This is a genomic window from Desulfosporosinus sp. OT (genome assembly GCF_000224515.1).
Taxonomy (GTDB): Bacteria; Bacillota; Desulfitobacteriia; order Desulfitobacteriales; family Desulfitobacteriaceae; genus Desulfosporosinus.
This window is the reverse complement of the sequence record NZ_AGAF01000243.1, coordinates 1-47,845: the sequence shown is the minus strand read 5'-3', so window position 1 is coordinate 47,845 and position 47,845 is coordinate 1. Positions and strand designations below refer to the sequence as shown.

General features: G+C 45.1%; 53 protein-coding genes and 1 riboswitch. Of the genes, 51 read left to right on the top strand and 2 right to left on the bottom strand.

Annotated features, from left to right (window positions below):
* Positions 1-672: N-acetylneuraminate synthase family protein (locus DOT_RS23335; RefSeq protein WP_040413351.1), on the bottom strand; the 672-nt coding region annotated here is incomplete at its 3' end.
* A gap of 505 nt (positions 673-1,177) precedes the next feature.
* On the opposite strand from DOT_RS23335, the gene DOT_RS31155 reads away from it, so the two are divergent.
* From DOT_RS31155 to DOT_RS23080, 51 genes are all read left to right on the top strand, one after another.
* The gene (locus tag DOT_RS31155; protein WP_139024287.1) at positions 1,178-1,363 is read left to right on the top strand and encodes a hypothetical protein; all 186 of its coding nucleotides are present in this window, start codon (positions 1,178-1,180) and stop codon (positions 1,361-1,363) included.
* A gap of 411 nt (positions 1,364-1,774) precedes the next feature.
* Positions 1,775-2,170, top strand: coding sequence for a flagellar protein FlaG (locus DOT_RS23330; protein WP_242833906.1), 396 nt, complete (start codon positions 1,775-1,777; stop codon positions 2,168-2,170).
* 34 nt (positions 2,171-2,204) lie between these two features.
* Positions 2,205-3,944 (top strand): flagellar filament capping protein FliD, encoded by a 1,740-nt coding sequence (gene fliD / locus DOT_RS23325; protein WP_009624001.1) that lies wholly within the window; start codon positions 2,205-2,207, stop codon positions 3,942-3,944.
* 39 nt (positions 3,945-3,983) lie between these two features.
* Entirely contained in the window at positions 3,984-4,376 is a 393-nt protein-coding gene (gene fliS, locus DOT_RS23320) for a flagellar export chaperone FliS (RefSeq protein ID WP_009624000.1), read from the top strand.
* A gap of 58 nt (positions 4,377-4,434) precedes the next feature.
* Positions 4,435-4,710, top strand: coding sequence for a hypothetical protein (locus tag DOT_RS23315; protein ID WP_242833905.1), 276 nt, complete (start codon positions 4,435-4,437; stop codon positions 4,708-4,710).
* A gap of 99 nt (positions 4,711-4,809) precedes the next feature.
* Positions 4,810-5,007 (top strand): YjfB family protein, encoded by a 198-nt coding sequence (locus tag DOT_RS23310; RefSeq protein ID WP_009623998.1) that lies wholly within the window; start codon positions 4,810-4,812, stop codon positions 5,005-5,007.
* Positions 5,008-5,107: 100 nt separating this feature from the next.
* On the top strand, positions 5,108-6,142 hold the full coding sequence (locus DOT_RS23305; protein WP_009623997.1) for a glycosyltransferase: 1,035 nt from the start codon (positions 5,108-5,110) through the stop codon (positions 6,140-6,142).
* Positions 6,143-6,269: 127 nt separating this feature from the next.
* A complete protein-coding gene (locus DOT_RS23300) occupies positions 6,270-6,638 on the top strand; it encodes a flagellar protein FlaG (protein ID WP_009623996.1) in 369 nt (122 codons plus the stop codon).
* Positions 6,639-6,981: 343 nt separating this feature from the next.
* Positions 6,982-9,198: a chemotaxis protein CheA gene (locus tag DOT_RS23295; RefSeq protein WP_009623995.1), complete on the top strand. Its 2,217-nt coding sequence runs from the start codon at positions 6,982-6,984 to the stop codon at positions 9,196-9,198.
* A 201-nt stretch (positions 9,199-9,399) separates the two neighbouring features.
* Positions 9,400-9,846 carry a chemotaxis protein CheW gene (locus DOT_RS23290; RefSeq protein WP_009623994.1) on the top strand — a complete coding sequence of 149 codons (447 nt, stop codon included), beginning with the start codon at positions 9,400-9,402 and terminating at the stop codon, positions 9,844-9,846.
* Entirely contained in the window at positions 9,830-11,008 is a 1,179-nt protein-coding gene (locus tag DOT_RS23285) for a chemotaxis response regulator protein-glutamate methylesterase (protein ID WP_009623993.1), read from the top strand. Before DOT_RS23290 ends, DOT_RS23285 begins: the two co-directional genes overlap by 17 nt.
* Positions 11,009-11,011: 3 nt before the next feature.
* On the top strand, positions 11,012-11,506 hold the full coding sequence (flgC, locus tag DOT_RS23280; protein ID WP_009623992.1) for a flagellar basal body rod protein FlgC: 495 nt from the start codon (positions 11,012-11,014) through the stop codon (positions 11,504-11,506).
* Between the two features lie 7 nt (positions 11,507-11,513).
* The gene (gene fliE, locus DOT_RS23275) at positions 11,514-11,849 is read left to right on the top strand and encodes a flagellar hook-basal body complex protein FliE (RefSeq protein ID WP_009623991.1); all 336 of its coding nucleotides are present in this window, start codon (positions 11,514-11,516) and stop codon (positions 11,847-11,849) included.
* Positions 11,850-11,946: 97 nt separating this feature from the next.
* Positions 11,947-13,545 carry a flagellar basal-body MS-ring/collar protein FliF gene (gene fliF / locus DOT_RS23270; RefSeq protein ID WP_009623990.1) on the top strand — a complete coding sequence of 533 codons (1,599 nt, stop codon included), beginning with the start codon at positions 11,947-11,949 and terminating at the stop codon, positions 13,543-13,545.
* Positions 13,546-14,550: a flagellar motor switch protein FliG gene (gene fliG, locus DOT_RS23265; RefSeq protein WP_009623989.1), complete on the top strand. Its 1,005-nt coding sequence runs from the start codon at positions 13,546-13,548 to the stop codon at positions 14,548-14,550. It abuts the gene before it with no gap.
* Positions 14,534-15,361: a FliH/SctL family protein gene (locus tag DOT_RS23260; RefSeq protein WP_009623988.1), complete on the top strand. Its 828-nt coding sequence runs from the start codon at positions 14,534-14,536 to the stop codon at positions 15,359-15,361. The genes fliG and DOT_RS23260 overlap by 17 nt, the downstream gene beginning before the upstream one ends.
* Positions 15,318-16,625, top strand: a complete 1,308-nt coding sequence (fliI, locus tag DOT_RS23255) for a flagellar protein export ATPase FliI (protein WP_040413350.1) — start codon at positions 15,318-15,320, stop codon at positions 16,623-16,625. Before DOT_RS23260 ends, fliI begins: the two co-directional genes overlap by 44 nt.
* A 181-nt stretch (positions 16,626-16,806) precedes the next feature.
* Positions 16,807-17,256, top strand: coding sequence for a flagellar FliJ family protein (locus tag DOT_RS23250; RefSeq protein ID WP_040413356.1), 450 nt, complete (start codon positions 16,807-16,809; stop codon positions 17,254-17,256).
* Positions 17,257-17,276: 20 nt separating this feature from the next.
* Positions 17,277-17,489 carry a flagellar FlbD family protein gene (locus DOT_RS23245; protein ID WP_009623985.1) on the top strand — a complete coding sequence of 71 codons (213 nt, stop codon included), beginning with the start codon at positions 17,277-17,279 and terminating at the stop codon, positions 17,487-17,489.
* Positions 17,486-17,923: a flagellar basal body-associated FliL family protein gene (locus DOT_RS23240; RefSeq protein WP_009623984.1), complete on the top strand. Its 438-nt coding sequence runs from the start codon at positions 17,486-17,488 to the stop codon at positions 17,921-17,923. The genes DOT_RS23245 and DOT_RS23240 overlap by 4 nt, the downstream gene beginning before the upstream one ends.
* A gap of 86 nt (positions 17,924-18,009) precedes the next feature.
* Positions 18,010-19,005, top strand: coding sequence for a flagellar motor switch protein FliM (fliM, locus tag DOT_RS23235; RefSeq protein WP_009623983.1), 996 nt, complete (start codon positions 18,010-18,012; stop codon positions 19,003-19,005).
* Complete coding sequence (gene fliY / locus DOT_RS23230; protein WP_009623982.1) at positions 18,998-20,281, top strand: flagellar motor switch phosphatase FliY; 1,284 nt, start codon at positions 18,998-19,000, stop codon at positions 20,279-20,281. The genes fliM and fliY overlap by 8 nt, the downstream gene beginning before the upstream one ends.
* A 15-nt stretch (positions 20,282-20,296) precedes the next feature.
* Positions 20,297-20,659: a response regulator gene (locus tag DOT_RS23225; RefSeq protein ID WP_009623981.1), complete on the top strand. Its 363-nt coding sequence runs from the start codon at positions 20,297-20,299 to the stop codon at positions 20,657-20,659.
* A 1-nt stretch (position 20,660) separates the two neighbouring features.
* The gene (fliO, locus tag DOT_RS23220) at positions 20,661-21,131 is read left to right on the top strand and encodes a flagellar biosynthetic protein FliO (protein WP_009623980.1); all 471 of its coding nucleotides are present in this window, start codon (positions 20,661-20,663) and stop codon (positions 21,129-21,131) included.
* Positions 21,131-21,898, top strand: a complete 768-nt coding sequence (gene fliP, locus DOT_RS23215) for a flagellar type III secretion system pore protein FliP (protein WP_040413349.1) — start codon at positions 21,131-21,133, stop codon at positions 21,896-21,898. The genes fliO and fliP overlap by 1 nt, the downstream gene beginning before the upstream one ends.
* Before the next feature lie 36 nt (positions 21,899-21,934).
* A complete protein-coding gene (gene fliQ / locus DOT_RS23210) occupies positions 21,935-22,207 on the top strand; it encodes a flagellar biosynthesis protein FliQ (RefSeq protein ID WP_009623978.1) in 273 nt (90 codons plus the stop codon).
* A gap of 157 nt (positions 22,208-22,364) precedes the next feature.
* Positions 22,365-23,144 (top strand): flagellar biosynthetic protein FliR, encoded by a 780-nt coding sequence (gene fliR / locus DOT_RS23205; RefSeq protein ID WP_009623977.1) that lies wholly within the window; start codon positions 22,365-22,367, stop codon positions 23,142-23,144.
* Complete coding sequence (gene flhB, locus DOT_RS23200) at positions 23,141-24,193, top strand: flagellar biosynthesis protein FlhB (RefSeq protein WP_009623976.1); 1,053 nt, start codon at positions 23,141-23,143, stop codon at positions 24,191-24,193. The genes fliR and flhB overlap by 4 nt, the downstream gene beginning before the upstream one ends.
* Before the next feature lie 711 nt (positions 24,194-24,904).
* Positions 24,905-26,974, top strand: coding sequence for a flagellar biosynthesis protein FlhA (gene flhA / locus DOT_RS23195; protein ID WP_009623975.1), 2,070 nt, complete (start codon positions 24,905-24,907; stop codon positions 26,972-26,974).
* On the top strand, positions 26,964-28,124 hold the full coding sequence (gene flhF / locus DOT_RS23190; RefSeq protein ID WP_040413348.1) for a flagellar biosynthesis protein FlhF: 1,161 nt from the start codon (positions 26,964-26,966) through the stop codon (positions 28,122-28,124). Before flhA ends, flhF begins: the two co-directional genes overlap by 11 nt.
* Positions 28,117-28,971, top strand: coding sequence for a MinD/ParA family protein (locus tag DOT_RS23185; protein ID WP_009623973.1), 855 nt, complete (start codon positions 28,117-28,119; stop codon positions 28,969-28,971). Before flhF ends, DOT_RS23185 begins: the two co-directional genes overlap by 8 nt.
* Positions 28,972-29,092: 121 nt before the next feature.
* Entirely contained in the window at positions 29,093-29,743 is a 651-nt protein-coding gene (locus DOT_RS23180; RefSeq protein ID WP_009623972.1) for a flagellar brake protein, read from the top strand.
* Between the two features lie 3 nt (positions 29,744-29,746).
* Positions 29,747-30,343, top strand: a complete 597-nt coding sequence (locus tag DOT_RS23175; protein ID WP_009623971.1) for a chemotaxis protein CheC — start codon at positions 29,747-29,749, stop codon at positions 30,341-30,343.
* Complete coding sequence (locus DOT_RS23170; protein ID WP_040413347.1) at positions 30,340-30,822, top strand: chemotaxis protein CheD; 483 nt, start codon at positions 30,340-30,342, stop codon at positions 30,820-30,822. The genes DOT_RS23175 and DOT_RS23170 overlap by 4 nt, the downstream gene beginning before the upstream one ends.
* Entirely contained in the window at positions 30,822-31,208 is a 387-nt protein-coding gene (locus DOT_RS23165) for a hypothetical protein (protein WP_009623969.1), read from the top strand. The genes DOT_RS23170 and DOT_RS23165 overlap by 1 nt, the downstream gene beginning before the upstream one ends.
* Positions 31,209-31,422: 214 nt before the next feature.
* Positions 31,423-32,175 carry a FliA/WhiG family RNA polymerase sigma factor gene (locus DOT_RS23160; RefSeq protein WP_009623968.1) on the top strand — a complete coding sequence of 251 codons (753 nt, stop codon included), beginning with the start codon at positions 31,423-31,425 and terminating at the stop codon, positions 32,173-32,175.
* A gap of 72 nt (positions 32,176-32,247) precedes the next feature.
* Positions 32,248-33,975: a flagellar hook-length control protein FliK gene (locus DOT_RS23155; RefSeq protein ID WP_009623967.1), complete on the top strand. Its 1,728-nt coding sequence runs from the start codon at positions 32,248-32,250 to the stop codon at positions 33,973-33,975.
* Positions 33,976-33,986: 11 nt separating this feature from the next.
* Positions 33,987-34,538 carry a flagellar hook capping FlgD N-terminal domain-containing protein gene (locus DOT_RS23150; protein WP_009623966.1) on the top strand — a complete coding sequence of 184 codons (552 nt, stop codon included), beginning with the start codon at positions 33,987-33,989 and terminating at the stop codon, positions 34,536-34,538.
* A gap of 134 nt (positions 34,539-34,672) precedes the next feature.
* Positions 34,673-35,485, top strand: a complete 813-nt coding sequence (locus DOT_RS23145) for a flagellar hook-basal body complex protein (RefSeq protein ID WP_009623965.1) — start codon at positions 34,673-34,675, stop codon at positions 35,483-35,485.
* A 41-nt stretch (positions 35,486-35,526) separates the two neighbouring features.
* Positions 35,527-36,318 (top strand): flagellar hook-basal body protein, encoded by a 792-nt coding sequence (locus DOT_RS23140; RefSeq protein WP_009623964.1) that lies wholly within the window; start codon positions 35,527-35,529, stop codon positions 36,316-36,318.
* Positions 36,319-36,323: 5 nt separating this feature from the next.
* Entirely contained in the window at positions 36,324-36,722 is a 399-nt protein-coding gene (flgB, locus tag DOT_RS23135; protein ID WP_009623963.1) for a flagellar basal body rod protein FlgB, read from the top strand.
* 63 nt (positions 36,723-36,785) lie between these two features.
* Positions 36,786-37,529: a flagellar hook-basal body protein gene (locus DOT_RS23130; RefSeq protein ID WP_009623962.1), complete on the top strand. Its 744-nt coding sequence runs from the start codon at positions 36,786-36,788 to the stop codon at positions 37,527-37,529.
* 19 nt (positions 37,530-37,548) lie between these two features.
* On the top strand, positions 37,549-38,016 hold the full coding sequence (locus DOT_RS23125; protein WP_009623961.1) for a chemotaxis protein CheW: 468 nt from the start codon (positions 37,549-37,551) through the stop codon (positions 38,014-38,016).
* Between the two features lie 56 nt (positions 38,017-38,072).
* Positions 38,073-38,702, top strand: a complete 630-nt coding sequence (locus DOT_RS23120; RefSeq protein ID WP_009623960.1) for a lytic transglycosylase domain-containing protein — start codon at positions 38,073-38,075, stop codon at positions 38,700-38,702.
* Between the two features lie 207 nt (positions 38,703-38,909).
* Positions 38,910-39,020, top strand: a complete 111-nt coding sequence (locus DOT_RS23115; protein ID WP_040413345.1) for a hypothetical protein — start codon at positions 38,910-38,912, stop codon at positions 39,018-39,020.
* Positions 39,021-39,037: 17 nt separating this feature from the next.
* The gene (locus DOT_RS23110) at positions 39,038-39,484 is read left to right on the top strand and encodes a hypothetical protein (RefSeq protein WP_009623959.1); all 447 of its coding nucleotides are present in this window, start codon (positions 39,038-39,040) and stop codon (positions 39,482-39,484) included.
* A 244-nt stretch (positions 39,485-39,728) separates the two neighbouring features.
* A complete protein-coding gene (locus DOT_RS23105; RefSeq protein ID WP_009623958.1) occupies positions 39,729-40,322 on the top strand; it encodes an adaptor protein MecA in 594 nt (197 codons plus the stop codon).
* A gap of 550 nt (positions 40,323-40,872) precedes the next feature.
* Complete coding sequence (gene selA / locus DOT_RS23095; RefSeq protein ID WP_009623956.1) at positions 40,873-42,294, top strand: L-seryl-tRNA(Sec) selenium transferase; 1,422 nt, start codon at positions 40,873-40,875, stop codon at positions 42,292-42,294.
* Positions 42,295-42,481: 187 nt separating this feature from the next.
* Positions 42,482-44,059 (top strand): bacillithiol biosynthesis cysteine-adding enzyme BshC, encoded by a 1,578-nt coding sequence (gene bshC, locus DOT_RS23090; RefSeq protein ID WP_009623954.1) that lies wholly within the window; start codon positions 42,482-42,484, stop codon positions 44,057-44,059.
* A gap of 155 nt (positions 44,060-44,214) precedes the next feature.
* A complete protein-coding gene (locus DOT_RS23085; RefSeq protein ID WP_009623953.1) occupies positions 44,215-45,285 on the top strand; it encodes an LCP family protein in 1,071 nt (356 codons plus the stop codon).
* Positions 45,286-45,364: 79 nt separating this feature from the next.
* A riboswitch (cyclic di-GMP riboswitch) is annotated at positions 45,365-45,449 on the top strand.
* Positions 45,450-45,673: 224 nt separating this feature from the next.
* The gene (locus tag DOT_RS23080) at positions 45,674-47,608 is read left to right on the top strand and encodes a FapA family protein (protein WP_009623952.1); all 1,935 of its coding nucleotides are present in this window, start codon (positions 45,674-45,676) and stop codon (positions 47,606-47,608) included.
* A gap of 15 nt (positions 47,609-47,623) precedes the next feature.
* On the opposite strand, the gene DOT_RS31495 is transcribed toward DOT_RS23080, so the two are convergent.
* The coding region (locus DOT_RS31495; RefSeq protein WP_040413344.1) for a hypothetical protein at positions 47,624-47,845 on the bottom strand (222 nt) is incomplete at its 5' end.

The window sequence follows — 47,845 nt, the reverse complement described above, 5'->3', positions numbered from 1 at the left end:
GGTATAAGCTGCCATATCAATCGCTATGCCTAAGTGGTGACCTGAAAAACCAATCTCTTTAACTCTAGTCTCAAATGTTTCTTTTAATCGAACAATCTCTAAAAGACATATATCTTCAAATGGTACGGGGTAACCTGAAGTACAACTATAAATCACCAAGTCATTATTACGATTTTTATCTTCAAACAATTGAACGATTTGTTCTTCTTCGTCATGTGTTGTCATCCCAAAAGAAAGATGAATTTCGCCTTTATAGTTATCACAGAGCCATTTGAGCATTTCATAATGATTGTTGCAAGCCGAAGGAATCTTAATAAATTCTGGTCCCAAGGAAGCAATCTCTTTTGCTGAAGTCAAATCCCATACGGATGTGCTATAAGTAATTCCTAACTCTTCACACCATTTTTTAAGCTGTGCATGCTGTTCTATCGTAAATTCCAGAAATTCACGATGCGCACCATAGGTATCACCGTAAGAATTTACTGGATTTGGATGGGGGGCGAAGTACTGCTCCGCCGTTAGTAACTCTTTGTTGCATCTTTTCTGAAACTTGATCGCATCTGCCTTGCAGAAAACAGCTGCAACTTTAATTAACTTATGTGCAATCTCCATTTGCCCCATGTGATTGCATCCTGCCTCTGCGATTACGTAAGGCTTTTTGTAGTTAGTCATGATTTATACCTCTTTACTTTAAATTAATTTACAAATTCAACATTCGCTGAGCAAAATTGACATAACCTCTATATGACTAATAGGGCGGTATCATTGGAAGGTAGATTAGAACAAAAGGAATTTTATGTGTAAGAAAATATCATGAATTGAAAGTTCAAACCAGTCTTCGGTAACTATTTAACAATTCAAAAAAGTCATGATAAGTTGGTGTCAGGAATCAGCACTTAATCGTATCACCTGAGACACATAATTTCAATTATTGAATTACACTCTGAAGCTGAAAAAGACATTTGTTACCGAGCAAAATAGCTAAATAGCTTTTCGACAAATTCCGGGAAGTACCAGTCCCCCGGACGCATTAAAACCTTGAGGCCACTGGACGGTAAATCGCTCATTGTTCACAACATTTTAACGGCACTAACGTGTCCGCAAATTTCCCGCTGCATCGTCAGTACTGATGATGCGGTGATTAAGCAGGTGAGTGTGGCTTGGGGAGCAAGAGGTATTGGATCGTCCGACCGAATTAGTTACAGATACCGCTCTGAGTAGAGACGTAGTTATGGCGGTGTTGTTATCGTTGCGGGAACAAGAGTGTTTGCCGGATTATTTTGTGTTGTTGCAGCCTACATCGCCCTTGCGAAATGCTGTACATATCTCTGAGTGTATTCAGTCTTTTTTTTGTTGCCCATAAAACATCTGTACTTAGCGTTACTGAGACAGAGCACACCATCCCTATGAAAGTGTTTATATATGCGAAAGATTATTAGCAATGTTTATTCTGAAACTGGAAAGTGATACCCAAAAACGATAAAATACTCTTTTATTCTTAAAGTCATTGCCATAGTAAAAAATCCTTTCGAGCAGAATAATGCCGTGGTCATTATAGCGGGGTTGACTGATCATGTAAAACTAGATATGCAATGCAAGGCTAGTGATGCGAGCACAAAAAATAGCCACTAGTTTAGGTCTAGCGAGCGAGTGACCTTAGTGATCTTAAGAGCTAGGAGCATGCTTTAATATATGAATAAAGAAAAATAATTGAGTAGCCCTAAAGATTTCTCTCCAGTGTGCCGATAAAGAACTAAGAGAAAATCGAGTTGAGGTGTTCAATTTGGATATAGGTGCCATACAAACAGCTGCCAAGGAGGGGTCTGCCTATGCTACTAAGGAGACTTTGATTGTTCAGCCTGTAACCAAGGTTCAAGTCGGGGTTAGCAGTGATGTATCCGCTGCAACGGTGATTAGCCCGGATAAAGTCCATCAAGAACCGGTCAAGGTACAAGATGTGAAAAAAATGACCGAGGCCGTGAATCAGTTCATGCATGAAATTGATACGAATATTCATTTTAAGTATCATGAAAAGGCACAAGAACTGATGGTTCAGGTTGTTGACCAAGCAACAGATAAAGTGATCAAAGAGATTCCTACCCACGAATTTCTTGATACCATAGCTTCAATTCGCAGTCTAGTGGGAATTCTCTTAGACAAAAAAATATAATTGCAAATTCTAATCTGGTTAGGAGGGATCTAATATGTCAACTAGTTCAACCAGTTCAACCAGTTCAACCAGTTCGTTAGCCGGGACTTATGGACTTTCTGGTTCGGGTATTGACGTTGATGCCATCGTAAAGGCCTTAATGACTGCTCAGCAAACAAAATTGGATAAACTAACCCAACAGAAAACAGTCTTACAATGGCAGAAGGCTGCCTACAATACGGTATATGATGATATCAGTACTTTCAGTAGTGCGATGTCTAATTATAAACTTCAAAAAACGTTGTCCCCCAATACGGTATCGACGAGCAACACCTCGGTAGTCACTGCCAAAGCAAGTGCAGCGGCCTTGGACGGCACACATTCCTTGGTGGTAGCCCAACTAGCCAGTAGTGCAAATCTGACGAGTAGGGCTGATATTACCCCAGCCGGTACGGCTGTGGGTGGGAAAATCGTTGATCAGCTTTATGGCGGGACTACGCCAACTGGATCGCTTACTGTGACGATAGCTAATGGAGACTCGAGTGCGGAGATTACCGTGGATCCCGAGGGAACTCTGAATGATCTTGTAAGCCAGATCAATAATGCAGGGATCGATGTTCAGGCTAGTTATGACAGCACCTTGGATCGTTTTTTTTTGACGAGCACGAATACTGGGTCTGCAGCTGAGATTAGCATTACGGACAGCACCTCAAACGTTGCTGGTGATACGAGCGGGACGGATTTTTTTGTCAATAAGTTGAAACTAGATTTGACCTTGGATTCAGGTTCTTACATCAGCAAGGGCAAAGATGCAGTGTTTCAACTTGATGGAGCAATTTTAACCGAGGCCAGCAATTCTTTCACTATTTCGAATGTCTCTTACACACTGACTGGGGTCTCTTCGGGTGTAACCGGTTTTGACGTCGCTGCTAATACTATTACCGGGGGGATAGCGACGAGTGTGAGTGTGAGTAACGATGTAGATAGTGCGGTAAAGAATATCCAGTCCTTAGTAGATTCATATAATACAATCTTGGAGGAGCTCAATGATAAGGTGTCGGAAGCAAGGTATACTGATTATCCTCCGCTTACGGACGCTCAGGAAGCCGATATGTCAGAGTCAGAAATTAAGAAATGGAATGAGAAAGCAGAGAGCGGGATGCTCTATAACGACTCTACCCTGACAAGTCTGATCAACACCATGAGAAGTGCTTTTTCAGCTGTTGTTTCAGGTAGTAACAGTACGTATAATAGTGCCTCATCAATTGGGATTACCACGGGCGAATATACTGAGGGCGGCAAGCTGCACTTGGATACAGATAAACTAGAGGCCGCCTTGAGTGCTGATCCCAATGTGTTGTATGAACTGTTTGGAGCACCTGGAACAGCGGTGACAACAACAACTGCTGGGGGTGTGACAACCACAACGAAAACGGCAGCTGATGGGACAACGACAACCACAACGGCAACGGCAGCGGCCGGGGCAGCGGATGGGACTACAACGTCGACTGAATGGTCAAGCCAAGGAATTTCCGGACGGATTTATGATAGTCTGAACAGCGTAAGATCTAAATTGAGAACGATAGCCAGTACTTCGTCACTGACTGAAACAGATAGCAGTAGCAATTATGCCCTGAGAATCATTGCGCTCAACAAACAAATTACATCTGCCGAAGATACCTTTGACATGATGCAGGATACCTATTATAAGCAGTACAATGCTATGGAGGTAGCTTTGCAATCGCTGAGTTCGCAGAGCAGTTGGATAACATCAATGCTCGACTCTAGTAGTTGATTAGTAGGGGAGCAAGGAAGTAATTAGGAGGGAATGCAGATGATGAACGCCCAGATGGCTAATGTCTATAAAAATCAGCAGGTGATGACGTCCTCACCTGCTCAGTTGACTTTATTGCTCTATAATGGAGCTTTAAGATTTCTGAGTGAATGCATTTTGGCGACCGAACAGGGAAATATTGAAAAAGCGCATCACGCTAATCAGCGTGTGCAGGCTATCGTGCACGAATTTGTCGTAACATTGGACATGAGCTATGAAATATCGAAAAACTGGGCCCGACTTTATGAATACACGGAACACTGTTTAATTCAAGGGAATATCAAAAGAGATGTGCAACAACTGCAGCAAGCTAAAAATGTGTTGCAAGAGTTACGAGAGGCGTGGGTCGGGGCTATGGAACAGACACATGTCGCTAGAGCAGTAGGCAAGTAGGATGGCTGGCAGGAAAACAAGTGATTTGTGGCAGAATTTTCGCTTTTTGACTAAAGAGATGGAAAAATTTTTGATCAAACAGGATATGCAGCTCTTTTACGACTTGCTGAGTCAGAGAGAACGCCTTCAGACCATCATCTGCCAGACCGCCGATGATAACTATAAAGACTCGCCCGAGGGGCAGAGGGTACTGAATGAAATCCAGCAAGTTAACCAAGTTATCATTTCGAAACTGCAGTCGAGGATGTTGGTCAGTAAGCGGCAACATCAGGTTCGAGAAACCTATAGTGGTGGGAGTCCTACGGATGCTAGTCGGCTAAGTTGGCGACGTTAGCAGAAAGAATGATTTGGACAACAAATTTATGAAGTGAATGAACAAAGCAAAACCTTTTGGCTAGACGTTCTGTGCAAACTAACGTAAGGAGTGATCTATATGGATATAGCGGCTATGTCAGTTATGCTTAATCAAAGTAAAGTTCAAGAACAGGTGGGCATGTCGGTCATGAAAATGGCGATGGGCGTTGAAGCGACGAATGGTGATTCAATTACGTCCTTAGCAGGTGAGTCAACCAAGGCTATGGAATTGTCCGTTCAGCCAAATTTAGGAGCTAGGCTTGACATGCAAGCTTAAGGAATAGCCACTAGTTTAGATTATACCTAGCTAGTGGCTTTGTTAATTTTGAGAGCCGGGGTCTTTGTCTCTGGTTTTTTCAGAGAAGAGCGGGGTGGCAATGAAACTAAGCTTATGTATGATTGTGAAGAATGAAGAGGAGCTCCTGGAGCAAAGCTTACGCCAGCTTTGCCCTTATGTTCAGGAGATCATCGTGGTAGATACGGGCTCCACAGATCGGACGAAGGAGATCGCGTTGAATTTTACCCAGCAGGTCTATGATTTCCCTTGGGTGGATGATTTTGCTGCTGCCAGGAACTTCTCTTTAGAGAAGGCGTCTAATGATTGGGTGTTAGTGCTGGATGCAGATGAAGTCATCACCGAATTTAAGACTGAATCCCTCCGTACTCTCCTCAGGGTCGAAGATCCGATTGTGGGTCGCATCAAACTGATTAATATTGTTGAGGAGAAGCGGATAAGTGAGAGAATAAGCCGTCTTTTTAAGCGCAGCCTGTTTCATTATCAAGGGGCTATTCATGAACAACTCGTCAGAAAAAATGGAGCGCCGTATTATACCGTTTCGCTGGAGATTACGGTTGAACATAGAGGCTATACCCCAGCGGTGATTCAACGTACTCAAAAAATCGCCAGAAATATTAAGCTTTTAGAGAAGGAGGTGGAAAAGCGTCCTTCGGATCCTTATTGGCTATATCAATTAGGTAAAACCTATTATCTGGCCAAGAACTATGATGAGGCAGTCGCTTGCTTTAAACGAGCTTTAGCCTTGCCGTTGAATTTTTCCCTAGAATACGTGGAAAATCTGGTTGAAACTCACGTGTATGCCTTAATTAATTGTAGAAGTTATGCTGAAGCGCTATGTCTCATAAACTACGAGAAGCATTATGCTGGTTCAATTGATTATTTGTTTCTAATGGGCCTTGTCTATATGAATAACGCGAAATTCTCTCAGGCAATCGAACAATTCTTGCAGTGTATTGGGAACCAAGAGGGGAGGGTAGAAGGTATTAATTCCTATTTGCCAAAGTATAATATTGCTGTGATCTATGAGTGTTTGGGATATCGGGTTGAAGCGATTAGTTACTACCAAAAATGCGGAGATTATCCTGCTGCTCTTAAGCGTCTCAGAGAAATTTAGCTTATAGAGTTAAAGTTTCAAAGCTGGATTTCCAATATTAAAAATGAAAATTTTTTAAAAGTCGGTTGTTTTTCAATTGTACCGTTTAGCTAATTTGTGAATAGGTAATTTGAGGAGGAATTTGCCTATGATTAATCCCATTCAACCAAATACCCAATCTACCACGATACCTATGGATACATTTTCTGGGCAAAAAATGGAACGGTCTCAAGAGACTCCTCGGCCCGTCGTCGATCGCAAGCAAGAAATTCCTTCTGCTCGCGAAGAGATTCCACGAGAGGAAGTAGAAAAGGCTGCAGAAAAGCTCAACCGGCTCATGGGAATTATTGATAAGCGCTTAGAGTTTAGGGTTGACGAAAAATCCCAACGAGTTGTGGTAAAGATTATCGACCAACAAAATGGGGAATTACTGGATGAAATTCCATCTCAGCGGGCTTTGGATATTCTAAATTCCTTTAGAGATATGATTGGCTTGCTGTTTGACAAACAAGTCTGAAAGAGCTTTGAACGAAAATAGACTTAAGAAACAAAATAGACTCCGATAAACAGAATGCAAGTTACGCGTTCTGTTTATTTTTTTCCCAAAAGTCCCATAGAAATTTGTCGAATTAACTATATACTGTTCTCCAAGTAGATGCTACTATAGAAAAGAAGTGGATTTACATTGTTTTTTTGGAGGAATTCTAAAAAAGATGGCGAATAATTTATTCGTGCAATATGTCTATTTGTCGGTCGAATAAGGCTACATAAAAATCCTGTGCAACTTTCCAGATAGTATAGCCGGTAACTCATAAAGCAGTTCATAAAATGTCTTATGAAGAAGATAGGAGTGGCAAAGCATGAGCCAGGATGACGACAAAAATCAAGGGGTCGATCTGGGGGAGTTCTTAGAGTTTTACCTGTTGGATTCCCAAGAACAGATCGAAAAGCTCGGAGCAGGACTCTTACAACTGGAAAAAGAAGGGGGAAATATCGGGCTTATTAACGATCTTTTCCGCTCAGCTCACAGTTTGAAGGGTGCTTCGGGGACCATGGGATTCACACCAATTGTGGCGATGACCCATGCTGCTGAGGATTTATTGGATCGTTTGCGTCAGGGGAAGATTGACGTTTCTCTGGAAATGATCGACATCCTTTTAGCAGTAACTGATCGTGTCAAAGCGATGTTGTCTCAAGTTGAGCAGCGATTGGAGATCACCCTGGGCTATGAAGACTTAGTCTCCTCGATGAAAGACTTAATAAGTGGTGAAAAATCTGCCGCTCAGACGAGTCTGCAGCCTGTCCCAGGAAATGAACAAGCCTTGGAGGATGATTTTGTCCCTCTGAATTTCTCCCTAGATCAGCCAGAAAGTGCAAAGATTAACAATGCTCATATGATGGGGTATGGTATATATCAAGTCGATGTGAAACTGGCGCCTAATACCCTTATGAAAGCAGTTCGGGCGGTTATGGCGACCCAACGGCTCGAAGGAATGGGCACAGTGATTAAGCTTTTTCCCAGCATCGAAGACTTGGAGGCCGGAAATGATGAAGGCTTTTCTCTTCTTGTGCTCTGTGATGAACCCATTGAAGAGATGCGGAGAGAACTATTGGAAATTTCTGAGTTAGTGGATGTTGTCATTCACCCCTACCCAGATGGCATAGGGGGAACTGAAAAAACTGCGCATACAACTAAAGATACGGCAGAGGTTTTAGAAACAATCATTTCAGAACTGGAGACAACGCCTAGTATAAGCTCTAAAGCTGTGACACAAGCGAAATCTCTAAAGACCATCCCCAGTCAAAAAGCTATGGTTGAACCGAAAGGGATAGGTTCAGATTCTGCAGTACTTACTGACGGGATTGCCAATGGTGAAGGGAACACGCAAGTGCACACGATCCGAGTGGATACGGTACGGATGGATAATTTGATTAACCTTGTAGGGGAAATGGTTATTACTCGGACTCGTTTGGTTCAAATTGGCTTGGATTTGAAAGCTCAGTACCAAACGGATAATATGGTCAATAGTTTAAACGAAGCCAACGTCTATTTGGGTCGTTTGATGAACGACCTGCAAGAGAGTGTTATGCGTTTGCGTATGGTAGCGATTGGGACTGTTTTTAGTCGTTTCCCTCGTTTGGTTCGTGATCTTGCTAAAAAGACTGGCAAAGAAATAGAACTCGTTTTAAAAGGCGAAGACACGGAATTAGATAAGACTGTAGTTGAAGTTATCGGAGATCCTTTAATGCATCTCATCCGAAATTCGGTTGATCATGGGATTGAGTCGCCGGAAGAGCGGCGTGCGGCAGGTAAGCCAGAACTTGGTACCGTGACGCTGGATGCCTACCATGAAGGGAACCATATAGCGATCCTGATTTCTGATGATGGGGCTGGATTACCCCTCGATAAAATCAGGAATATTGCAGTATCTAAGGGTTTAATTGGCGAGAGGGAAGAACTCTCTGAACGGGATATCGCTAACTTGATCTTTTTACCGGGCTTTAGCACGGCAGAAAAGGTGACCGACATTTCTGGTCGGGGTGTGGGGATGGATGTTGTCAAAAAGGCTCTAAATAATCTAGGCGGAATGGTGGATATTACAACTCGTCAAGGGTTAGGAACAACGTTTACCATTCGGTTGCCACTGACCTTGGCGATTATTCAAGCGCTTCTCGTCGAAGTCGGAGAAGAGATTTATGCAGTTCCGCTCTCTTCTGTTCTTGAGACCCTATTGGTCAATCGAACGGATATCAAAACTGTGGGTCGGTTGCCGATGGTTCAACTGCGTGGAAACACGCTGCCGCTGATCTCTTTACAAGAAAAATTTGGTCTTCCTGCTCCAGAAAACGAAAGTAGTGAGGTCTTTGTTGTCGTTGTCGGCTTTGGCGATAAAGCACTGGGACTCATCGTTGATGAACTGCGCGGACAGCAGGAGGTTGTCATCAAGTCCTTGGGCGATATCTTGAGTAACTTGCCCGGAATTGCCGGCGCAACAATTCTCGGAGATGGCAAAGTGACATTAATCTTAGATATCGGCTCATTAATTCAGGACGTTTTAGTTACACGCAAATCGTAGTTCGATATTCGATGTTCGTGGTTCGAATAAGAGTGAAAATTTGTTAATTTTCAGGGACGATTTAAATTTATCTTGATCAATTACCTGAACTTCGAACATCAATTATAAGAAATTTTTAATTATGTTCTAAACTTTCAAGTATTTATTCCAGTTCGAACTACGAATATCGAACCACGAAAATCGAAAAGGGGGGCATAAACAATGGCTGAAGAACAATTAGTAACCTTTAACTTAGGATCAGAAGAATTTGGGGTGGATATCATGCGTGTCCAAGAAATTATCCGCATTCCACCCATCACACGGGTACCAAAAGCACCGAGTTATGTAGAAGGTGTCATTAATTTGCGCGGAAATGTGATTCCGGTGGTCAGTTTACGCAACCGCTTTGGAATGACTCGCGTGGAAGAAACCGACCTGAGCCGGATCGTCGTTCTGCAAGTTCAAAGTAAAGTTTTTGGGATTCGAGTTGATGCGGTAACGGAAGTCTTGCGCATAGACAGCGAAGCCATTGAACCGCCGCCGCAAGTTGCTTTAAGTATGGATTCCCAGTTTATTCGTGGCGTAGGTAAAATTGGTGAACGCCTGCTTATCCTTTTGGATCTGGATAACATCATGGGTGGAGAGACAGGCCATGAGCTCAGTACTTAAAGCACCTATTGGGGTTTTGATCGTTGATGACTCTCCCTTTATGCGCTTAACACTCCAAAAGATCCTTAATCAGGACCCGGGTATTAAAGTTTTAGACGTTGCGCGAGATGGGCGAGAGGGGATTCTGAAACTGCAATCTCTTCATCCACAAGTTGTGACGATGGATGTTGAGATGCCGGTCATGGATGGACTTCAGGCGTTAGATGAGATCATGCGCTGGCAGCCAACACCCGTTATTATTTTGAGCGCAGTGACGACAGAAGGAGCGCAGGCTACGTTGAAGGCCCTTGATTTAGGGGCATTCGATGTAGTGGCTAAACCGTCGGGTAGTCCGGGAGCTGATCTGAAGGCCCTCTCGCGTGATCTGGTGGAAAAAGTAAAAGCGGCAGCCAGTGTAAATCCTGCACGTCTCGGGCGCAAGGGATTAAGCTCTTCCTCTACAGGAGCATCTTTAACCACGGGGATTGCTACGCAAACGACTGGGACAAAGATAGTGACTCCGGTTTCAACGGCTGGTACCTCTTTAGGATCTGGTCCGCGCCTTTCTGGTACGGGAAAGATAAGCTTGTTACCTAAACATACGGTTGAAATTGTAGCCATTGGTACGTCTACAGGGGGGCCTTCTGCTTTACAAGCTGTCCTGCCAGTCTTGCCTGCCAATTTCCCTGTTCCGGTGCTCGTCGCTCAACACATGCCCGCGGGTTTTACTGGTCCGCTGGCTCAACGCCTAAATGGACTTTGTCCTTTAAATGTTAGGGAAGGGATACATGGGGAGGCTCTTAAAGCGGGAACAGTGTATGTGGCTCCGGCAGGTAAACAGTTGCAGGTTCAACGCAAGTCCGGGCAACTGACTCTGAATATTGGCATGGAAGCCCCCATTCCTACGCTGTATCATCCTTCGGTCGATGTCATGTTTCTTTCTTTAGCAAAGGAAGTTGGCAGAGGTACCTTGGGGGTGGTCATGACTGGAATGGGAAATGACGGTACGAAAGGCATGAAAGAAGTCAAGGCCTTAGAGGGATTTGCGATTGCTGAGTCAGAGGAGACTTGTGTGGTTTACGGGATGCCCAGAACCTTGGTGGATGCTGGTCTAGCAGACAGAATTGTACCGCTCGGGGAGATTGGACGAACGATCGTGGAATGTGTTATGAGGAGGGGATAAATCATGAGTCTTTTCGGGGCAATAAACATCAGTGCTTCCGGTTTAACCGCCCAGCGTTTGCGGATGGATCTCGTAGCCAACAATATCGCTAATATTAATACCACGCGTACAGGAGAACAGACCCCTGCTGGAAACCCCATTCCCTATAGTCGTCAAGTCGCTACGTTTGTTCCACGTCCCCCGGAAACACCGTTTGCTAGTGTCCTCGGGAAAACCTTGGAAGGACAAAACGTGGGAGATGGGGTACAAGTGGCAAGAATTGATCAAATTTCTAATGCCCAAGACCCCTTTCGCTTAGAATATGATCCCAATTCTCCAGATGCAGTTAAAGTGGCTGAGCCGGGCTTACCCGTAGGCTATGTCCGTCAACCGAACGTAAATATTGTAACGGAAATGGTGGATATGATTTCCGCTTCTCGTGCGTATGAAGCGAATGTGACGGCTCTCAATGCTAGTAAGTCAATGGCAACTAAAGCTTTAGAGATTGGAAAGGGGTAATGCTTAAATGAGTATCCAGCCAATAGTACCCATTATGCCCCTGGGGGCAATGAGTCCCCTTGCCTCTACAGGTCTGGAAAGTACACCCAACATCAGTTCTGGAGATGGAGCTCAAAAGGCGGGGACGGATTTTGCCAAATTTTTAGACGATGCCTTAAGCCAAGTTGATGCTTTACAAAAAAACGCTGATACCGCTAGTGTTCAATTAGCAACCGGTCAGGTTCAAGATTTGTCTGAGGTAATGGTAGCTTTAGAAAAAGCTAGCTTGTCGCTGTCCTTAACGGTATCTGTACGTGATAAAGCGTTGGATGCTTATAATCAAGTAATGCGTATGCAAATGTAAGGAGTCAAGGTGTTATTAGTGAATACGTCTCGAGTTGCACTTTTTGGTGGGTTAATTATAAAAAAAATCCAAGTTTTAAAGAAAGGAGGAGCGAAGGATGGATTTTTCTTGGGCCGGAATTCAACAATCGGTAAAAACATTCTGGAACAAGCTTTCTAGCCCACAGAAAATAATAACGGTAATTGCTCCTCTTTTGGTGGCTGGTGCGTTAGTTTACTTAATTACTTGGGCGGGAACTCCGCAATATGTTCCGATTTTCACGAAACTTAGTGACACGGATGCAGCAGCAATAACGACTAAACTGAAGGATTTGAAAGTGGATTATAAGCTGGAGGATAATGGTTCAACCATTACGGTGCCTCAACAGTCATCTGCTGATATTCGTCTACAGCTGGCCAGTGCAGGGCTGCCTGAAGAAAGTAAATTCAGTTTTGATAGCTTAAATACCATGCACCTTGGAGAGACGGACGCTGATCGAAAATTGCGTTATGTTCTCGGACTGCAGAATGAATTAGAGAATACATTAAAGACATTGAATGGTGTACAAGATGCGCGCGTACATATCGTCATACCTGAACCTTCACTATTTATAGATAGTGAAAAATCGGCTACAGCAGCGGTGACGGTAAAACTTGCTCCGAGCACAAAACTCGGTGATGATCAGATACGTGCCATTGCCAATCTTATGGCAGGATCGGTAGAAGGACTGCAACCGGAGAATGTGACGATTGTGGATACGAACGGAAATGTCCTATCGGACGTATTAGGGAAAAGCAGTGATCCTCAACGTCTCACGGGAACCCAATATCAACTTCAACAAACAGTTGAAGAGGACATTCAAAAATCAGTCCAGACTATGTTAGATCGAGTGTTGGGTGTGGGCAAAACTGTCGTTCGAATCAATGTGGCGTTGGACTTCGATCAAATTAAACGAACAAAGCAGACGAATGGACCCGGAGCTGTGGTGAGTGAGCAGAGTTCCACAGAAAATACTACCAATGGTACGGGTACAGCTGCAGGAGGCACTCCAGGAGTGACAGCAAATGGGGCCCCGACGTATGCAACGGGAGCTTCCGATGTGAATTCGACTTCCACCAAGCAAAATACGACGCGGAACTATCAGGTGGATACAACGCAAGAGGAACAAGTGGTCAGTCCCGGCGCTGTAAAACACTTGTCTGTGTCGGTGATGGCAGATGCGGATACTGTTAATCAAGCCCAGCTGGATCAAATTAAAACCATTGTGGGTTCTGCAGCGGGAGTTGATCAAACCCGAGGAGATCAGATTCAAGTGGCTGCCATCCCATTTAATAAAACAGATCTACAACAAGAAAAGTTAGCGATGGAGGAAGCTCAGAAACGGCAACAGCTCGTTAACTACATTGAGATTGGTGTCGCTGCTGCGGTGGGCTTAGTGTTTTTCCTCGTGTTGCTCCGAAACCGTTCGAAGAAAGCGCGCGCTGAAAAAATGTTGGGTCTAAACGGCCCTGAGCCGGTAACACTTGCTGACGCAGAGCTTCTTATGGCCCAACAGTCTGCCGAGGAAGAGGCCAAGTTAAGAATGGCCCAGAAAAATATTAAGACAGTCGAGGAAACTCAAAAACAAAAAACCAAAGAGGCTGTCGAACTATATTCGCGAAATAACCCGGATGAAGTTGCTCGGCTTATGAAAACCTGGCTATCGGAGGAGAGTTAAATGGCGCTGGCTTTATCGGGAATCCAAAAGGCTGCGATTCTCATGATCGCCTTAGGTGCGGAGAATTCCGCTCAGGTGGTAAAGCACCTCGCTGAGGGAGAAATAGAACAGTTAACCCTAGAGATGTCTAATGTTGGTAAGATTTCACCGGAACAGCGGGATTATGTCGTAGAAGAATTCCATCAGATGTGCATGGCCAATGATTATATCTCTCAGGGAGGCATCGAATATGCGCGGGAAGTTCTGGAACGGGCACTTGGAGAAACGCGGGCGTTTGAGATCATTAGTCGTCTATCCTCATCATTGAAAATGAGACCTTTTGATCTCGTGCGCCGGACGGACCCCAAACAGCTTTTTTCCTTCATCCAAGGTGAACATCCTCAGACGATTGCCCTGATTATGACCCATCTTCCAGCGGATAAAGCGGCGACCTTACTTGCTAGCATCTCGCCTGAACGACAGGCTGATGTAGCGAAACGGATTGCGACGATGGGCCGCACAAGTCCGGAAGTGCTCAAGGAGATTGAAAAGGTTTTAGAGCGCAAAATCTCTAGTTTGGCTCCTACTGATTATACGACATCGGGTGGAATTCAAAGTATCGTGGATGTCCTTAACCGCACTGATCCAGGAACGGTTAAAGTGGTCATGGATACTTTAGAGATGGATGATCCTGAGTTGGCTGAACAGATCAAGCGGCAGATGTTTGTCTTCGAAGACATTGTCATGCTGGACGACCGCGGTATTCAGCTGGTCTTGCGCGAAGTGGAAACCAAGGACTTGGGTCTGGCCTTAAAGGGATCCAACCCCGAAGTGGCGCAAAAGATTACGGCCAATATGTCCTCAAGGGCTGCTCAAATGCTCAAAGACGATATGGAATTTATGGGGCCAGTTCGGTTGCGTGATGTCGAAGAAGCCCAGCAACGCATTGTGAAAGTGATTCGTAAGCTCGAAGAAAGTGGCGCAATTGTCATTTCTAGAGGAGGTAGCGATGAAATCATTTATTAAAGGACGCGTTGTTAAAAACTATGACGTAGAGGTGTCTACCCCGCGAATGGTGGAGTGGACTGAAGGGTTTCAGCAGCTGGACGCGTTTTTAACGGTGCTAACCGAAGAAGTTGAGGAGCAAAATCCGGCCCACCCCGAATGGCTGGACACTTCTGCGTACGAGGAAGAGGCGCAGAAGAAGGTAGCCGTGATTTTAGCGGAGGCTGAAGCGGGTGCCCAGGCAGTTCTCGCTGAGGCAGAAAGCCGTGCTCAGGAAATCCATGCTCAGGCACAAGCTGATTTAGAACGCTTGCGTCAGGAAGTTGTAGAGACTGCGCAGGCGGAAGGATATCGAGCAGGTTTTGCAGCAGGTGAAGCAGAGGGAAAACGCTTATCTGAAAATGTAAATAAACTCTTCCAGTTGGCTCAGCAGGCAGTCCAAGAAGAATACGCTAAAGTCGATGAGGATTTACTCCAGCTGGCGCTGAAAATCGCAGAACGTTTAGTGCGTTCCAGTATGGCTATTGAACCCCAGCGCTTGGTGGAAATCATTCGGGCTCTTACTTTGCTGCCTCAGGAACGTTTAGGGTGGAGACTCCATGTGGCTGTGGAAGACGCTGGTTGGCTTGAAAAATTGCCCGAGGGCAGTTTACCCCCTTGTCCGTGGGTAATGGACGAATCTCTAAATCAGGGAGATTGTTTCCTGGAATGTCAGGAAGGAGTTTTTGACGCTCGGCTCGAAGCTCAATTAGATAAATTGGAACATATCCTACGAGAGGAGCTCGAACATGGGGGCTTGGAATCGATTAATTCCGACAGTGGAACATACTGATCCGATCTCGGCTCAGGGACGAGTCTCTAAGATCGTGGGTTTGATGGTCGAAGCAGCTGGTCCAAGGGCTAGTGTTGGGGAATATTGCCATATTGTCACACGAGGCGGAATTGCGTTGCCGGCTGAAGTGGTCGGCTTTCGGGATTCAACAACCCTGCTCATGCCGCTGGGAGAACTCGAAGGAATTGCTCCTGGAGATCGTGTGCTTCCCCAACGCGAAAAGTTAACGGTCCCGGTAGGGCCGGGGTTACTCGGTCGGATCCTTGATGGACTTGGAAATCCTCTGGATGGGCGCCCCTTGCTGACTGAAACGGTGTACCCTCTGCAAAACAAACCACCCAATGCCTTATTGCGTCCTCGAATTCAGGACGTACTCAGTGTTGGTGTTCGAACGATTGACGGAATACTAACCATTGGTCGGGGTCAACGGATGGGGATTTTTGCTGGTTCTGGGGTTGGAAAAAGTACTTTACTTGGAATGATGGCCAGAAACACTGTAGCCGAGGTTAATGTCATTGCTTTGGTTGGGGAACGTGGCCGAGAACTGCGAGATTTCATCGAGAAAGATTTAGGGCCTGAGGGGTTGGCTCGTTCGGTGATCATCGTGGCGACCTCAGATCAACCAGCACTTGTGCGTTTGAAAGCCGCATTTACAGCGACCGCCATTGCTGAATATTTCCGGGATCAGGGTAAAAATGTACTGCTCATGATGGATTCAGTGACCCGCTTTGCCATGGCCCAACGGGAGGTGGGGCTCACGGTTGGTGAACCACCGGCCACTCGGGGATATCCTCCTTCCGTTTTCGCTCTTCTGCCGAAACTATTGGAACGCTCGGGCATGGCGGAAACTGGAAGTATTACCGGAATCTACACAGTATTAGTCGATGGGGATGACCACAATGAACCGATAGCGGATTCGGTCCGAGGGATACTCGATGGGCACATTGTCTTAACCCGAGAACTAGCCATGCAGAATACTTTTCCAGCCATCGATATATTGCAATCCGTTAGTCGGGTGATGAATGATGTCATCAGTCCGGAGCACAAGGCCTTATCCGGTCAAGTGCGAGGCCATTTGGCGATTTACCGTGAGGCGAAGGATTTGATTGATATCGGGGCATATACGTCGGGAAGTAATCCTAAGATTGATGCTGCCATTGCGCATATGGACCGCATTCAGGCGTTTACACGGCAAGGGGTGGACGAACACGCTGGTTTTGAAGAGATGCTAAAGCAGATGCGGGAGATTATTGGGCCAGCGTAAGTGACTATCCAGTACTCAATTTTGGCTACTGATACAGAGGTCAGAAGGCAGAGGCCAGAAGCCGGAATACAGAGTCTCTTCCATTGAAACGGGGCATAGAACCTACACTTATTATTATAGTGGTAGTTTTGGAAAGTGGATGAAGTTGAGTGCTGGACAGCTTGCGGAGGGAGTGGAAACGATGGCTCGATTTCGGTTTCGCTTGGAAGCAAGCCTCCAAATAGCTGAACAGGCTTTAGAAATGACTCAGAGGGAGTATGCCCAAGCGGTGCAGCGTTTGGAGCTTTGTGTCCAGGCCTGCGTGATTCAACAAACACGTTTTAGTGAGGCGGAGGAGGGGCAACGGGACGCAGGGCGACATCGGCCTGAAGATTTAGGAATGTGGCAAATCTTTGTATTAGAGCAAAAGCGGAGGCTGGGGCAATGTGAATCAGACCGGATAGAGCAAGAACGGGTTGTAGAGAATGTGCGCCGCCTATTATTGGAAGCGCACCGTGAGGTCGAGAAATTCCGACGTCTTAAGGAGAAACAAGCCAAGGCTTTCTTGGTGGCAGAGCTGCAGAAGGAACAGAAGCTGTTGGATGAATCTGGCCAGGTTCTTCACTGGCGTCAGCAAAATAAATCAGTCTAAGATGAAGGAGGGCGTATTTTATGATTTATGTCACTCGCTTAAATGGCAAATCTTTTGCCTTAAACCCTGACCTGATTGAAATGATGGAGGAAACTCCGGATACGGTCATAACCTTAACTGGAGGAAATAAATTCGTGGTCTCTGAGCCCGTTGAAGTTCTTATTGAGCGGGTTGCTGAATTTCATCGGCGCTGTCGCCAGATTAGTAAAGTAGAGGAGTGTGCAAATTCATGAACCGAAAGTCTCTCATCTTTATGATCCTCGCCCTGCTCGTGGGCTTGGTTCTTGGTGTAGGAGGGACAGTTGGAGCTCAAAAGTTTATCTTCAAAACTTCTGGACAAAGTACATCAAGTGCGAATGCAGGTCAACCGAAAAAAGCAGGCGTACTTCTACCCATCGGTGATTTCACTGTAAATCTGCAAGGGGGAGCTTTTCTGAAGACGACTATTACGGTTGAAGTGACAGATGCGAAATCTGAAGAAATTCTGAAGGAAGAAGACGCATTCTTGAAAGACCGGGTCAATACAGTTTTAGCTAACAAATCCCTCGCTGATGTGCAAACTTCGGCTGCACGGGAAAAATTACGAGAAGAGTTAATTAAACAACTGAATGAAGTCGGAGATAACAAAATAACGGATGTCTTATTTTTGTCCTTGGTTTATCAGTAATCGTGATATAATCGTCTCAGTTCGTGGTTCTTGGATTCGAACATCGAAGCACGAACATCGAATATCGATATGAGAGGGGGGATTCTATGGGAGACGTCTTGTCTCAAGCAGAAATCGATGCTCTGCTGAATGCACTGTCCGACGGGCAAGTTGATGCGGAGGAAATGAAAACAACCAAGACTCAAAAGCGGATTCGAGTGTACGATTTTAAGCGTCCGAATAAGTTTTCCAAGGATCAGATTCACTCCCTCCAAAACATTTACGAAAATTTTTGTCGTGGATTGACCACTTACTTTTCGGGACATTTGCATTCTGTCATCGAAAGCAAAGTGCTTTCAATTGAGCAAATTACGTATGATGAATTTATTCGTTCGCTACCCAATCCCACGGTCTTAGGACTTTTCTCGTTGAATCCGTTGGAGGGGACTGTCTTATTAGAAATGAGCCCCACGCTGGCGTTCACTGTAGTGGATCGTCTTTTAGGAGGGCAAGGACAAGGCGCTGAAAAAAACCGGGATTTAACGGAAATTGAACGAACCATTGTCGAACACCGTCTGACCCAAATTATTGATTTGACAGAAGAGGCCTGGGCAGAGGTCTATGAGCTTAAACCGCAGTTTATGGCCATGGAGATCAATCCTCAGTTCACTCAGATTGTGGCTCCAAACGAAATGATTTTGCTCGTTACTCTGGAAGTGAGAATCGGTGAAGCAGTTGGGATGATTAACATATGTATGCCTTATCTCGTCCTCGAACCCATTTTAGATAAGCTTAGCACGTTCTTCCTCTTTTCCACTCAAGCAAAGATCACCTCACCGGAGCAGGTTGAGGCGATACGGCGAAAAATAGAGTGGGCGAAGGTAGATATGGTTGCCTTCTTGGGACACTCGGAAATCCTTGTTCGGGACCTCCTCGATCTGGCTAAGGGGGATGTTATCCCGCTCAACCAGTCGGTAAATGATCCACTGCCGATTTATGTAGGAGAATTTATGAAATTCAAGTCCGTTCCAGGATTGAATGGAGAACATCTCGCCGTTCAGCTTACAGAAATAGTAAAGGAAGGAGGGGAACAAGATGGGTAATGGTATGCTCTCCCAGGAGGAGATTGACGCCTTACTTCGGGGGACGCTAGAACCTGATCCAGATGAAGATCAAGGATCCGATTCAGCAGTGTTTTCGGAACCGATTCAAGAGACTCCGTCGATGGATGGTTTTTTAGATGCGATGGAAAAAGACGCTCTTGGAGAAATTGCCAATATTTCAATGGGTACTGCTGCAACAACTTTATCTCAGTTGCTGGGTAAAAAGGTAGATATCACCACGCCAAAAGTTGATCTGACGTCCTCAGATCAGATTCGCAAAGATTATCCGATCCCTTCCGTGATCTGTGATGTCAAATATAAGGCCGGCATAGAGGGCTCAAATCTTTTGATTCTTTCCCAACGAGACGGTTCAGTAATTGTTGACTTGATGATGGGGGGCGACGGTAAAAATCCATCCGTAGAACTCTCGGAGCTTCAAATTAGTGGAATTTCTGAGGCCATGAATCAGATGATGGGGTCAGCGGCTACCTCAATGTCGACCATGTTTAATGCCATGGTAGATATTACTCCACCTAACTTAGTGCTCAATGACTTGTCGCTGGAGGATGATGTCATTCGAGGTTTCCTGTCCGCCCATGAGCCACTCGTACGGATTTCCTTTCGGATGGTTGTAGAAGAGGTTATTGACAGCATTCTTATTCAAGTGATCCCGCTCAGCGTGGCTAAAGGGATGGTCAACAAGTTGATGAGTGTGATGTCGGGTGGCTCATCAGCAGCTCCGGCGGCCCCAGTTGCTTCACCTGTTCCCACTCCGCAATCTGCTGTCCCCACGCAACCTGTGCCGACAGCCTATCAAACTCCGCCGCAAGCGCCACCAATTTATGAAGCACCGCCTTACCCAGCGGCTCCAGACGGCTACCCTCCATATGGGACGCCACAGGTCAATACTCAAGGCGGCTATTATCCACCGCCATCAAATTATACTCCTGGGCCTTCGACACCCGTTCAACCGGCTCAGTTTGCACCTCTTCAACCAGGATATCCGCCAGTACAGCCAGATAACCTGAGTTTGATTCTAGATGTTCCGTTACAAATTAGTGTAGAACTAGGGAGAGCGAAAAAAACAATTAAAGAAATCTTAGAAATGGGTCCAGGTTCAGTCATTGAACTCGATCGCCTGGCCGGAGAATCAGTCGATATGATTGTCAATGGCAAGCTGATTGCTAAATGTGAAGTCGTTGTCATAAATGAAACATTTGGAATTCGCATTACCGATATCGTGCATCCTATGGAACGGATGAATTCTCTTAAATAAAGGAGGCCAACTAAGTTGAGTGCTACAGTGATGATTGTTGATGATGCCGCGTTTATGCGTATGATGCTGAAAGACATCTTGTCTAAGAATGGATTTACCGTTGTTGGTGAAGCTGAAAATGGTGCCGTGGCCGTAGAAAAGTATGTTGAATTGCAACCGAACTTGACGATTATGGACATTACTATGCCAGAAATGGATGGACTGCAAGCAGTAAAAGAAATCCGCAAACGGGATCCTAAAGCACGTGTTATCATGTGTAGTGCCATGGGGCAACAATCCATGGTTATTGAAGCGATTCAATCTGGAGCTAAAGACTTTGTCGTTAAGCCCTTTCAAGCGGAACGTGTGGTTGAGGCTGTTACGAAGGCGTTGAAGTAGTATGTCCTTCAACGAAGACCAAATGCTTCCTTCAATTGGGGCAGCTCCGGCTGCTGCGCAGTCAAATTTTTCGTTGTGGGGGCTTCTGGGAACGTTGCTGGTTTTCCTCCTTATTTTACTCGTGTCCCTTTGGGTTATCCGTCGCCTCAATCGGGCGGGTGGTCGGAATATGAACGCCCCATGGGTAAGGGTTCTCGACCGACAGATGTTAGGTGGCACTCAGAGCCTCTACCTGGTTGAGATTGCCGGACAATTACAAGTTCTTGGGGGATCGGATCATAACTTGGTGAAAATCAGTGAGATCAATGATCCAGTCGTTGCAGCTGAAATTTTGCAAGAGATTGCGATGCGTCCAACTGAAAGAGTGGAAGGATGGGCCCATAGCTTACAAAAACTTATGGTCAGACCTTCCCGAAAGAAAGAGTCTTTTTCTGCGGAATTGGAACGTTTGCTTGACGAGGTGGAAAAATAATGTCTTCTCCAAGCCGTTTAACGAAACTCTTCACAATCGGGATACCCGTTGTTGTTGTTCTGGGGTTGGGGATCTTGGTAAATCCCAAAATGGTCTGGGCGGCAGGCTTGACTTTGGATCTGGGAAACACGACGACTCAACAAACGAGTACGTCTATACAACTGTTGCTGCTTACGACTGTGTTGTCCTTAGCTCCGGCTATCCTCATGCTGATGACCTCCTTTACCAGGATTATCATCGTGCTGTCCTTTGTGCGCAATGCGCTGGGAACTCAGCAACTTCCCCCTAATCAGGTAATGGCGGGATTAGCCCTGATTTTAACCTTTTTTGTCATGGCTCCGACGTGGAACCAGATTAATACGAATGCGGTTCAGCCCTATATGAAGAATCAGATCACCCAGACGGAGGCTTTGACCAGAGCGGAAGAGCCCTTAAGGAATTTTATGTTTAGACAGACTCGGGAAAAGGATTTGGAGCTTTTTGTAGGATTGTCTAAAATGGAGCGCCCCAAAACCTATCGAGAAGTTCCAACGTATGTACTCGTCCCCGCCTTTGTTATCAGTGAGTTGAAAACGGCCTTTCAAATGGGATTTGCGATATTTATCCCGTTTATCGTCATCGACATGATTGTCTCTAGCACGTTGATGTCAATTGGGATGATGATGCTGCCTCCCATGATGATTTCATTGCCTTTTAAACTGTTATTATTTGTGTTAGTTGATGGGTGGCATTTAGTGGTTCAGTCTTTGGTGACTAGTTTTCATTAGGAAAAGTGGACTTGTACAGAAAGGGGACTGTCGGCAGTGAGCCAGAATCAAGTACTATATATGGCTAAGGAAGCTGTAGGCACTGTGCTTCTTGTGGGAGGACCTATCCTAGGAATGAGTTTGTTGGTCGGCCTGCTGGTTAGCATTTTCCAGGCTATGACGCAAATCCAAGAACAGACGCTCTCCTTTATTCCTAAAGTAGTCGCAGTGGTTGCCATTCTTCTTGTGCTAGGTCCGTGGATGTTATCTATTCTGACCGCATACACTTCGAATTTGTTGACTCAGTTAGCGACGTTTGGAAGCCAGTAAGCGTAGTTCGATGATCGAGGCACGAGGTACGATACTTGAATTCGATTCTGAGAATTGAAGAACGGAATTGGGACTCAAAATCTTAAATTATTGCGCAAACTCTGTTCGCTTCAATTCGAATATCGGACTTCGAACCACGAGTAGGGGGTATAGAGATGTGAGCCTAACTGAGCTGCTCCAATGGAACCTTTCTTTATTTCTTCTGATCTTATCCCGCTGGACTGGTATGATTATGTTAGCTCCAGTATTTGGTGCTCGAGGTGTTCCTGGAGTTGTCAAGCTGGGTTTGGCTGCAAGCCTGTCAGTGATTGTTTACCCCTTGATTTCTGCGGCCAAGCCGTCAATTCCTCTTGAACTGTTACCCTATGTTGCAGTGGTAATTAAGGAGGTCTTGGTGGGACTAGTCATTGGATTTCTGATATATACTATGACTGCTGTTTTAATAGGAGCAGGGCAACTGATTGATTTTCAAATGGGGTTTACTATGGGGGCTGCGATTGACCCGGTTTATGGTGTACAAACCCCGATGATGGGTAATTTTCAGATGGTTTTGGCCACAATGCTGCTATTAGCTACTAATTCGCATCACTATCTAATTGCCGCTATGGTCAAGAGCTATGCCTATATTCCCATTAATCCAGCCACCTTGCCCAGTAATTTTACCTTTTACGCCCAACTCATTGCCCATGTGTTTGCTTTAGCGATTCAAATGGCCTTACCTGTGTTTGGGGCTCTTCTAGTTTCAGATGTCGGGGTGGGACTTTTATCAAGAACTGTACCCCAACTCAATATTTTTTCGGTAGTTTTTCCGGTCAAAATTATTTTTGGATTTATCATACTGTTTCTCTCGCTTCCTTTTTTCGGGGAAGCCATATCGCATCTCTTTAATCTGAACATGTCTTGGCTCCTAGAACTTTATCAGGGGTGGAAGCAGTGAGCGAGAAAAAACATGCAGCCACGCCCAGGCGTAAACAGGACGCTCGTAAAAAGGGCCAGGTTTTTAAAAGTCAGGAAGCAATCTCAGCACTAATGCTCTTAGGCTTAGTAGCTGTTCTTAAATACTGGATTCCGAATATGTTGCAGCGCATGGAGCAGCTCTTTCCGTACGTTTTAGGCCTCTCTTCAGAGTGGACTGAACATTCGGTGTCAAGTATGATGCTCAACATCCTTTGGCAAGGAATACAAATCATGTGGCCTATTTTAGGCACAGGATTACTGATTGCTTTAGTCGCAAATTATATGCAGGTTGGAATCCTCTTCACAGGGGAGTCAATGAAACCTCAACTTTCCAGGATTAGTCTGATCAGTGGCGCGAAACGGATGTTTGGCGTTAAAGCTTGGGTCGAATTGGCTAAATCACTAACCAAAGTAATCCTCATTGGTTATTACCTTTATGCCTGTATCAGAGACCGGATTGAACTCTATCCCGCTTTACAACAACTCGACGTTGGGCAAGGGGCTATTTTCCTAGGTCAAGCCCTGATGGAACTCGCCTGGAAGATCTCGATTTCTTTTTTAGGGATAGCCGCCTTAGATTATCTCTACCAGCGGTGGGACTATGAAAAGAACTTGCGGATGTCGCACGAAGAATTAAAACAAGAATTTAAACAAACAGAAGGAAATCCCGAACTTAAAAGTGAGATTAAGAAACGACAACGGGCCATGGCTATGAGTCGAATGATGCATGATATGAAAAAAGCCGATGTTGTCATCACGAACCCCACCCACTTCGCCGTTGCTCTGCGCTATGACCAAGCTGTTAACAGAGCACCCTACGTGGTCGCCAAAGGACAAGACCAACTCGCCCTGCGCATGCGCCAACTGGCAAAAGAATATGACCTTGTGATTATGGAAAATAAGCCGCTGGCACGAGCCCTCTACGCTCAAGTAGACATTGGGCAAGGAATTCCAGCGGATCTTTATAAAGCAGTAGCCGAAGTCCTAGCATTTGTTTATCGGCTGAAAAAGAAAAGGAAACGGGCATAATATGGGATAAATGCAAACAATATTGCGTTCACCAAAGCTCCAAATAGGCTTGTTAACAGATGGATGCTGCGGTGCCAAGCAGCAGTCTATGCAGAAAAGCCATCATGTGTGCAACTAGCATGCATGAACCATCCCCAGTTGCACAGTGGCACGCTCGTGTCAAAAGCTTACAAAGCGAATTTGCGTCAACAACGCAAACAGCGCCACTCCATGGAATGCATGCAACCAAGAACCGTCCCTCGTCCCACTCGTCCCATCCACGCTCGTGTCAAGAGCCTAATAAATCGACTTTGCGTCAACGACGCAAATAGCGCTACAACTCCCTTGAATGCAAGTAAGAACCGTCCTCCTTCCCACCAGTACCGTCCCGAACGTACTAAGCCCAGACGACGCATTAAGAACAAGCCTAATCCCGTCGACCCAAGCCAGAGGAAGTTTCTTAGCTTAGTGAGCACTTTAGTGGAATTGCGTCAATGAGCGCAGACGATAAGGCGTGAAGAAACTCAACGGTTAACATGCAGAAAGCCCAGAGGTTTTGAGTTTTAGCCTTAGCGACAAGCGAATAGCAATGGAACGTGTGCGAATACGATAGTCTCCAGTGAAGACTATCGCCGAAGGCGCAGAGCCATTAACGCATACTTTCGCGCCGTAGGATGCTAAGAAACTTCCTCTCGCTAGAGAGGCCAGGCAGACTTGAAAGGAGGAACACCAATGGCCATCATGTTGAAACGTAAAATACTAGATAATACCGACATCATCGCCGCAATGGGAATCGTTGGCATCGTGGTCATGATGGTTGTTCCTTTGCCCGCAGGGTTTCTGGATATCTTAATTACTTTGAATATTACAGCTTCGGTTCTAACGATGATGTTGGCAGTGTTTGCCCAAGACCCGTTGGAATTTTCGGCTCTACCTTCACTTTTACTAACTCTAACGTTGTTTCGGTTGTCGTTGAACGTCTCAGCTACCCGTCTTATTCTCCTTGACGGCCATGCGGGGCAGGTCATTCAACAGTTTGGGGAATTCGTCATTCGAGGAAATCCGGTCGTAGGTTTTATTATCTTTATTATATTAGTACTTGTTCAATTTATCGTGATCACCAAAGGGGCAGAGCGTGTTTCGGAAGTTGCGGCGCGTTTTACCTTGGATGCTATGCCGGGAAAGCAAATGTCGATTGATGCTGACCTCAATGCTGGCATGATAACCGAACAGCAGGCTCGTGATCGCCGTAAAGCGATTCAACAGGAAGCGGATTTTTATGGAGCAATGGATGGTTCGACTAAGTTTGTTAAAGGGGATGCCATTGCTGCTATTATCATTTTATTCATTAATATTATTGGAGGGTTCATTGCTGGTGTCGTAATGCAGGGGATGCCTTTGCTTGACGCTCTCCACAAATATACCTTGCTAACGATCGGGGAGGGACTTGTTTCTCAGATTCCGGCGCTCCTGATCTCTACCGCTACTGGTCTAGTTGTTACCCGGGCAGCTTCGGAAAGCAATTTAGGCAATGATTTAGCTAAACAACTGTTTCGAAATCCCAAGGCTTTGTTCATCACAGCAGGTGTATTAACCCTGTTAGCGGTTCTCGGTTTACCGCCAGTGCCAATGTTACTCGTTGCTGCTGCTTTAATCGCTGCAGGAGTTATGTTGCAACGAAACTCCAAGGTATCGGTTGTCGAGGAGACGGCGGCTGCTCGAGAATCGGAGATCGAAGAAAGCAAGAAACCAGAAAATGTCTTAAACCTTTTGCATATTGACCATATGGAACTCGAACTGGGTTATGCGCTGATCGCCTTAGTCGATGTTCAGCAAGGAGGAGATTTGCTGGATCGGATCGTTCTTATCCGGCGTCAAATAGCCAGCGAGCTGGGATTTATTGTTCCAGTGATACGGGTGCGCGACAATATGAATCTGCAGCCAAACCAATATATTATCAAAATACGAGGCTCAGAAATTGCTACAGGTGAAATTCTGGCCGACCATTACATGGCCATGAGCAGTGGGTTTGACGATGATAGCATACCGGGTACTCCTACAAAAGAGCCCGCCTTCGGGCTGGATGCTAAGTGGATCAATGCTATGTACCGAGAACAGGCGGAACTGAGCGGATGGATGGTAGTCGATGCACCGACCGTTCTGGCGACACACATCACAGAAGTAATCAAAACTCAAGCTTGGGAGATCCTCAATCGTCAAGATGTTAAATCTCTTATTGACCATGCTAAGGAACAAGCTCCCGCTGTGGTGGATGAATTAATCCCAGATCTACTAAGCCTGGGCCAAGTACAGAAGGTTCTAGCTAATCTGCTGCGAGAGAGAGTCTCGATACGGGACATGGTGTCGATTCTCGAAACTCTTGCCGACCAGGCCCAAGGTACAAAAGATTTGGACCGTTTGACCGAACATGTCCGGCAGGCTTTAGCTCGCCAAATCTTGCAACCGCTCGTCGGTAAAGATAAAACCTTACCAGTCATTACTCTAGATCCGCAGGTTGAACAGCAGATTCTGGACAGTATTCAGCCGTCCGATTATGGCACTTTCTTAGCGCTCGATCCAAAGATGTTACAAGTGCTTGTGCAAAATCTTACGCGAGAGATCGAGAAGGTTACGCTCAAAGGGTTTACACCAGTGCTTGTCTGTGCTCCGCTGGTAAGAATTAATTTGAAACGAGTTACGGAGCGTCAACTCCCACAACTTATGGTTCTTTCATATAATGAATTGGTCCAAGGAGTACAAGTCCAAGCTGTAGGAATGGTGGGGATGAATCGTGCGAGTTAGGCGTTTTGTTGGTGATAATGTGGCCGAAACCATGGGAAAAGTGAAGCGGGAGCTGGGGTCCGAAGCGGTTATCCTTCAGACCCGTGAGTTCAAAGAAGGCGGCTTTCTGGGCTTATTTGGGAGAGTGAAGGTGGAAATCACAGCGGCTATTGAAGAAAATCCAGTGGCAGCAATGAAACCTCCAGCGCCTAATTATGTGTATCACGTCAATGATGTGAAGCTTCCTAGCACTGGGCCACTGTCTGAGAGTAAAAATTCCTCTGGAGCCATTCAAGACGAACTTTTGCATATGCGTCTGATGCTTGAAAAAATGAATAAACATATGGAAGGACTCGGAGAGGAGAACAGTAGTTGGCCCCCGATGCTAAAAAGATGGGCGGATCATTTACAGAACCGAGGAGTTAATGAAAACCTAGTTAAGCGTCTGATCCGCCAAGTGCAACAAACACTCCCTGAAGATGACTGGGGCGATGACCTCCAGGTGTATGCTCGGATTGAAGCAAATATTCGCCAAATCTGCGGACAGACAGGGCCCATCCAGCCAGGCATAGAGAAGCCGCGGATTGTCGCTTTGATTGGGCCGACTGGGGTGGGCAAAACAACTACGATTGGCAAACTTGCAGCCGGATTTAGTATTGTCGATAAACGCAAAGTCGCTCTGATTACGGCAGATACTTATCGAGTCGCCGCAGTGGAGCAACTTAAAACATTCGGTGAAATTATCGGAGTACCCGTCGAAGTCGTGATGACACCTTCGGGATTGCGCGAGGCGCTCGATCTCCATGCAGATAAAGAACTTATCTTTATAGATACAGCAGGACGCAGTCCTAATCACGAGTTACATATGTCTGAATTGCGGGCTTTTTTAGACAAGGCAAAACCAGATTTCACGATGCTTGTTATGAGCGCAACAACTCAATCCTCTGATCAACTTCAGATTTATAGACGTTTCGAAGCTCTCACTACGCATTTTATCTTTACAAAATTAGATGAAACAATGAGTGCTGGGTCAATAATAAATCTGCTAGGACAGACAACACTCCCCACGGCCTATTTGACGAACGGCCAGAATGTCCCGGACGACATTGATGCAGCCACGCCCAATGGGTTGGCTCACTATGTGTTAGGGGAGGAGATGCCTCATGCATGATCAAGCAAGTGAATTGCGTGTGTTGGCCTCGAAGGAGAGGCGTAAGATAAGGGTTATCGCGGTGACCAGTGGCAAAGGCGGCGTAGGTAAAACTAATTTTACAGTTAACTTAGCCTTAGCTCTTGCTGAATACGGACATCGGGTCATAATTCTCGATGGAGATTTGGGTCTCGCGAACGTAGACATCGCCTTTGGTCTCACTGCGCGGTATACGATTGAACATCTATTATCTGGAGAAAAGACAATTGAACAGATTTTGTTGACCGGGCCTCGCGGTATAAGCATCATACCAGGGGGGTCTGGGGTTCAAGAACTCGCGAATTTAGATCGAGATAAATTAACGAATGTCATAGCTAATCTTGGACGGTTGGAAAAAATGGCCGATCTGTTGATTATTGATACTGGGGCAGGGCTGGGGAATACGGTGACGAATTTTTTGCGAGCTGCAGACGACATTATCCTAGTGACCACGCCAGAACCAACATCGTTAACGGATGCCTATGGTTTACTTAAAACTTTGAATAAAGAGGCTGGCGAAATACCAATTCATGTGGTCATTAACCGGGTCCCAACAGAAGCTGATGCCCGGGCGACGTTTGAACGATTGGAAATTGCTGTGCGTAAATTTTTACACGGATCGATTAATTTGATGGGTTGGGTTTACGATGACCCGCTCATGGGTCGCTCCGTGATGCAGCAGGAACCGCTGGGAATAAGTTATCCTGAAAGTCCAGCCTACCGTTGTATTCAGTGGATCGCTGGTACAGTTACCGGCATTTACCTAAGCGCGCCTCGCCAAGGAGGCGGTGTTCGAGGTTTCTTGAGTAAGTTGCTGCGTTCATTTTAGGGATCGTATTCACTTAGAACCTACTTCAGAAAATATGGAGTTTAATGAATTTATCCCAGAACGCAATTGATTGTCTAACCGCCAACATCGAATATTGAACTTAGCAAAGGAGGTGATTGATTTGTCGTATAGGAAGAAGCTCTTGCCGGGGTTGCTTGTTGAGCTTGTTGTACTGGAAGGCGAGTATGAAGGAAAATATCGGACGCGTATCGAAGAGGTGGGAGATAGGCTCCTCTCAGTTGGTGCTCCGTTTGAACATGGCGAGGTGGTTCCTTTACGAGAAGGCACAAAAGTGAAATTAATATTTTGGGACGAAGTGTCGGCTTACTCGTTTGTGGCCAAAATTATGCAACGAATTGCAGCTCCGATTCATATGTTTGTTTTAGAGCTGCCAGATTCCATATTGAAAGTTCAACGTCGTAGCTATGTTCGAGTTCCAGCTCTCTACCCGATTACGTTTCAGACAGTGACCAAGGAAGGATTGAGTGACACTTATAAAGGGACTATGCTTGACTTAAGTGGTGGAGGTATGCGCTTCTTGACGGAGGAATGTTTGGATAATAGGGCGATACTCTATGCTCAGGTAGGATTGCCAAATGGAGATCTGCTGACCCCAATTCGAGTTTGCCGGGCTGAAAAGGTAGAAGATAGCAAACCCCAACGTTACTGTATTTCAACAGAGTTTCATGAGATCCTAGAGAGAGATCGAGATCGAGTCATTCGCTGCGTCTTTGATATACAAAGGGCAATGCGTAAGAAAGGGTTGGTATAAAAAATGGAGATTACACAGTTCCAACTTGACGCCTTGCGTGAAATCGGAAATATTGGTTCAGGCCATGCGGCAACAGCTTTATCTACTCTTTTGCAACGTCGAATTGAGATGTCTGTACCGAGAGTTTGGGCGGTCCCATTTGAACAGGTCTCTGTCATCGTAGGTCAACTCGATACGCCTCAAGCTACAATCTATGTGAAAGTTGAAGGGGAGGCTCCGGGAAAAGCTGTTTTTTTCTTTCCAATAGAAAGTGCTGAGATCGTGGTTCAAGCTTTGTTTGGGATGGATGAACCGCTAGATCTATATACTAATGAGATGGCTCAATCAGCTTTAAAAGAAGTTGGGAACATCTTAGTTAGTTCTTTTCTAATTTCCTTAAGCCAATTTTCGGGAATTCCCCTTCAGCCTTCCGTGCCAGCGTTAGCAGTGGATATGATTGGGGCGAGTTTAGATGCTATTTTTCTTGAAGAGGGCTTACTTGACGACACGGTGTTGTTTATCGATACGCAGCTCTCCGGAATCCCTAAGATTAAAGGGCAATTTATCTTTTTACCAGACGATGGGTCCTTAAAAAAGTTGTTAGGAGCAATAGGAGTATGAATGGTGTAATCAGTGTTGGGATGGCTGATTTTAAAACGGCAAGATCTCCTGATATTTTGTTAACTGCTGGGTTAGGCTCTTGTATTGGTATTTGCATTCATGACCCACATCTGAAAGTGGGAGGGATGGCTCACATTATGCTTCCGTCAGCTAGTGGGAGTTTAGGGGGGAATCCGGCAAAATACGCAGATACCGCGCTTGTTTTATTACTTAAAGAGATTACTAGTATGGGTGCTGTGAGTTCTCGTCTGAGAGCGAAAATGGCAGGTGGAGCCCAGATGTTTGCTTTTCCAGGAAAACCCCCAGTTCTTAAGATCGGGGAACGCAATGCCGAAGCTGTAGAGCAAGAACTGAAGAAAAATGGAATTCCGCTTCTGATTGCAGATATCGGAGGAAGCTTTGGGCGCACAATTCATTTTGATGTTGGGACAGGGGAATTGCGGATTCGAACAATTAATCATGGCGAAAAGGTGATTTGATGTCCGGTCAACATAGTGAAATGTTTAAGGTTTGGGCCTTGCGTCTTGCCATAATAACTACTTTTCTTGTTGTGTTACTTAGCTGGCTCAATGGGGTAAAGCTCTTCGACCTAATTGTTCGGGCAGGGGTTTCTTTTGGAGTTATGTACCTCTTATTGATTGGATTTTACACTTTATTTGAAAGGACTGCACCTCCAAAACCTCAAGATGAACAGCCGGATTCCGGGCGGGGAGGATTTATTGATATATCTGTCGGAGATGATCAGCTCCAAACCCCACCAGAACAAGACGCAAGATTTCCAGGCCAGGTTGACAAAGATTTGAGCGAAGGACTGCCAAATAGTGAGCGACAAGCGGAAATTGTGCGCCGCATGGGCTGGGAGTAACTCGGGGCGATATTCGAACATTTACTTTTACTTTGAGATTTCGGTGTAGAATCTAAGAAAACTTACTTTAGTGGACCTTCAATCTTCATCTATAAAGTAAAGTATCGTTGTACTTGTTAAGGAGCTAAATTTACGATTTGTGACATTTTGATGTAGCAACTTTCGAACTACGAACCACGAATATGCGAACTACGAAATGGGGGGTGAGCAAGACTTGGTACCAAAAGCTTATGAATCTGCTTCGCGAGGACCTTTGAAACAAGAACAGATCGAAAGATACTTGCCTATGGTCAAGCGCATTGCGGGTCGTTTAGCAATGTCTCTTCCGCCTCATATTGACGAAGATGATCTCATCGGCTATGGGGTCTTTGGGTTGCTGGATGCCTTGGAACGATTCGAAGCCGCCCGGGGGGTTAAATTCGAAACGTATGCTTCGATCCGCATTCGTGGAGCTATGATTGATGGACTCCGAATTATGGATTGGGTTCCACATTCGGCAAGACAGAAGGTGAAACGGGTTCAAGATGGGTTTGCTGAATTGGAATACCGACTAGGACGGGTCGCCACAGTGGAAGAAGTGGCAGATTTACTTAAGGTAGATGTCAAAGAAATTGCAGGGGTTTTAGTTCAGGCCCAGCTCTTAACTCTAACCTCGTTTGATGAAACTACCACGGATCATGAAGGAGACAGTAGTGGTACGCCACTTAATTTACTCATGGACTTTGAAGCTCATGAGGCCTTTCAAGCGATAGAGAAGGAAGAACTTAAAAAGATCCTTGCTGAGGCTGTGGAAAAATTGCCTGATAAAGAAAAGTTAGTGGTTGCACTTTATTACCAAGAAGAACTTACGTTAAAAGAGATTGCAGCAGTTTTGAAACTCTCTGAATCTAGGATTTCACAACTGCATTCCCAAGCGATCCTGCGCTTGCGTGGAAAGCTTAGTCGACACAAAAGGAATTTACTGTAGAAAATAATGGTCCTAATGTTTCATTGGGATTTTGCCGATATAGATGATAGATGTAAGTGGGAGGTGAAAGAAGTGGCAGGTATTAATGTCCTTTCGGATACCCTCAAGGGTGGAAATAAATTGGAAAAAACACTAACTCTTAAGGGAAAAGACGTGGCAGACAGCTCTGAAAACGCTGCTGCAGCGTTTGCTGCGATGCTTGGTAGCTCTATGAATTTGCACGCAGATTCGAAAGGGCAGAACTCCTCTACAGCAGGCCAAGAATCTGAAGAAAAACAGAGCGCTGATAATCCTGTGCAAAGCGTACAGAATCAAAGTATGCTAGGGTACGGTAATTTTGCGCTTTCATTTGTTTCGGAGCCCATGCTGCAGAGTGACCTTCCGGCAGGCAAGGAGGCCAATTCCGGAGACGTTGTGAGCCGGAGGAATGAGAATTTATCATCTGCTAATTCAACTTTGGCCGATGCGTCTGTTGTTTCGGCCATCAATCTTGGATCAGCAAAGTTGAATCTTTCTTCGGTATCAGATGAGATTTCTGCGCAATCAGGGATGACGACGCTTAAACCTCAGGGGGATAACCCCGGAATCACGGAGTTGGATAAATATAGACAGGTTATTGCAGATCTTTTAGTAGCACTCTCTGGAGAAATCTCGGAGGCCACTTCAACAGGGACTCTTTTAAGTAGGGGCGATTCAGAGAACTCGATTCTTTATCAGGAAACGATGAGGGTTGCTCAGGGTTGGATGACCGCTACGGGCGACGTCGCTAAAGACGATCCGCTTTCGAGTGGTAATCTTACGGACGGCCAAATTATTAGAGGTCAAGCAACGGTGAGTGAAGAGACAGCTAAGGCATTGGACCTCTTAAAAACACTCTTCGAGACGTCTGGGGGAAGCACAGCCTCATCTTTCAAGGGGAGTCCCCTAAGTTTAGAAAGCAAAGAAATTAAATCGTTGCTTAACGATTTAACCACAGGAATTGGAACCAGCGATCCAGCGTTAAAGTCGAAGATAGTGACCCTGCTAGCAGCCCTAAACCCTAGCCTAAGTCAAGGAACTAAAGATGTAAAAGGGTATCAAGGGATGAATGAAATAATTGACCATGAGGGTAGCCTTACCGTAACTGCGGCTAAAGGGAGTTCGGAACCCTTCATAAAACAATTGAAGGAAACTGACTTTGACGCTGTCAAAACGCAAGCGAAAAACAATGTGTTTCTTAGAGACCCTCAGCAGAAATTTGCTGGAGCGAATTTACAAGAGGAAAAGAAAACATACTCCAGCGAACTCGCTGAGGTGAAGGACTCGAAAATTCAGAATTTAAGCTCAGGCGCTGAGGTTGCTAGCAAAATCATTGCAGTAAACGTTTCGGATGGGAAAACAGTCGTTAGTCCGGTATGGGAACAGATCTCCACCGTACTTCGTGAGCAAGTTAAGAGCAGATCACAGGATTTGAAACAACTGGACATTCAGCTGCATCCGGAAGATTTAGGTAAAATCCAAATCAATATACACTGGGAGAATGGGCGGGTCCATTTACAGGTACACACTTCTGACGCAGCAACTGGCCAGATTCTTCAGAATCAACTTTCAGATTTGCGTCACACCCTTACTGGTCAGGGTGTGAACTGTGGTTCGCTGCAAATGGGACAAGGTGGGGATCAACAAAAGAATCCTCAAGGGGATGCTTCACAAAGGACATTCAAGCAAGGCTCTGATCTTAATGAGGATGAAGACCTAATGCCAGCCACCAACCTCTCACTTGAACAGAAAGAGATCAACCTGATTAATGTCACGGCTTAGGAGGCAATAACATGAGTAACACAATTAGTGGGACAAGTTCTACAACTAACACGGGCAGTACAACGAATACGAGCACAACCGCGGGTGATTCGTTAGGGAAAGACGATTTTCTCCAGTTATTAGTGGCTCAGATGCAGAATCAAGATCCCTTGAATCCAACGGATAGTAAAGAGTCTATTGCCCAATTGGCTCAGTTTAGCGCTTTGGAGCAGATGACCAATATCTCTACATCCATGGACGCCTTGAACGCAACTATGACCTATCAGTCCCAACTATCGTCACTCTCACAAGGGGCAGCTCTGATCAGCAAATGGGTGGGCGGAGTAGATACGGATGGAGAGACTACTATTGAAGGAACGGTTGAAGCTGTGAATTGGCTCGACGGCGATCCTAAGTTGCAAGTTCGTAAGGCAGATGGAACTCTTGTGGATTTGGAGTTGGGACTGATTACATCGGTTCAGGATCAACAGCCTAGTACTAATGATGATACTACAGATACTGCAGATACTGCAGATACTACAGAAACTACAGATACTGTAGATACTGCAGCGGGGGCTGTATAATGAAACTTTTCTAAGGGAGTTTTTTACATTAGGAGAAGTATAGACTGAACTTTATCCAGTGGCGGTTAGTCGTCGGATAACATAAATGTCTGGTTTTTGTGGTCACTAGAATACAAAGAGGAGGAATATCGATTATGATGCGTTCGTTATATTCAGCAGTTTCGGGATTAAAGAATCATCAAATTAAGATGGATGTTATTGGCAATAACATTGCTAATGTCAACACAACGGGTTTTAAAAAGAGCAGGACGACGTTTGCTACTACACTGAGCCAAACTCTTCGGGGTGCATCCGCATCGTCGGCGGATGCCACTGGAATAGGAGGGACGAATCCAATTCAGATTGGGTTGGGATCCGCCCTCAGCTCTATTGATCAAATGATGACCCAGGGAAGTGCATCGTCTACGGGAGAAGATTCGGATTTGATGATCAATGGGCCGGGCTTTTTTGTTTTGCAGCAAGGATCGCAAACAGTTTATTCTCGAGCGGGTGCCTTCCATACGGATAGCGATAAATATTTAGTTGATGCAGCAGGATCAAAGGTATTGGATGGTAATGGTGATCCAATTAAAATGGAGGATGATACAACAAGCTTTACCATTGATTCTGCGGGAGCGATTACAGAGATTGATTCGGACGGAAACAGTACTACAGATAAATATATTCGGCTGGCAACGTTTGCAAATGATACTGGCTTAACAAGTATTGGCGGAAGCTATTATACACCATCTAACAATTCCGGGGACCCTGTTTTCTATAGTGCTGATGATGCGGGCTATCCCGCAGGAACTACGTTATCTTCAGGTAATTTAGAAATGTCCAATGTTGACCTATCTTCGGAATTTACGGATATGATCATTGCCCAGCGTGGCTTTCAAGCGAATTCACGGGTGATTACCGTTTCAGATAGTCTTTTAGAAGAACTAATTAACCTTAAACGCTCATAATACCTGCTTTAACTTCATTGCGAGAAGACGGGGGGGGCCTCATGCGCTTAATAGGAACAGCTGCGTCAGGGATCCGTGCGCAGCAGGTTGCGATAGATACCATAGGAAATAACATAGCTAATGTGAATACACTGGGATTTAAAGCGAATCAGGTCGATTTTGCTGAGGCTTTATCGACAGAGATACTTGCCAGGAACACAAAAACCGGAGGAAATACTGACGTAACGACTCTAGACATAGGGTCTGGGATAGTGTGTAATGCCATTGGAACGAATTTTCAACAAGGCACACTTACCCAAACGGATCGTTCTTTAGATCTAGGGATAGATGGAGCGGGGTTCTTTCAGGTCAGGACGCCTGACGGAACGATGGGCTATACCCGTGTTGGAGCTATGCAAGTAGATGGGTCGGGGCAACTTTCTGATATGCAGGGAAATATTGTACAAACGAATGGTTTGATTCCTTCAGGGGCTACGGAAGTGGCAGTTGCTGCGAATGGTGATATAACCGGAGTTAGCGATGGAGAAAATATGACATTCGGGCAGATTGTTTTAGTAGGATTTCAGAATCCTGAGGGGTTACTAAGAAAAGAGAACAATCTCTTTGTGCCGACTGTTAATTCAGGCGAACCACAGGTTGGACAACCAGGCAGCACCACAGCCGGTAATCTGGTACTTGGAACGATTCGCGGTCAGTCTTTAGAGCAATCAAATGTCGACTTGGCTACCTCAATGACGGATCTTATTCAAGTCCAGCGAGCTTATCAAGTGAATGCCAGGTTGGTTCAGGACGGTGATCAGATGTGGGGCATTGCTAATGCCTTGAGGAGGTAAGGAGAATGTTCGGTTGGTTAGACGGGCCAGTATTAAACGTTTTGCAGAAAGGACTGGATGCTTCGAGTATGAGGCAGAAGGTGCTATCTAATAACGTAGCCAATATAGATACCCCACAGTTTAAACGTTCGGATGTTGATTTCCAAGTGGTTCTTGGTGCTGCCTTAGGAGAAAAGAGTACAGCCTTGCCCATGAAGCTGACGGCTCCAAAGCACATCCGCGGTATTGGCGAAGGTGATGCTTCGGGGATTGAGACGGATTATTCAACTGCATTGCGTAATGATGGAAATAACGTGGATATCGACCAAGAGATGTCCTATGTAGCTGAAAATGGGCTGTACTACAATTCCCTTACTCGTACTATCTCTTCTCAACTAGGATTGCTGAGGATGGTTTTAAAGTAAGGGCAATCTCAGAAATTCTTCGACAATTAGAACTCGAAGTAATTAACAAAGGCGGGGTATAACATGATACGAGGATTATACACTTCAACCACAGGAATGTTGGCCGCGCAAACACAAAGCGAAGTTATTGGGGATAATGTTACCAATGTGAAGACACCCGGTTATAAAGAAGAGCTGTCTAGTAATATTTCTTTCCCTTCGATGCTGATTCAACGTATGGGAGGAAACCAAGCTTCTGAAGTTGTAGCAGTTGGTGGCATGGGGACGGGGGTAGGAGTTGATCGTCTCACTCTGTCAAATGTTCAAGGATCTTTAGACACGACGGATATTAATACGGACTTGGCCTTAAGTACACCAGGATATTTTGTAGTCCAAACGCCGGCGGGAGAACGCTTTACGCGTGATGGGCATTTCCAGAGAAATGCCGATGGTATGCTTCAATCGCCCGACGGGTTTGCTGTCCTAGGAGTAAATGGCCCAATAGGGCCTCTTAGTTCTGATTTTGAGGTAAGCTCAGATGGCACAATTATTGATCATGGACTAAGCCTTGATCGCTTGCGAGTGGTAGAGATTCCGGAAGATGCGTTGCAACGTGAGGGGCAGTCATTATATAGTGCGACTCAACCGGTTCAAGTTTCGGTCGAGGCAAAAATTAAACAGGGAGCGGTTGAAGCATCTAATGTCGACCTTTCAGGACAAATGGTTCAAATAATGTCTGTCATGAAAGCCTATGAAGCAAATCAAAAAGTGATTCAGACTCAAGATGAGATGTTAGGAAAGGCAGTTAATGAGGTCGGGAAGATCTAGTTGTGAAGGATGTGTCAGGATGGCTGTTCAAGTCGTTGTTTTTACCTTAGGTCTAGAAGAGTATGCTATGCCTATCGAGGTAGTTCGTGAAATTACCCGTTTAGGAGAGGTGCGTGCAATTCCCAAAGCTCCTCCATACGTGCGCGGCCTGATTAATATCCGCGGCATCGCCATTCCTCTGATTGATTTGCATGTGCGGTTCGGGATTGAGAGGACGCAAACCACTACTATAACAGATGGTAAAACTCCTAAAGAAAATGCCTTTGCGTTAATCACTGAAGTTCATGGAAATAACGTGGGTTTTGAGGTGGACCAAGTTCGCGAGGTTAGGATTTTGGAGAACATTGATCCCCCCCCGCCATTGGTTACAGCATCCTTTATCGCTGGAATTGCAAATCTTTCGGAAAGGATGATCATCCAACTTATTCCAGAACAGATCTTGGAAAGTAACGAAATCCAGAGACTAAGTCAAATCACTGCAAGGTAGAAGCAATTGCTTTTTGGAGACCTATTTAAAGACAGTGAAAGGAGGTATACTGGAATATGAATGCCGCCCAAATGTTTCTTTTGTTGCAATCTCAACAGATGAATGCTGCTTGGCAGACGGCTCAAACGGAACAGACTGGGTCGTCTATAGCTGATGGAATGGGTAGTTCAAGCTCGCTGCTTTTTGCTGCGTTACTTCAAGCGGCTATTGGAGGTGGGACGAATGCTTCCCATGCTGTAGCGCCGGTCGATAGCTATACCGGAGCCTCTGTCGATCAGATGAAGGGTGAAAGTGTTGGTTCTCTAGGAAATGTTATTAATTCGATGGCCCAAAAATATGGAGTTGATCCAAACCTTATTCATCAGGTTGTCAAAGCAGAATCAGGGTTCAATTCAAAGGCAACGTCATCAGTCGGAGCAATGGGCTTGATGCAGTTGATGCCAGGGACAGCGGCTTCCTATGGAGTGCAAAACGCCTACGACGCGACACAAAACTTAGATGGAGGAACGCATTTCTTAAAAGATTTACTCGATCGTTTCCAGGGAAATGTTCCGTTGAGCTTAGCGGCTTATAATGCTGGACCAGGGGCGGTGGATAAATACCAGGGAGTCCCACCCTATAAGGAAACACAGGCCTATGTGCAGAAAATCATGGCGGGGTTGAATCAAAAGGATTGGAAAGTTTAATTATGAAGAGCCTTCTAAGTCCAGAAGGCTCTTTGTTGTTCAGGCATCCAAATTTCATAACATAGGCTAAGTAGCTAGTATTCTTGATACCGGCTAGGGATACTGAGGAATTAAAATTCTTCAGTTACAAGAAATATTGACTTTAGCACAAAAAATATATAGAATCTGCTTAACTTAAGAAGTGTTACTAAATTAAGGAGGATTACCATGGCGATTTGGAAATATTCCCAATGTCGTGCAACTTCTGAGGGCCGTTGTCGTCCTAAAGTTTCTCCGAGCTGTGGTGCTGGCAAAGAACAGATCGTTAAAGCGGAATAGGACTCAAGAGGTAAGAAATGATAGACTACTATCGTTATCTATGGAGTACGACGTGGCCGAATATGATCGTGCTTTTTTTGATATGGGGGGGCGTCCTCTCTCGATTAGGTTGGAAAATCCTGAAGATGTGGCGTTATGAGCGCGATGCTTGGGGTTTTTTGTTGCTGACGGGGAAAGTTTTAGTCTGGGCTGGGGTTTTAGCAATTTACACAGAACTATTATTTTTTTCCCAGCCAGATTGGTTGGCCCAACCAGGTTTTATCCAAGGTTCGGTTCAGGGAAAAGCTTATGATTCAGGCTCAAGGTCCTATGTCTTAGATGTTCGTAGTGGTTCAGAACAAGAACAGTTCTATGTCGACCAAATTGTTTATGAGCAAATTAAGGTGGAAGACCAGGTTAAGCTGATGTATCTCCCGGAACGTCGAGAGGTTGTGCGCTGTGAGCTTGTGGGAAGTTTGCTTTAGGAAGCAAATTCTACTAAAATAGGAGTACAAAGTAAGAAGGAGTGCTTTTTTTTGAGTTGGGACTGGTCTTTTCAGTTTTCTATGGTGAAAAGATTGGTTTGAGGAGCTAGAATACGTTATAATTCAGACTAGTTTCAGTAAATTTAAGCTAAAACCTTAAATTTCACAAAAAAAGTTATGGCGTAATATGCTATAATGGGAATAAGATAGGGTAAGAACATGATGCGGAAAGGAGAGTGGGGATATGCGTGTTCAAAAAGTTAACGAGCATACCATCCGCATCTTTATCTCCTTGACAGAACTAACTGACAGGGATATTACGATGGCTGATCTGTTTCAACGATCAGCGAAGACGGAACAATTGTTTTGGGAACTCATCGCGCAGGCAAGAGAAGAAGTAGAGTTTAATTTAGATCAGCCCTTTTGGATTCAGGCAACTGTGGCGACGAATGACGAGTTTGTGATCACGATCATGAAGCAGGAAGAACAAATCGAGGGGTTTATTAAAGATAAGGCCGCTCGTAAGTCCTCTAAAGGTCGTGTGACGGAATTGGTTTATGCGTTTGCCGACTTTGAAGATGTCTTATCCGCAGTGCGGCGCTTACCTGAATTTAATCAGTTGCGTTCAGGCCTTTTTGAGTTTGAAGAAGAGTACTACCTTGTCTTGAACCGTATGGGAACGGGTAAAAAAAGACTTTTGGCAGAGGCAATACTGGATGAATACGGAGAAATTGTAGCCACGACTGGTGTTTTCCTGTCTGAACACGGGAAAATTATCATCCCAGTAAAGGCTGTGCAAACGCTTAATGCTTCTTTCAATAAGCCTTCACTCAGCTAAATGGAGAAGGCAGGAATAAGAAAAAGGGAAGCAAATTTTGCTTCCCTTTTCTTATTTTCGATGGTTGCCACCACCATGTTTCATTTATGCATATATATTATATGTAGATAAGTGAAGTTTAAGCTCTTGATTAATTCGCCAAATTTCAGTTGGAGTTATAAACTCCAACTGAAGTAAGTTTTCGTTAAGTCCAGTTTAGAGAGAATGGATCTTACCCACAGGAAAAGATAGCTGGAATTTGGCGTAGACAATGGATACAAACGGCTTTACCTTTAAATTTATGAACTTTTATGGTTTTACCGCAAAAGATGCAGGGCTGGAACTTTTCTTTTGTGAGAGAGAGCCTATCGAACGGAATAATAATAGCCTGACGAACTGGTTGCTTAAGTGGGGGGGTTGAACTAAGCTTGGACATCAAATACCTCCTCGAAGTAACTTATGTGTTGTTATTATCATATGCCAACTGTGATGTCGAAATCCTAAAAAGTGTGCGGGCCGGATTATAGAAAATTGGTCGATAATCATTATGGCCTATAAGGAGTGGCAATCGGTGGATCAAGAGAAACAAAAGCGGTTGAGGGCACTTCCTGCTGTTCACGAAGTGATTTCTCGGCTGGAATACGAAGCGGAATTCAGTCCGTTTTTGACGAATGAAAGGCAGTTACCTCGTTTAACGCAGGGCGTTCGACAGGTTCTCCAAAAAGCAAGAGAAAATGTCAATCGAAATTTTTCGGATTCCTTTGCTGAGTCGGAATCTTCCCTCTGGGTATGGTTGAAAAGCCAGCTCTTACAGGAGCTGACCCATCCAGAAACTAGTTTGCGGCGTGTTATTAATGCCACTGGGGTCGTTTTACATACGAATTGCGGTAGGGCTTTACTTGTACCAGAGGTCGCACGTTTTGTTGCCGAACAAGCTGAAAGGTACAGTAATCTTGAGTTGAATATTGAGTCCGGGGAGCGGGGGTCGCGTTATGTTCATGTTGAATCGCTACTCTGTCGTCTGACTGGGGCAGAAGCGGCTATGGTAGTTAACAATAATGCTGCAGCGGTTCTTTTGATGATGAATACGTTTGCCCAAGGGAAAGAAGTCATTGTTTCGCGTGGCGAACTGGTGGAAGTTGGCGGGTCATTTCGGATTCCTGAGGTTTTAAAAGCCGGGGGGGCCAAACTTGTCGAAGTTGGAGCGACGAATAAGACTTGGCTTAGAGACTACGAAGCAGCTATCGGACCAGAAACAGCGCTGATTTTAAAGGTGCATACTAGCAATTACCGGGTTGAAGGATTTACCCATTCCGTTTCGGGAACAGAGTTGGTGGAGCTCGGTGAAAAGCGAGGTTTGCCCGTCATGGAAGATTTAGGAAGTGGAAGTTTTCTTGATGGGACAAGTCTTGGATTTCCTATCGAACCGACTATTGAGCAAACGGTTAAGGCCGGGCTTTCCCTCGTGACCTTTAGTGGAGACAAATTACTTGGCGGTCCACAGGCTGGGATTATCGTAGGCAAGCGAGCGTTTATCGAACGTTTGAGTGCGAATCAGTTGACTCGGGCGTTGAGGGTCGACAAATTGACCTTAGCAGCCCTCGAAGGGACCCTGCGTTTATATGAAAATGGAGGGATAGCTGATATCCCCGTTTGGAGAATGCTCTCCCTCCCTCTGGATACTTTGAAATCGGTCGCGTTTGAGCTTAGAGCAGCGTTGCAGTCGAATCAGGCCATCGTCGCAGAGTTGAAAGAGGATGTCTCTCAGGTGGGTGGTGGGGCATGGCCCACAGTTGGGCTCCCAACTTGGGTGTGCGCCATCCGTCCAAAGAGTGGAAGTGTCATTGAGTTAGAGAAGTTTTTGCGTCTAGGTCCGGTGGCTATTCTGACTCGAATTCACAAAGATTGGGTGCTTATTGATGGGCGAACTTTGTTGAGTGGGGACGTTGCAGAAATTGTACGGCGTTTAGAAGATTGGGGCGAGGAAGCTTAAGAAACTTCCTCGGGTTTGGGTTGACGGGGGAGTTTTGACTCTGTTTGCGTTTATGGACGCAAATGTGCTTGGAGGTTCTTTATGCAACTAGGACGGATCTTGGTTGCGTCGGTTTGGAAAAATTGCGATTTCGAATTGAGCATGGTAAAATACCCACGTATACAGGAATGGTAGTGGGGGGATAGATATGAAAGATCCAATGCAAACTATGGCTACTTGTTTTGAACAGGTGGCTTTATTCTTTCCGAGCGGTAATCCAAAGATTCAGGAAAACTTTGAGCGGCGTGCAGCTTATCTCGATACTAAGGATTATTTCAGGGATAGTTTGGCTGACACTTTAAAAACGTATCATACTCATTTAGGGGCCAGTGTGGAAACCCAACGGATGATTGAAGAGCTTAGACAAAAAGAAACGCTTGTGGTGATTACTGGTCAGCAGGCAGGGATTCTGACTGGGCCGTTGTATACCTTATATAAAGCGATGACTGTCATTCGGTTGGCTAAAGAGCAACGTGAAAAGCTGGGCCGCCCGGTTGTGCCAATTTTTTGGATTGCCAGTGAAGATCATGATTGGTTAGAGATTCAGATGACTTCATTTTTAAATTCAGACGGGAAACTACTCCTTTGTCGTCTGCCGGGCGATGGGGGAGGGGAGTCCGTTGGAAATCAACAGGTTCCCTCATGGGAAACGATTGAAGCCCAACTAACGGGGATACCGGACAGTGAATTTCGCTCGTCTGTGCTAAATCAATGTCGCAACTTTGCGGAGCAGGCCGAGAATTTGACGCAGTGGTTTGTGCTTACCTTACAATGGTTGGTCCAAAAGTGGGGACTTATTTTCTTTGATCCCTTGTTGCCTGAATTCAAGCGGCTCGCGGCTCCGATGTATGAGCAGATTTTGAAGATGCACGTCGATGTTCGAGCTGCCTTGGCTCAACGGACGAAGGAATGGGTTAACCTTGGTTTCAAACCCCAGATCCAGCCAACCGGTGGGGAGGTTAATCTTTTTCTTGCTGTACCAGAACGAAGGGCGATCCTGCGTAATGATCAAGCATTTTATTTAAGAGGACAAGAGGGACAGTGGGATTTAGATGCCCTCAACCTTTTATTAGCTCAAGAACCGGAGCGTTTTTCCCCTAATGTGGTGACCCGTCCGATTGTTCAGGAATATCTGTTTCCGACCTTGGCCTATGTTCCAGGACCAGGTGAACTAAATTACTGGGCCCAGTTAGGTGAAGTCTTCTCAACCTTTGGATTCGTTATGCCTATTCTTTACCCGCGTCTGTCTGCCGTTGTGTTAACAGCATCCTGGCAGAAATCTTTAAGCAGAGAAAGGTTAACCCTTGACGATGTTTATCGTGGCTTGGAGGAACACCGTGCACGCTGTGTGCGAGAAAGCGATACGCAAGACATCGATCAGCGCTTAGAGCGGTTGCGTTTACAAATTGAAGAGGGATATGCGGAACTCGAACCCCTGGAAGAGATCCATGCCAATGTCCATGAATGGTTGGTTCGAAATGAACAGAAAGTTAAATTTCAGTTAGAGTATTTAAAGAAAAAGGTTTGGCAGGCGCAGCGCAAACGATGTCGTGAAGCGCTTAATCGTTTGCAACAACTCGAGGATGGGATTACCCCCAATCATAGTAGACAGGAACGTGTTTTAAATCCCCTGAGCTTTGTCACGCTTTACGGACTTAGTTTTGTAGATCGGGTTGCAGAACTCCCTATGACCGGAGATTTTTCGGAAAAGCAAATATATTTATGATTTTGGTTTAATAAGAAAGACGTTAATTGTAACTAAAAAATCTAGTGACCAGGATTATTCACTCAGTACGGAGGCGAATAATCCTTCTTTATTATTGTAAATATTTTTACAAATTTTCTATCATATAAACTAAAGTTGGTTATAATAGTACAAAGATGTTGAATGATGGAGTTGGTAGTGTGCGGCGCACGATGAGTTTGATCCTCCTGGCAGTTGCTTTATTGGGAATTTCGACAGGGGGCTTTTTTTGGTATACAGGGTTGAGCGGAGCTAGGACTAGCGGTATATTACCTGATTCTAGTCCTATAGACTCCCCCAATGATGGTCTGTCAAAACGAGTTAGTGTTTTACTCATTGGTGCCGATCAACGACTTGATCAGGCAAAGTATAATACCGACTCATTGATTTTAGCCAGCGTTGATCCGGAAACACAACGGATTAGCCTGCTTTCGATTCCTCGCGATACAAGGGTTGCTGTGCTAGGGCATGGCTACGTTAAGATAAACTCTGTCGTGGCATTAGCTGATTTGCCCACTTTGCAAAATACGGTGGAAGAGCTGACGGGCGAAACGATTGCAGGGTATATCCAGACGAATTTCCAAGGGTTTAAGCAAGTTATTGATACTTTAGGTGGAATTACGGTTAATGTCGAGAAGAATATGTACTATGAAACAGGTGATATTGAAGATGGGTATATTAACCTTCATAAAGGCGTGCAGCGCTTAGATGGCGCTAAAGCGTTACAGTATGCCCGTTTCCGTTACGATTCTTTAGCAGATATTTCACGGACGGCAAGGCAGCAAGTTGTTCTGAAAGCAGTTGCCCAAGAGATGTTTCAGTTAAGCACTGTTCCCAAGCTTCCCGTCCTTATTCCACAGCTGATGCAGGCGGTAAAGACTAATTTAGCGAAAAGGGATATTTTGGAATTAGCCAAGGTTGCCAGCGGGTTTCAAAGCTCAAATGTGATCTCCCAGACATTACCCGGGTCATTTCTGGATCTGGATGGGGTAAGTTACTGGAATGTCGACCCTCTGGAAGTAAAGACAGTGGTTAAAAACCTATTACTTGGAGAGACAACAGATAAAATTATTGACGAAGAAGAAGTGGATTTATTAAAGCCTGTCACTCCGACTCCCAGTCTATCACTGCCGAAAGTCCCTGGTAACAGCCAGGATCCAAATGGGCAGAAATCTTCGGGATATCAGCTATTTCAATCTGAAGAATAACTAGTTCATAAGGGTTAAACATAATTAAGTCAGTTTTCTGTGGCCATCCATGTTATAATCTTACTAAATTAAATAATGGTTCTGAAAATGGCAAACTTAGCGAAAGCTAAGGACGCAAAGCCATAGATCGTACAGGGAAGGCTGACGACAGCTAGGCTACCAAAAATCTGCTTTTTTTGCCATACCTTTTTTTAAGTTGTATGGCATTTTTAATTAAAAAATTCTTTTTGAAATAACAAAATATTCCATTGCAAATGAAGCATTATAAGCTGGTAAGAGGTGGACTAAGGGAGAGGAATATAGAACTGAGTTACTAACGTGTTGCAAACTTTAAGTCAGAAGGCTGGATCATAGAAAGAGGTAAATTTCAGAAAGAGGGGCGATTCACATGCGAGAAGAAGTTGTTCAGGGACATTCTTTAGAAGAAATTAGACAAGATTGGGCGTTCAAACTCAAGCTTTCACCAGAAGATATTACGCTTGAAGTGATAGAGAAACCTGGATTTTTCTCTCGTCAGTGGAAAGTCCGCCTAATTTGGGATGACCAAAGCGGGCCAAATCTAGTATTGCCTTCTAGCCAAGCTGTCTGGGATGGGAGTAAGTATGTTATTGTCCTAGGAGAAGGGGTCAAACAGTTTCGTCCTTTTTTACTAGCTGGTGAAGTCTGGTTTAATGGTAAACGCCAGGATAAACCGTTTCGTGTTAGTTTTGGAGAGCGGGTCGAATTTCTGCCCAACGTCTCAGTGGGGCAATTGACTTGGGATCTGCAAATCCTGCATCAGGGGTTGTCTGTGATAGTTAAAGTCAAGCATGAATTACCCGGGCACTATAGTCTTGGTGATTTCCCTACCCTGGAAGAAATCGATTTAAAACAATATGTCACCTGGCAGAGCTTACCGAGCCAAGGGAAAATTTGGGATGAAGAAAAGTTGAAGTTGGATCTAGAACAATTAAAGGTTGTTCATGGCTTTCGACCTGAGAGCTGGTCGGAGATCATGTCGGTCAAGGGTGTTGGTGAGGTTGTTGTTGCAGAAGCGACATTGCCTGTGCTGCCCGAACACGCTCAATTAGTAGACTTAGTTGGTAGTCCGCAGATGCTCTCAGACACAGGGGAGGAAAGCGTTGATTATTTTGCTTCGAAAGTGCAACTGGTTGAAGAGGGAGCGGTTCTCGCTCGTAAAATTCCGGGCAAGCCAGGGGTTCCAGGAAAAGACGTGTTCGGAAAAATCCTTCCCGCCGCGGGCTTTAAGGATTTCCAATTTAGGCTAAAAAAGAACGTCTATCTTTCAGTTGATGGGCTGGAAGTGGTCGCTGCATGTGGCGGACAACCTGTTCGTCTGGATGAAAGAACCTACATGGTTGAAAATGTCTATGTTCTCCATAAGGATGTAGAGCTGGCAACGGGAAGTATTAACTTTCCAGGTGATGTTTTTGTGAATGGGAACGTTCAAGATGGGCTTCATGTTTTTGCTGGGGGAAAGTTAGAGATTAAAGGATCCGTTTCGCATGCAGAGATTAGGGCTGAAAAAGGAGTCAAGATTTACCAGAACCTTGTCGGCGGAAAGGTTACTATTGGAGGAAAATTTGTGGTTCGTTCGAAACTCCTCCGCAGCGTGTCCGAGCTACGGGATCAATTAAGCGTATGTTTACAGATGACAGCAGAGTTGATTAAGGCACCTGGGGCTATCAATTTTAAACCAGGACAATGTCTCAAACTAGTTATGGAAAGACAATTTCCCGACCTTCCCAAATTGGCTAGTAGTGTGGAAAAGTTTGTGTTAGAAAATAAAGATGACGAATTGATTACGCAGGGTTTCATAGTTTCAATCCGAACTTCCAAACATTTTTTGGCAGGACTAGGGCCATTAGATCTACAAGCGGTCCCTTTTTTGCAACGAGTCGATCAAGCCCTCGAACAATTTATAGAAAAAGTTTCTGTTGAGGTTCCGGAAAAACTTAGTTTGGTGGTCAGTTATGTACAATCAGCAGTCATTGAATGCGGTGGATCATTTGAATGTACCAAAGGGGTCTACAATTCGAATATTCGAGTAGAAGGAGATATTGTAATTGAGGGCGTATGCCGGGGAGGCAAAATCTTCGCCGGAGGGCAGGTCCGTATTGGAGAATTAGGAGGCTCTGGGGTTAGTTCAACCTTTGTTCAAATTAGTTCCGATAGTCGTCTTTCAGTGAAGTATTGTCATCCCAATGTCATCATTGCCGTGGGAAAGGAAATTATTCAGATCGAGGAAGCATACCGGCAACTGGAGATCTACAGGGAAAATGGTTTTATTCAAGTCGAAAAGGTGCGGGCGAACCCCCTTTAAACTTAAAACACTTGGTTAGCGGTCGTTTATTTTCATACGTACCATCCTAGATAGTCCACTAATGGCTTTGCTTTCAATCAGTGTATCCTTGCAACCAAGCGACGACGCACCTAATAAATTTTTTAAATGGGTCTGTAGCTTGGTGCCGTACGGGAGCTTTTCTTTAACTGCGTATGGGATTATGTTACACTTAGGGCAAGTATAATGGTTATTAGCATTTTTAAGTTTATATGACTT

Bases quoted from the DNA above. Each gene is read 5' to 3' on its own strand.
- DOT_RS23315 (WP_242833905.1), top strand. From the start codon at position 4,435: ATGGAAAAATTTTTGATCAAACAGGATATGCAGCTCTTTTACGACTTG.
- fliO (WP_009623980.1), top strand. From the start codon at position 20,661: ATGTCCTTCAACGAAGACCAAATGCTTCCTTCAATTGGGGCAGCTCCG.
- DOT_RS23105 (WP_009623958.1), top strand. From the start codon at position 39,729: ATGCGTGTTCAAAAAGTTAACGAGCATACCATCCGCATCTTTATCTCC.
- DOT_RS23260 (WP_009623988.1), top strand. From the start codon at position 14,534: ATGAAATCATTTATTAAAGGACGCGTTGTTAAAAACTATGACGTAGAG.
- DOT_RS23295 (WP_009623995.1), top strand. From the start codon at position 6,982: ATGAGCCAGGATGACGACAAAAATCAAGGGGTCGATCTGGGGGAGTTC.
- DOT_RS23290 (WP_009623994.1), top strand. From the start codon at position 9,400: ATGGCTGAAGAACAATTAGTAACCTTTAACTTAGGATCAGAAGAATTT.
- DOT_RS23185 (WP_009623973.1), top strand. From the start codon at position 28,117: ATGCATGATCAAGCAAGTGAATTGCGTGTGTTGGCCTCGAAGGAGAGG.
- DOT_RS23085 (WP_009623953.1), top strand. From the start codon at position 44,215: ATGTTGAATGATGGAGTTGGTAGTGTGCGGCGCACGATGAGTTTGATC.
- DOT_RS23300 (WP_009623996.1), top strand. From the start codon at position 6,270: ATGATTAATCCCATTCAACCAAATACCCAATCTACCACGATACCTATG.
- fliE (WP_009623991.1), top strand. From the start codon at position 11,514: ATGAGTATCCAGCCAATAGTACCCATTATGCCCCTGGGGGCAATGAGT.
- fliM (WP_009623983.1), top strand. From the start codon at position 18,010: ATGGGAGACGTCTTGTCTCAAGCAGAAATCGATGCTCTGCTGAATGCA.
- DOT_RS23130 (WP_009623962.1), top strand. From the start codon at position 36,786: ATGATACGAGGATTATACACTTCAACCACAGGAATGTTGGCCGCGCAA.
- DOT_RS23170 (WP_040413347.1), top strand. From the start codon at position 30,340: ATGAATGGTGTAATCAGTGTTGGGATGGCTGATTTTAAAACGGCAAGA.
- DOT_RS23120 (WP_009623960.1), top strand. From the start codon at position 38,073: ATGAATGCCGCCCAAATGTTTCTTTTGTTGCAATCTCAACAGATGAAT.
- DOT_RS23285 (WP_009623993.1), top strand. From the start codon at position 9,830: ATGAGCTCAGTACTTAAAGCACCTATTGGGGTTTTGATCGTTGATGAC.
- fliS (WP_009624000.1), top strand. From the start codon at position 3,984: ATGATGAACGCCCAGATGGCTAATGTCTATAAAAATCAGCAGGTGATG.
- DOT_RS23165 (WP_009623969.1), top strand. From the start codon at position 30,822: ATGTCCGGTCAACATAGTGAAATGTTTAAGGTTTGGGCCTTGCGTCTT.
- DOT_RS23250 (WP_040413356.1), top strand. From the start codon at position 16,807: ATGGCTCGATTTCGGTTTCGCTTGGAAGCAAGCCTCCAAATAGCTGAA.
- fliP (WP_040413349.1), top strand. From the start codon at position 21,131: ATGTCTTCTCCAAGCCGTTTAACGAAACTCTTCACAATCGGGATACCC.
- DOT_RS23110 (WP_009623959.1), top strand. From the start codon at position 39,038: ATGATAGACTACTATCGTTATCTATGGAGTACGACGTGGCCGAATATG.
- fliF (WP_009623990.1), top strand. From the start codon at position 11,947: ATGGATTTTTCTTGGGCCGGAATTCAACAATCGGTAAAAACATTCTGG.
- DOT_RS23240 (WP_009623984.1), top strand. From the start codon at position 17,486: ATGAACCGAAAGTCTCTCATCTTTATGATCCTCGCCCTGCTCGTGGGC.
- fliY (WP_009623982.1), top strand. From the start codon at position 18,998: ATGGGTAATGGTATGCTCTCCCAGGAGGAGATTGACGCCTTACTTCGG.
- DOT_RS23125 (WP_009623961.1), top strand. From the start codon at position 37,549: ATGGCTGTTCAAGTCGTTGTTTTTACCTTAGGTCTAGAAGAGTATGCT.
- flgB (WP_009623963.1), top strand. From the start codon at position 36,324: ATGTTCGGTTGGTTAGACGGGCCAGTATTAAACGTTTTGCAGAAAGGA.
- bshC (WP_009623954.1), top strand. From the start codon at position 42,482: ATGAAAGATCCAATGCAAACTATGGCTACTTGTTTTGAACAGGTGGCT.
- DOT_RS23115 (WP_040413345.1), top strand. From the start codon at position 38,910: ATGGCGATTTGGAAATATTCCCAATGTCGTGCAACTTCTGAGGGCCGT.
- DOT_RS23310 (WP_009623998.1), top strand. From the start codon at position 4,810: ATGGATATAGCGGCTATGTCAGTTATGCTTAATCAAAGTAAAGTTCAA.
- flhA (WP_009623975.1), top strand. From the start codon at position 24,905: ATGGCCATCATGTTGAAACGTAAAATACTAGATAATACCGACATCATC.
- DOT_RS23175 (WP_009623971.1), top strand. From the start codon at position 29,747: ATGGAGATTACACAGTTCCAACTTGACGCCTTGCGTGAAATCGGAAAT.
- fliI (WP_040413350.1), top strand. From the start codon at position 15,318: ATGGGGGCTTGGAATCGATTAATTCCGACAGTGGAACATACTGATCCG.
- fliG (WP_009623989.1), top strand. From the start codon at position 13,546: ATGGCGCTGGCTTTATCGGGAATCCAAAAGGCTGCGATTCTCATGATC.
- DOT_RS23080 (WP_009623952.1), top strand. From the start codon at position 45,674: ATGCGAGAAGAAGTTGTTCAGGGACATTCTTTAGAAGAAATTAGACAA.
- DOT_RS23145 (WP_009623965.1), top strand. From the start codon at position 34,673: ATGATGCGTTCGTTATATTCAGCAGTTTCGGGATTAAAGAATCATCAA.
- fliD (WP_009624001.1), top strand. From the start codon at position 2,205: ATGTCAACTAGTTCAACCAGTTCAACCAGTTCAACCAGTTCGTTAGCC.
- DOT_RS23245 (WP_009623985.1), top strand. From the start codon at position 17,277: ATGATTTATGTCACTCGCTTAAATGGCAAATCTTTTGCCTTAAACCCT.
- DOT_RS23150 (WP_009623966.1), top strand. From the start codon at position 33,987: ATGAGTAACACAATTAGTGGGACAAGTTCTACAACTAACACGGGCAGT.
- DOT_RS23140 (WP_009623964.1), top strand. From the start codon at position 35,527: ATGCGCTTAATAGGAACAGCTGCGTCAGGGATCCGTGCGCAGCAGGTT.
- DOT_RS23305 (WP_009623997.1), top strand. From the start codon at position 5,108: ATGAAACTAAGCTTATGTATGATTGTGAAGAATGAAGAGGAGCTCCTG.
- flgC (WP_009623992.1), top strand. From the start codon at position 11,012: ATGAGTCTTTTCGGGGCAATAAACATCAGTGCTTCCGGTTTAACCGCC.